The sequence below is a fragment of the Butyrivibrio sp. INlla18 genome, assembly GCF_900103635.1.
GTDB lineage: Bacteria > Bacillota > Clostridia > Lachnospirales > Lachnospiraceae > Butyrivibrio.
Genome location: NZ_FMXK01000023.1, coordinates 1 through 49,048, shown reverse-complemented (window position 1 = coordinate 49,048; position 49,048 = coordinate 1). Strand labels below are relative to the sequence as shown.

The window sequence follows — 49,048 nt, the reverse complement described above, 5'->3', positions numbered from 1 at the left end:
CAGCTGATGTCTTATATCAAAAAGCAGATGGATGAAAATGGCCTGTTCAGCGACTACACAATGCAGTCACTGCTTGACGAGCTGGATGTCATCGAATACTACCAGCAGCCCGGCAAAGCCCATCATCTGTCTGAAATAACTAATAAACAACGTAAGCTCTATGAGCTTATGGAAGTTCCTGTCCCGACATAATCCTTGGTATAAAATGACGGGACTTTAGGCTAAAATGAAAGTTAATCCTACATTTGAAAGTACATTACAGGCTAATCTCATTCCTTATTCTCGTATGTTGCATGCAATGATTGAAATTATGCGTTCTGAAAACTCTGAAAATATCTACCATACATTTATTGATCTTTTCAATGAAGGCTTTCCTCAAATAAAAAAAGTACTCAAGAGATCAAAGCACATTGATTCTGATACTCTACGAGATATAGTGACCAAAGACTTGGATGATGATTCGATTCCATTTCTTAATAAAGTATGCTCCGTTGCAATTACATTAGCGCTTGCTGATCATAATGAATTACCAATTCGTTATGACTATGACATTCTCACTATGCTTGATTTATTAAAGAATTATAATTTTGAATTCGAAAGTGAAGAAAATAGTATTAAAAATCATACAAATTCAACCATCAAGAAAACTAGTGAAGAATCTAAGGCTTTTTTGGATAAATTTAAATGTGAATATGGTACAACATCATCCGCAACAGAATTATATATGCCATCATCAACGTTTGATATTACATTCGCTCCGCAAAGCAATATGGTCTTGCAACTAATGCTTCGTCACGGAATAAGTCCTAGAAAACTTGCCACATATAAGCTAGATGAATCTGAAATAAACGACATATTAGGCTTGATGTCTACTTGGAATAAGAGAAATTACTGGTATGCATTAAATATATCTTCTTTATGCAAATATATAAATGATCTTGAAAAAAATATAATTAGTCTTTTTGAAAACTCTTCTAACATTGAAAGGCATTCTTACGAAAAAGAAAAAGAATCGTTATTAATAGAAAAAAATCGTATAGAAAAAGAAAAGCTTTTCATTCAAAATTCTATTCACAATCTTGAATCAGAAATAATATCCCTAAATCAGGAAATAGCACATCTTCGTTTAGAAAAAGAAAACTTATCCAAGCAGCATGAAACAGAAATAAAAGATTTATCTGCATTGAGAAATTATGTATATCTAATGAGCAAAAAGGATTCTGATAATACATACTCTAATTCGTTAGATATAGACTTCAACGATTGGCTAGGGCAAAAAGTTGTTGTGATAGGCGGACACGACAGTTGGCAAAGTAAGATAAAAAAGGAATTTCCAAATTGGACATATTTAAGCTCTGCAAATAAAACATTTCCTGCTAATGCTATAAAGGATAAGGACTATATCATTTGTAATACCGAAGTCCTTTCTCATGCAGCTTACTACAAACTAGTGTCAGCTAAAGAAAAAAATCAGAAATTGTTATTTGTTAGAAGTAATAATCTCGATTTGGTCATGAATGAATTATCTGTGCAACTTTCTGTTTCATAAATAATTAAGAATGATCATATAGTAGCGTCATTATATCAATGATATAATGAACCCAAGAGCATGGGTTCATTTTCTAAGGAAGGAGTTATTATCATGGGAAATACCTTGGAAAAATTAAGATACGAAGATCTTAAAATTGGAATGCATGTAAAACCTGAGCAGGTATCCAATCTATATGGCGTGTGGTTATATGTTAATCCTAATACCGTTTCAGAAGATGGCTTTGACATTCTCTATTTTTGTAATGAGACAAATATAGATTCAAAAAAAGTTGCCGAAATACGGAAGGCATACGGTAAAACCAGCGTAATATACCAGCCTAAATTTTATGAAGATGAGGACGTAGCTGTTTATGACTGATTTTTTAAAACTATATCTTTCTAAAAGCTACGAATTCAGAACTGATTTTGAAGCAACGATTTTTGGAATACATAGCAACTCTATTTATTTTCCTTTTATAAGACAAACTGGAATAAAAATAGACACTGGGGCTCACGGTATTTTAATTCCACTAAAAACACTTGGCTGGGATCCAGATGAGATAGCTAAATTTATTAATGCAAGTATATCAGATAAATCAAAACTTTCTGTTCTGCATGGTGTAGAAAGTACTAATTCTTTGAGTAATGCCGATCTTAGAAATAGTGACGAGAACTTTATCAAGAATTATAAAGGGCTAGTAATATCAACAATCGCTGATGATTTAAGAATTGGGTCTCTTAGGTTTAAGGATGTACCTGTTCGTGTAACACCATATTCTACAGGAAACATATTATTAGGCATGGATATACTTAAAGATTTAGACACTCATATCGGAATAGATAAAGTAAGCGGTAAAACCATATTACTATCTACTCAGTATGAAAATAATGACAATATTGATTATATAAAAAACTTAGAACTTCATCTTGGTTACACAAAAAATCGCAAAAGTGCATAATTAAATATTATAAGAGGAGTCTGGAACGTTCACCTCAAGGGTTCAGACACTAAACTCTATGTAACTGTCAAATACAATGCCGGATGGGCAACAAATCCATATAAGTATCCTAATTACTAATATACTAGAACAAAAATCTGTCAAAACTTAGCAAAAAACTATTTTCAATATTTCTTTTCTCCATATATGATTAATGGTAGGTAGCATTGGCATAAAAATGGAGGTTTCGAATTGGAAAAGTCAAAAGTATATTTCACAGATTTTAGAACTGTTCTGGGCGTAAGCCTTACAGCAAAGCTTCAGAAACTTATCAAAAAAGCTGGAATTGATTCCATCGACATGGATAACAAATTCGTAGCGATCAAAATGCACTTTGGTGAGCTTGGCAACCTAGCTTATCTACGACCAAACTATGCTAAGGCAGTAGCGGATGTTGTAAAAGAACTTGGAGGCATGCCTTTCTTAACTGACTGTAACACTCTGTATCCTGGAAGCCGCAAGCATGCTCTTGAACATCTGGACTGCGCTAATATAAATGGTTTTAACACAGTTACTACTGGTTGCCAGATCATCATTGCTGATGGTCTTAGAGGAACTGATGATATAGCGGTTCCTGTTCCTAACGCTGAATATTGCAAAGAGGCTTACATTGGCCGAGCTGTTATGGACGCAGACATCGTGATCTCTCTTAATCACTTTAAGGGTCATGAGCAGGCTGGTTTTGGCGGCGCCATCAAGAACCTTGGAATGGGTTGCGGTAGCCGCGCTGGAAAGATGCAGCAGCACAACAGCGGTCAACCACATGTAATCACAGACCTTTGCAGAGGATGTAAAAGATGTGCCAAGGAATGTGGCTCAGATGCTATCAGCTACGAAGGAAATAAGGCGTGGATCGATCCTGATAAATGTAAAGGATGCGGTAGATGTATCGGCGCATGCGCCTTTGATGCTATAGAAAATAATAACTCCGATGCACCTCAGATGCTTGGCAGAAAAATGGCTGAGTATACTTCTGCTGTTATAAGCGGAAGGCCTAGCTTCCACATCTCTCTTATTACAGATGTATCTCCTAACTGCGACTGTCACGGTGAAAATGATGCTCCTATCCTTCCAGATATCGGAATGCTTGCTTCATTTGATCCTGTCGCTCTTGATCAGGCCTGTGTTGACCTTTGTCAGAAGGCAGAACCTATCAGAAACAGCCAGCTTGGAGATAACATGGCCAAGGAACATTTCCACGATCACGGAGATGTATGGCACAACAGTAATCCTAATGTCTCATGGGCAGAAACTCTTGAGCATGCTCAAAAGATTGGAGTTGGAACACGCGATTACGAGCTAGTTGTTATGAAATGATCATTAATTATCCTATAAAGCCTTTATTTCAGATTTTTCTGAGATAAAGGCTTTATTTTTATTTCATATGTTTATGTGTGTTATTTGGTATAATATTTCTATACAAAATTACGAAAGGAACACTGCTCATATGAAGAATAAATCTAGTGTAAATGAAAAAGCTCTTCTTGGAATAGTTATATTTACTCTTTTCTTTGGTGTTCTCACATGTGTCGCAGGTTCCCTTATTTTTGATAGGGTTATTGAAAAGCTTTATAACGACAAAGGCTATGTAGTCGCTAACCTTATTCTCAATGATATTGATCATGACAAGATTGCAGAATACACGCAAACTTGGACCGCCGATGATTATTATACCGAAATGGAATCTTATCTTCATGAGGTTGAAGAACATTCCGGAGCAGCATATATCTATATCGCAGTTCCAAACCTAGATCACACTATGCGCTATGTATATGACTCAGATACTTTCATTGGTGATTCAGACCCGATCTCTGCTTCTTTTGAAGAGATATGGAAAGCCTATACCGAAGGTGAAAGACCTACAAGCTACCTTGTAAGAAAGTCAAAAAAATATGGTTTTCTTACATCTAGCTGTCTTCCTGTTAAAGACAGCTCTGGAAATGTCGTTGCTCTATTATTTGTTGACACAAATATGAATGAGATTCTCTCCATCCTTGGAAAATATATCTTTTACATGGTGGTGATCTCACTGATCCTTCTTGTTGTTTTCTGTATTTCTAACTGGAAGGTTATGAACAGAAATTTCTTGAAGCCCATTATGCTTATCAAAAAAAGTCTTGAAGATTTTGCCCAAAATAATGGTCAGATTGATGATTCCCTTTCATCAATTAAGACTGGTGATGAGATTGAAGCGCTTGCTGGTTCCGTTCATAAGATGGAAAAAGACATTGTGAAATATATTGACAATATTCAAGCAATTACTGCTGAAAAAGAACGCATCAGTGCAGAACTAAGTGTCGCAACTCAGATACAGGCGGATATGCTTCCTAGAACATTTCCTCCTTTCCCAAATAGAAAGGAATTCGATATCTACGCCACAATGACTCCTGCTAAGGAAGTTGGCGGCGATTTTTATGATTTCTTTATGATAGATGATGACCACATCGCACTAGTAATGGCCGATGTTTCTGGTAAAGGTGTTCCTGCAGCTCTTTTCATGGTGATCACTAAGACCCTTATCAAGAACAGGACTATGATGGATGACAAGCTATCAACCTCTGAAATTCTAAGAGATGTTAACAATCAGCTCTGTGAGGGAAATGATGCTGAGATGTTTGTTACAGTCTGGCTCTGCATAATCCAGCTATCTACCGGCCTTTGCCGGATAACAAATGCTGGTCATGAACATCCAGCTGTTAAAGTTTCTGGACAACCTTATGCTCTTAGGACTTATCGCCATTCCATTGCTGTAGCTACTATGCCTGATATTAAGTTTGAAGAACATGAATTCCACTTAAACCCTGGTGATTCCCTATTTGTTTATACTGATGGCGTTACAGAGGCAACTGATTCCAATAATGTTCTCTTTGGTACAGATAGATTGGTGGATGCTCTTAACAAAGAAAAAGACGCCGATGCCACTACTCTATTAAGAGTTGTGAAAAATGACATCGACGCCTTTGTTGGAGATGCTCCTCAATTTGACGATATTACTATGCTCTGCTTTAGATATTTCGGAAATTGATCATTAGCAGATATCTTCTTTGAGCACTTCTATTATCTCATCATCTTTGACCTTTGAGATGCTCATGAGCATGCTGATTCCGACTATCGCAAAAACCACCACGATAACTATGAAATAAAGTCCCAGATTTAATTGGAACTGTTCTATGTTGTGGCTCTTTTTGCACATGAGATAATAAACATAAACTGAAAGTGGAAGCGCTACTACTAATGCTCTAAGAGCATAAAGAATGGTCTCTAATGAGATCATCTTTTTGAATCCTTTTTCTGTCATACCAACTGAGCGGTACATGGCAAACTCTTTTCGTCTCATGATAACTCCGGTGTATATTGTGTTGATCATGTTTGCAAGGACAATAAGAGTGATAAGTGCTGTGAATCCGTACATTACAGTCTTTAGAAGGAGCATTACAACTTTCATAGTTGCCATAGATTCTTCAATATCACCTATTGAATAGGAATGGAACTCTTCTGTATCCATGAACCCATACAACTCCCTGCATAAAGCTTCTGAGTCATTTGTCACGATAGCATAACTTGCAGTTGCATAATCCCCCATTACTTCTTCTGCTTTTTTCATATACCTAGAATCTGGAACATACACCACAACACACTTTTTAGGAACAAGGTTAAATATATAATTGTCCTTTTCATAATCTACCATCGCGCTGATCGTAATCGCTGGAGGATTACCTTCCTGCTCATCGTAAAAGAGCTTTTGTCCAATTATTCCTTCATTAAAGACCTTTTCTTTCCTTCCGGATCTGTTGTAATCATTTAATATTACGCCTTTCAGTTCACCATTAAAATATGGTTCTGGATCGATACCATTTTTAAGAAGTAGCTCATTAAAGTCTTCATCCGGTATGGTACATACTGAGATTACCTTAGAATCAAAGGCTTTTTTGTATTTTGAATTCAGATAATCTGAGTTTAAGATATCTCCGTTTGGTGGAATATGATCTGGATTCTCCGGATCTTCTCGGTATTCAAACTGAATAAACTGATTCCTGTAAAAGTCTTTTACTTCGTGTAATGACCTAAGAACTTCCTCAAATCTCTCAGAATCTTTTTCTGCCACTGTTACTGAAACCTGATATGGAATCTCCCAGTCATAGTTGTTAACGGTCTCGACCTGACCACAAAACTGCATAACTGTTAGAAACATTGTAACCGATACTGCTATTGATATAGTGATAACTGCGCCTTTAACACCATTTCTTTTGATGTTCTTGTAAGCTAGTTCTCCTTCATAGCCAAAGATTTTTTTGATAACAGGATTTATCCTTAAACTTCTTGCCTTTACTTTGATCACATTCGTCTGTCTAAGGGCATCTATTGGCATTACCTTTGAAGCCTTAAGGGCAGGTATAAATGCTGAGATAAAAATAGTAAGACAAGAGATAAAAATTATAAATAATGCTACGCTCAAAGGCATTCTTACTGGAACTGTGCTGGCAAACTCTTTAGCTCCAACTAATGTTCCTGTAGATATCATCTTTCCTCCAAGGAAAGATAATGTAAAATACGCACCTATATAGCCAAGGACCATTCCCAAAGGAATTCCAATCATTCCAAGGGCAAAGGCCTCATAATAGATTGAGGCTCTTTTTTGTTTTTTGGTTGCTCCTACGCTTGCAAGCATGCCAAGATAGCGCATTCTCTCCGTAAGTGACATTCCGAAAGCGTTATATATTAGGATCACTGCTGTTCCAATAACAATTAAAAGAGCTATCATTCCTACAGGGACTATACTTGCTACACCACGGCTGTCCTTATTAAATGAAAAATAGCTGATAAGATACTCTGTATTTAAAGAATCATAATGAAGATTATGATCACTTGCTATATTCATTAAGATTTCATAAGATCTAAAGCCTAATTTTTTTAGCCTGATATCTACATAGTTTGTTTGTGGTACGGAGTCTCCTGATATATAGTGCACCAGATCATAGCTTCCTGTTGGGCGGTTTCCATGCAATATTGCAGTTACTTTATAAGACTTATTCTCTATAGTCTCAAATTCTTCATTTGTATTGTAGTTTCCGCCGATAACTACTTTTTGTCCATCCGGGTCGTAATAGAACCTGTTTCCTAGTTCTACAGTGATAGTATCTCCAACTCCGATATTGAGATTATTGTCAGTAATGTATTTCTCTTCTACTGCAACTTCACCCTCTGCTGCTGGAAGTGTTCCATCATAATATTGGGGAAAAATTTTATTTTCCATGAACTGACTGTCTAGATGAATGATATTTCCAACTCGCATTCTCTCTGATGCGTCTGATTGTACTCTGATTCCGGTAATATCTATGTTGGCATCTGCCACAGAAACATTCTTTATTCTTGGATCTTGTTTGAGCTCCTGAACTTGCTCCTGGGTAAGGTTTTTAAACTCTCCGTCCCAGTAGCCCATTTCTTGAACTGCCATATCTCCAAAGAAGGCAAAAAAAGATGTAACACCAGCAAGCATTGTTGTAATAAGAGCTGTAGCTGCTGCAATTCCAAGAATTGTTACGATAGTTCTTTTCTTGTTTTCCTGCAAATGTCTTAAGGTGAGCGTTGATACGATGTTCATTACGCAGTCACCTCCACTCTCCCTGAATCCTTAGTGATCATGCCGTCTTCAATTGTTATGACTCTGTCTGCAGAAAGAGCTATTCTATCATCGTGAGTGATAATGATAACTGTCTGGTTGTACTCTCTATTAAATTTTCTAAGTAGAGAAATGATCTCTTTACTATTCTCAGTATCAAGATTTCCTGTTGGTTCATCAGCAAGGAGGATTGCTGGATGATTCATAAGTGCTCTTCCAATTGATACTCTCTGCTGCTGTCCACCTGATAACTGATTTGGAAGATGCTTAAGTCTCTTGCCAATTCCAAGCTTTTCTACTAGTTCATCCAAAAGCTTTTTATCTGGCTTTTTTCCATCAAGAAGTACTGGAAGTGTGAGATTTTCTTCTACTGTGAGAATTGGAATCAGGTTATAGAACTGATAAATGAGACCAATATGCCTTCTACGAAATATTGCAAGCTTGGTCTCTTCAAGCTTACCTATATCTGTTCCTGCGATGTTGACTTCTCCAGATGTTGGAGTATCAACTCCTCCTAGAATATGGAGTAGTGTAGACTTTCCTGATCCGGAAGGACCTACGATTGCTACAAACTCTCCTTTTTCTACGTCAAAAGATACGTCTTTAAGCGCATCTACTCTTGTCTCGCCTTTACCATAAACTTTGCATAAGTTATTAATTTCAAGTATTTTCATTTGTACTCCCTTCTCAAGCTGCTTGTTTACTTTGTTGAGAATAGGTTAACTTTTTTATCTTACTATCTCGTGACTTTTTTATTACAGTTTTGTCACATTTCTTTTTTAGATTATTGTTTTGAAAAATCTTACATAAAATGTAGTACCAACGCCTTCTGTGCTTTCAACTAATATGTCTCCCCTTTGACTACTTATAAGCGTCTTTGCAAGGGCAAGTCCAATTCCAACACTGTCCTTTCCTGCGTTTTTTCCTTTATAAAATCTCTCAAAGATATGTGGCAGATCCTGCTCAGCAATTCCGCATCCTGTATCTGACACGATTATCTGCTTGTAGATATTGGTCTCTTCTGCATTGATCGTAAGCTCGTCATTTTCTTCCATATGCTCAATGCAATTTTTTACTATATTCTGAATTGCCTCGATAGTCCAATTTTTGTCGCAGCTTAGTTTCATATCGCTGTCAAAAGAGCTGTATTTTATGCCTTTAAGTTCCATCTGTATTTCAAATGGCTTCATTACTTCTTTTACAAGTGACATCGCAGTCACTTCTTCTTTTTTCATTGTGATAGTTCCAGCATCGATCTTGGATAGTTTAAGAAGTGTCTGAATAAGCCAGTTCATCCTATCAAGCTGATCTGACTGGGTTTTTAAAAATTCTTTTCTCTTACTTTGATCTTCTTCAGTCTCTAGTAGATCATTCATGACCATCATAGATGTCAGGGGAGTTTTTAGCTGATGACTGATATCTGCTATGGCATTTGCAAGTCTAACCTTATCTTCTGTTAATAATTCTTTTTGATATTTAAGCGTCGTTGTGGCTTTATAGATATTTGTTTTTAAGATGGAGAGTTCACCTTCCTTCTGATCCAATATCTCAGGTGCGTAATCTCCAGAGAGAACTTTTTCCAGATAAGAGTTTAATTTCTCTATTTCAGAATATCTTCTTTTTGTAAAAATAATATTTATCGCAAGAATTAGTGCTCCTGTAACCAATATAATAATTCCAGCTTTTATACCTACAAAAATAACTCCCATTACACTTAAAATGAGAGTTATAGAAGTTCCTACTGCTGTCATTACTTTGAAGTCTTTATTATTTCCCATAATTGTCCCCAACTTTGGCTTGTTGCCTATTACTTATCCACAATATATCCAAGTCCACGCACAGTTTTTATTATCTCTGGATTTGTAGGATCTTTTTCTATCTTGTCACGAAGTCTTTTGATATAAACGGTAAGTGTGTTGTCGTTTACGAAGTCTCCGCTTACATCCCACATATCTTCTAACAACTTATTTCTAGAAAGAACTGTTCCTCTGTTATTACAAAATGTCAGAAGTAATCTATATTCTAAGGCGGTAAGCTCTACTGGCTCTTCTACGCCTTCCGTTTCCTTTGTTATTGTTACCTTAGCTTCGTTTGTGTAGATATTTACGTTGTTTATCTTAATGATGTTATCATTTGCCTCTTGAACTGACTGATTCTTTCCAGCTCTTCTGAGAACAGTCTTGATCCTTGCCATGAGTTCACCTATCCTGAATGGCTTGCAAACGTAGTCATCTGCTCCCATCTCTAGTCCCATGACAACATTTACTTCTGCGTCACTGGCAGTTAAGAAGATTACTGGTACATCTTCTTTTTCTTTTATGTATTTACAAACTTCGTAGCCATTACCATCTGGTAGATTAATATCCAAAATGCAAAGATCATTTTTCTTTTCTTCAAATGATTCTTTTGCCTTAGCTACAGATTTTGTAAGGGTTACGTTATAGCCTTCTTTTTCTAATGAATATTTCAGCCCTATGCCGATTGCGTCATCATCTTCTAGTAAAAAAATATTCATGGCTTCTCCTTTTAAAAAAAGTGGAACCTTGAAATCTCTCAAAGTTCCACTCTATACACATTTTGATCAAAGCTGAATTGCTGTCTTAAGTGCGATTTCCATCATATCTGTGAAGCTTGTCTGTCTCTCTTCTGCAGAAAGCTCTCCGCTCTTGAAAAGGTGATCAGAAATTGTAAGAATTGTGAGGGCATTCTTGTGTGCCTCAGCTGCGTTCATGTAAAGAGCTGGTGTTTCCATCTCTACTGCAAGGGCTCCTACGTTTCTGTATAGCTCGCTCTCGTTGCACTTCTTGTAGAAAGCATCAGATGAAAGAACATCACCTACGTGATACTTAACACCTTTTTCTTTTGCAAGAGCAACAGCCTTCTCTAAGATATTGAAAGATGCTGTTGGTGCAAATGTTCCAGGAAGTCCGAACTGGAATCCGTAATTTGAATCTGTGTGAGCTCCCATTGCAAATACGATGTCCATTACATTTACATCGTCCTGCAAACCACCGGCACTTCCAACTCTGATGATGTTGTCTACATCATAGAAATTGAAAAGTTCGTATGTATAAATTCCTATTGATGGGATTCCCATTCCGTGTCCCATTACAGAAACTTCTTTTCCTTCATACTTACCTGTGAATCCGAGCATTCCTCTTACTTCATTGAAACACTTTACATCTGTAAGGAATGTCTCTGCAATAAATTTAGCTCTAAGTGGGTCACCAGGCATTAAGACTGTTTTTGCAATATCACCTTTTTCAGCGCTATTGTGTGGTGTTGCCATTTGTTTTCTCCTTTTCTTTAGTTGGTATCTGGGAAGTTGATATAACCCTGCATCCAGATATTACCTTTGAATCTTCTGCCTACTGCAGGCTCTCCTAAGAGATCCTTTTCATTGATGCAGACATCAAATTCAAGATCATTACAATTTACTTTCATGATATGAACAGTTTCTTTGGTGAGGAAGTTTTCTACTTTTTTTGCCTCAACAATCTCTCCAAGAACTGAATACTGATCGCACTCAACACCATATGGCATAAAGTACGTATCAACAAGACTATATACATCCTGCTTTCTAATCTTTTTGGAAAGAGTTGTATAAAGATCCATATCATCAAGAGTCAGAGATTCAATTGCTGTCTCATCGCCTCTTCGTGCATTGTTAATGAGTTTATTTCTATAATTAGTTTTCTTTTTTGCTACTTCTTTTTCTTCTTCAGTCTTAGCTATTGGCATCATTATCTGACCTTTGGTTGATAGTGATGAAAGGCTAAGAGTAGTTCCTCTTATTGGGAAATGGTCTTCATTCTCATACTTAACGTATGGGATCATATTCTGAAGATAGAAAATAAGTGTTACACCAAGTCTTGGTTCATTACACACTCCAGCATAAGAATACTGTGCTGCGTGCCTTTCGACATTGATGTCTTCTTCTGTACTAATGCCTGTTGGAACAAGATAAGGATAATAATATTCGTAAACGAATTTATCTTCCTCATCAAATTCACCACAGACTGCTAGTCCTATTCCATCAGCGTAATCTCTTGCAAACTCAGCTAGGATCATATTCTCATCTGTTGTGACATATGAACGCTTTCTTGCTTCCTGGATCGTGTCTGTTATAAGTTTTGTTAATTCTTTTCTATCCTTCAGATTGGAAAATCCAACTGCTCGCAAGAATTTGTGCAATGAGATTTCACCTCTTTTCTAATGCCTTTTACTTAATTACTTTGTTGGAACAAGTACTTCTTTTCCACCCATGTATGGACGCAGAACTTCAGGAATTCTAACACTTCCATCTGCCTGAAGATTGTTCTCAAGGAATGCGATGAGCATTCTTGGTGGAGCAACAACAGTATTATTAAGTGTATGAGCAAGGTAGTTTCCATCCTTACCCTTGATTCTGATCTTAAGTCTTCTAGCCTGAGCATCTCCAAGATTTGAGCAGCTACCAACTTCGAAGTACTTCTTCTGTCTTGGTGACCAAGCTTCTACATCACATGACTTGCACTTAAGGTCTGCAAGGTCTCCTGAGCAGCACTCAAGTGTACGAACAGGAATATCCATAGATCTGAAAAGATCTACTGTATTCTTCCAAAGCTTGTCATACCATTCTTTTGATTCTTCTGGCTTACAGATTACTACCATCTCCTGCTTCTCAAACTGGTGAATTCTGTAAACACCTCTCTCTTCAATACCGTGAGCACCCTTCTCTTTTCTGAAGCATGGTGAGTAGCTTGTAAGTGCCTTTGGCATCTCTTCTTCAGGAATGATCTGGTCAATGAACTTACCGATCATTGAGTGTTCACTTGTTCCGATAAGATAAAGGTCTTCACCTTCGATCTTATACATCATTGCTTCCATTTCTGGGAAGCTCATAACACCTGCTACTACGTTTCCATGGATCATGAAAGGTGGTACGCAGTATGTAAATCCTCTGTCGATCATGAAATCTCTTGCATAAGAGATAACTGCTGAGTGAAGTCTTGCGATGTCACCCATGAGATAATAGAATCCGTTACCTGCAACTCTTCTAGCTGCGTCAAGGTCGATACCATCGAATCTCTCCATGATATCTGTGTGATATGGAATCTCAAATTCAGGAACTACTGGATCACCGTACTTCTGAATCTCAACGTTCTGTGAATCATCTTTTCCAATAGGTACTGTCTCATCGATGATCTGTGGAATGATCATCATCTTATTTGTAACCTGCTCATCAAGTTCTTTCTGCTTTGCTTCAAGATTCTCAAGCTCTGCAGCTTCTTTTGCTATTTCATCCTTGAGGGCCATAGCTTCATCTTTTTTGCCCTGAGCCATAAGTCCACCGATTTCCTTAGAAATCTTGTTTCTGTGAGAACGGATCTCGTCAGCCTTCTGCTGGTTTGTTCTTCTCTCTTCATCCAACTTGATTACTTCATCTACAAGAGGAAGCTTCTCATCCTGGAATTTTTTCTTGATGTTTTCTCTTACCACATCTGGATTTTCACGTAAAAATTTAATGTCGATCATTTCGATCTCCTCCAAGTTAAATATTTATATAAATATATTTTAAGCAATTTAATTTATTGCTATTTATAGCTTATCTGCTGGTACTGCCGAGAGCTAGGTCAAGAGCTTTTTTCTCTTCTCCACTTAACTCAACATCTGCCATTCCGGCATTGATTTCTTTTGAATATGAATAATTGATTCCGTCTGTTCCATGAACTGAGTTGAGAAGGAAACCATTATCACTTTCATCTAAAAGACAAAGTGCAAAACTGAGCTTTCCTCCGCTCTGATTGAAAGCGTCGTATTTCTCAAGTCCAATCTTCTGGAATGTTCTAGCCATTCTCTTATTGATGTCGATGATGTCTTTTCTATTTTTCTCATTTTCACTTCTTATGAGTCTGTTGTCATGGAAGAGTCCAACGATTTCATCTTCAAGTGACTGAGCTTCTTTACCCTGCATGAACTTATTATATTTTTTCTCGAGCTTTCTGAATTTCACTCTTGTTACAATAAGCAAAACAAGTAATATCAGAATAAGTACAAATGCTGCGATAAATAAATAAGCTGGGTCAAGATTTCCAATTCCAAGTAAGTTAAATAATTCGCTATTCATGTTTTATCTCCATTCATCCTTTACAAAGTCTATCAGTGATTTTTTCAAGATCGTCATTACTATAGAATTCAATTTCAATCTTTCCTGTTCCATCACCTTTGGAGATAATTTCTACCTTGGTTCCAATTGCCTGTTTGCATTTTTCTGAAAGGCTAGAATATACTGCGTCAAGGCTTGCCTTGTTAGCAACTGTCTTTTTTGACTTTGGTGTCTTACCAAGATTCTTAACAAGCTTTTCTGTTTCACGAACACTGAGCTTCTCATCAAAAACTTTCTGAGCAAGTGTGATCTGCTCTTCTTCATTTTCAATTGAGATAAGTGCTCTAGCATGTCCTGTTGAAATCTTACCTTCAATGACCATCTGTCTAACATGATCACAAAGTTTTAATAGTCTAAGAGAGTTTGTAATTGTTACTCTGCTCTTTGATACTTTATCAGCTACAACGTCCTGAGTATATCCAAAGTCGTCAATGAGCTTTTTATAAGCAAGAGCTTCTTCAATAGGATTGATGTCTTCTCTCTGAATATTATCGATAAGACCAATCTCAGCAATCTCCTGCTCAGTGAGATCTTTGATTATTACTGGAACTTCTTTGAGACCAGCTTTCTTAGCTGCTCTCCATCTTCTCTCACCACCAACTATTTCATAGTGGTCTTTCTTATCTGTAACAATAAGAGGATTGATGATTCCGAACTGTTTGATTGAATCTGCAAGTTCAATCAATGTATCCTCATCAAAAGTCTTTCTTGGCTGACTTCTGTTTGGCTCAATCTTTGTAATGTTGAGTTTAACTACTTGTCCATCAACAGGTGGTGTTACAGCTTCAGGTTTTTTTGCTGTAGTAGCAACTTTTGCTGGAATTATTGAATCGAGTCCTTTTCCTAGTCCCCTCTTTGCGTTCTTTGGTACTGCCATTTTCCCCTCCAACTTACTCAAATATTCTATCTATTACTTCATCTGCTAATAATCTGTATGCTTCTGCACCAGCAGATTTTGGTTCGTATACATTAATTGGAAGTCCATAACTTGGAGCTTCTGCTAATCTAATATTTCTAGGAATAATTGTCTTGTAAACATTTTCCTGAATGTGCTCTTTTACATTCTCTACTACCTGAAGTGAAAGGTTTGTTCTTGAATCAAACATAGTAAATACTACACCTTCCATCTCAAGTTCAGGATTAAGTCTATCTTTTACCAGGTTAACTGTATGTACTAACTGACTAAGTCCTTCAAGTGCGTAATACTCACACTGAATTGGAACTAATACTGTGTTAGCAGTTGTCATAGCATTAACTGTTAACATACTAAGTGATGGTGGGCAATCAATTATAATAAAATCGTAGTTGTCTTTCACATTACTGATTGCTTCTCTAAGAATGTATTCTTTCTGCTCTGCATCGATCAACTCAATCTCTACAGCTGCAAGATTTACATTTGATGGGATGATATCTACTCCATCTAATCCCTCAACTACATTTTCTTTAATTGCTTCTTCTGTGGAACACTCTCCTATCATAAGTTCGTAGATTGTGTTCTCTAATTCATTCTTGTCTAATCCAAAACCACTAGTTGTATTACCCTGTGGATCTGTGTCGATGACTAATACCTTTTTTCCTCTTTCAGCAAGAGCAGCTGATAAGTTGATGGATGTTGTAGTCTTACCAACTCCGCCCTTCTGGTTTGCAATAGCAATAACTCTTCCCATCATTCCTCCTAAATCTAACACACTAATGTGATTATATCATAATTATTCTTATATAGACTCATCCCTGAGTGTATTTTCCAAATACTTTTTCTTTATTACAATATCTTGTATACCTAAATTGTTCAGTTTCACAATACAATTCTCACGTTTTATTAATGTTTCACGATTCTTTTTACAATATCTTGGGTATTAATGTTTCACGTGAAACAATTATTTGTATCATGATTTTTTTTAATTTGAATGTTTCACGTGAAACATTTTCATCAACTGCAACATATGAACACTAGATATATTAAAGTGGTTGTTTAGAAGGAACTCCTGCTTTACGAGGATACTTCTTTGATGTGTTTTCTTTCTTTTCAACCAAACAGATAATCCTACTAATATCTGAATTAGGAAGCATGAAATCATTTGCTGAAAGAAGCCTGCCACCTAATAGATGAATTGCACCCTTAGCTGCGTTAAGTTCATCCGCAGCTTTTTCACTCTTATAAGCGATAAATGTTCCACCTACTTTTACATAAGGTAAACAATACTCAGATAAAGTAGACATATTGGCTACTGCTCTAGAAACAGAAATATCAAAAGTTTCACGAAGAGAATCAGGTTTTGTAGAAGAATAATCTTCTGCTCTTCCGTGAAGTGTCTTGATACTTCCCTCTGAATTAAGACCAAGTTCATCTATTACTTCATTCAAAAAGTTAAGTCTCTTATTAAGTGAATCAAGTAATGTCATATTCAAATGAGGAAAAACAATCTTAAGAGGTACACTAGGAAATCCTGCTCCAGTACCAACATCGATAAGACTAAAATCGGATTTATTAAAATCAAAATACTTGCATGATGAAACACTATCAACAAAGTGAAGCTTACATACATCTTGAAACTCTGTGATAGCTGTAAGATTCATTACTTCATTCCACTTAATGAGAAGTTCATAGTATTTATTAAATTGATCAAGCTGCTTATCAGATAGTTCTATTCCAAGTTCAGAAAAATCTTTTAGCATAAGTTCGTATTTATTTCTCATCAGCATTTCCTCTATAGAGAGAATCAAGGTAAATTAAAAGCACACTGACATCTGCAGGATTAACTCCACCTATTCTAGATGCCTGTCCTATATTAACAGGTCTAAACTTTTTAAGCTTCTGTCTCGCTTCAAGCCTAAGGCTACTAACATCATCATAATCAATATCAGCAGGTATTAATTTCTTTTCAAGTTTCTTGAACTGTTCCACCTGTCTCTGCTGTCTATCAATATAACCTTCGTATCTGATAGTAATCTCAACCTGTTCAATAACGTCAGCTGGAAGTTCTACTCTCTCACTATCAATCTCACTTAGAGATTCATAATCAAATTCTGGTCTACAGATAAGTTCAGCCAAAGATGTTGCAGTCTTAAGAGTAGAACTATTATGTCTCTCCATGAAATCCTGAATCTTAGCATTTGCTCCGACTACAGTTTTCTTTAAACGAGCAACTTCCTTTTCAATAAGATCAATCTTAGTAAGAAGCTTTTGATATCTTTCTTCATCAATAAGACCAACTTCATATCCAAGCTTACGAAGTCTGATATCAGCATTATCCTGTCTGAGTAAAAGTCTGTACTCTGCTCTTGAAGTCATCATTCTATATGGTTCAAGATTTTCTTTTGTTACAAGGTCATCAACTAAGACTCCAATATAACCTTCAGATCTATCAATAGAAATATATGGCTTACCAAGAATCTGCATTGCAGCATTGATACCAGCATAAAGTCCTTGAGCTGCAGCTTCTTCATATCCACTACTTCCATTAAACTGTCCAGCACTGAATAAGCCCTTAATATTTTTTATCTCAAGTGTAGGATGGAGCTGTCCAGGACAAAGACAATCATACTCGATAGCATAAGCATTTTTTACAATACGACAATTCTCTAAACCAGGAACTGTTCTATACATTGCAATCTGAACATCCTCAGGTAAAGAAGAAGACATTCCATCGATATACATCTCATTAGTAAAAGTTCCTTCAGGCTCAACAAATACCTGATGTCTCTCATGATCTGGGAATTTAACAACCTTATCTTCAATAGAAGGACAATATCTAGGACCAACGCCTTCGATGATACCAGCATAGATAGGTGATCTATCAATGTTATTTCGTATTATTTCATGTGTCTTTTCGTTGGTATATGTCAACCAGCATGAAACCTGTGGTCTCTGAACACTTTCTGGATCTGTATCAAAAGAAAATGGAACAACCGGTGTATCACCAAACTGCTCTGACATTTTAGAATAATCAATTGTATTACCATCCATTCGAGCAGGAGTTCCTGTCTTAAATCTTCTAAGCTCAATACCAGCTTTCATAAGTGATTCAGATAAAAGATTAGAAGGCTGAAGTCCATTTGGTCCGCTGTAAGTAATTGCTTCACCTGTAAGACATCTACTCTTAAGATATGTTCCAGTACAAAGAATTACCGCCTTTGCCTCATAAGTGATTCCTGAAAAAATCTTTACTCCTGTGATCTTATGAATATATCCATCTTCATCAATATCATCAAAAAGAATCTCAGAAACTTCTGCCTGTTTGATAGTAAGATGATTCTGATGCTCTAAAACTTTTTTCATCTCTTTAGAGTATTCCATCTTATCAGCCTGACATCTAAGAGAATGAACAGCTGGGCCCTTAGAAGTATTGAGCATCTTAGACTGTAAAAAAGTCTTATCTATATTTTTACCCATTTCTCCACCAAGGGCATCAATTTCTCTAACAAGATGTCCCTTAGAAGAACCACCAATATGAGGATTACAAGGCATGAATGCAATATTATCAGCACTCATAGTAAAAATAATTGTTTCAAGGCCAAGTCTACTGCAGGCAAGAGCAGCTTCACATCCAGCATGACCCGCACCAACAACAATTACATCAAATTTTTCTTTAATATCTATCATCTTATTTACCCATACAGAACTTAGAGAAAATTTCTTCTACAAGATCGTCTCCAACTTCTTCACCAATTATTTCACCTAAAGAAGCATAAGCATTTGTAAGATCAACAGTAAAGAAATCTTCTGAAAGATTTTTGTCTATACTATCAATTACTAAATTTAAACTATCATAAGCTTGTCTCAAAAGATCTTTGTGCCTTAAGTTAGTAATATATATTTCCTGCTTTGGAACAATATCACCATTAAGGAAAAGCTTAGACACAGCATCTTTGAGTTCATCAATTCCCTGTCCTTTAAGCATTGAAGTACTAATAACAGGTAAATACTCATCTGATGAACATGAAAACAGCATACGAACGATATCTTCTGTTATTTTAATATCATCAGATAAATCATTCTTATTAAGAAGAACTATTGTCTTCTTATCCTTGCAAAGGCTGATGATTTCTTTATCTTCATCATCCGTATCAGAAGTAGAATCCATAATATACAAAACAAGGTCAGCTTCTTCAACTTTACTCTTTGCTTTATCAACACCTATCTTCTCAATTACATCATCTGTATTTCGAATACCGGCTGTATCAATAACATGAAGAACTATGTCTCCAAGTCTAACTGTCTCTTCAATAATATCTCTAGTAGTACCAGCAATATCAGTAACTATCGCCCTCTCATCTCCAGTAAGTGCATTTAAAAGAGAAGATTTACCAGCGTTTGGTTTACCAACAATAACGGTTTTAATGCCATCTTTTCTGATCTTACCTTCATCCGCTGTACTAACTAATCTATCAATATCAGAAATAATAGGTTTAATTATTTCTTTTAATCTATCAGGAAAACCATCAAGGTCATAATTTTCAGGATCATCAAGAGCAGATTCAATGAATGCCATCTGATAAAGAATCTTTTTTCTTATCTCTTTTATCTTATTTGAAATCTTACCCTGAAGCTGTCTTCTGGAACTCTCAAGTGCAAAGTTATTCTGAGCACTGATGATATCCATTATAGCTTCTGCTTTGGTAAGGTCTATCCTACCATTTAAAAAAGCTCTTTTTGTAAATTCACCTGGTTCTGCAAGTCTGCAACCATGATCAAGTAAAAGCTGCAGAATCTGATTCATGATCAGCATTCCGCCGTGAGAATTAATCTCAATAACATCTTCTTTGGTGTAACTATGAGGGGCTTTCATATATGAGATCATAACTTCATCAACGATATTTTCGCCGTCACAAATATATCCATATTTAATGGTATTCGCTTCATGATCAAATAGGTCATGTTTATTAGAACCAGAAATATAGATTTCATTACAAATAGAAACAGCATCTTTACCACTAACTCTGATGATTCCGATTCCAGCATCAGACATAGCAGTTGCAATTGCACAGATTGTATCGTTGTTTAGATTATTCAAAACAGTAGACATATATGAAACCTCACTAATATTCTACTTAAATAATACCCCTAGGAAGAAAACCTAGGGGTATTTGGTTAACATTATTTCTTTAATGTAACAACAACTCTTCTAAATGGTTCCTCACCTTCACTGTGTGTTGTAACATATCTATCATTCTGAAGTGCTGAATGAATGATTCTTCTCTCATAAGGATTCATAGGCTCAAGAGCAACTGACTGTCTTGATTTTCTAACCTTATAAGAAATATTCTTTGCAAGATTTTCAAGAGTAGCTTTTCTTCTCTCACGGTAGTTCTCTGTATCAACTTTAACGTGAACATACTCTGAAATATCTCTGTTTACTACTAAAGAAATAAGATATTGAAGAGAATCAAGTGTCTGTCCTCTCTTACCAATGAGAACACCCATCTCTGCTCCACTAAGCTCAACATCTAAGATGTTATCATTTGAATTAAACTTAGTATCAACAGTAACTTCCATATTCATGGCTCCGAATACTTCCTTAAGGAAATCATTTGCTTTCTTGCAAAGGTCATCGCCATTTATATCAGAAGAAGCTGCTTTCTTTTCAGCTTTAACTTCTGGCTTCTTCTCTTCTTTAACTTCTACTTTTGTCTCAACTGTCTCTTCTTTTTCTTCTTTAATTCTTGCTTTGATAACAGCTGGCTTAGCACCGATTCCTAAAAGACCAGCAGATCCAGCAGAAACAACTTCGTAATCAAGTTTATCACTAGTAACAAGTAGACTTTCACAAGCTTCTGTGATTGCTTCATCAACATTCTTTGCTGTGAACTCTTTATATTCCATTGTGACCTCCCCATATAAGGCAATTATTTATTATTTTTTTCGTTGAATTCTTTAACCATATTAGCCTTAGCTAAAAGTGAATCTTTACGGATTTCTTTGCCGTTAAGCTTAGTTCTAACATTCTGAAGTTCTGCCTCATTATCAGCATTAACAGCCTTAGAAGGTGTTGACTGAATATTACGAGTAGACATGTTAGCATATCTATTCATCTGAGGAGTTGCCTTCATCTTCTCCATCTTTGCCTTGTACTTCTCAGTATTCTTGGCAATCTCAGCATCGATATCGATCTTATCAATGTGCTTGTTGATAACTATCTGCTGGATTGATCTGATAACAGCACCAGCAATCCAGTAAAGACCCATACCTGCAGGAAGACTGAAACAGAAGAATGCTGACATAAGTGGCATCATAATGTTCATAGTCTTCATAGACTGCTGCATCTGAGCTGCTGGATCATCTGGATCTGGCTTAGCGTTGCTGTCTACCTGCTGAGGCATAAGCTTTGTGTTGATCCACTGAGTAAATGCTGCAAGAACAGGAACTATGATACCTCCAATAAGAAGAATGAAGTTCTTGTTAGCAAATGCAGTCTGTACCATATATCTAGGACTATCACCAATGTTAAGTCCTAAGAAGAAATTGAACTTGTTTAATAAAGCATGTGTGGTATCAATTGAACTAGCTAAATTTCCAAAGTTAGATGTAAGTGAATCCCAATCAGCTGATGAAGCCTTATTAAGAACATCTATAAGAGTGTTCTCTACATAAGAAGCATCTCCTGCTGTGAAAAGTTCGTTCTTGAACTGACCAGAGAAAGACTTAGCACTTGAAAGATTCTCCTGGATGAATGCCAAAGCACCATCAGTAGTGCGAAGCTGCTCAACTAAAGGATAAAAAGCATTTCTAACTATTGTTACATAAGCTGGAATTGAATAGATAACACGATAAAGAGCAAAAAGAATAGGCATCTGAATAACAAGCTGTAAGCAGCTACCTGTCTGTGATACGCCATACTTAGCGTAAAGCTCTTTAGTTTCCTGCTGCATAGCAAGCATAGAATCGTTGTCTTTTTTGCCCTTGTACTTAGCCTGAATAGCCTTAAGTTCTGGGCTCATCTTAGCCTGAAGCTTAGAGAATTTCTGCTGCTTGTATGTAAGTGGTAAAAGTAAAAGATAAATTACAATTGTGAAAATAATGATTGCAAGACCGATATTAGGAATTCCAATAGCATTAAGAACATTGAAGATTCCGTTCATGATATGACCAAGAATCCAAGCTACTGGTCCAACAATCTTACCCTGATAAGGGGTTAAAATAGCTCCCGTCAAAATGTACCTCCTCTGAAAACCTACGGAACTGGATCATATCCACCGCTGGAGAAAGGATTACACCTAAGAATCCTCCATGCAGCCAAAAGTCCCCCTTTAAGAGCCCCGTATTTTTCTATTGCTTCTAACCCATACTCCGAGCATGTTGGAATATATGGGCACTTTGTTCTTTTTAATGGAGACAAATACTTCCTATAAACTTTGATCAAAAAAATAAGTATTCTTTTCATCAATTACCGCCATTTTTCTTTATGCGGGCCTTCCCTGCCAGGCTTAATAGAGATTCTTCTATATTAATGTATCTAGCATCTCTTGCACAGGCTCTGGCTACGACTACTATGTCCAAACCACTATTGAACATATCTTCGTGTAGTCGGTATGATTCTCGAACAAGTCTTGCAAATCTGTGCCTTACAATACTGTTCCCTATTTTTTTACTACATGAAATTCCAAGTCTGTTAATCGAACTACCATTTTCCCACACATAAAGAACTATATACTTATTAGCATAGCTCTTACCGTTCTCATAACATCTTCGAAAATCAGTTGTCTTTTTCATTGATTCCGAAAAAAGCATATTCTGTCCTTTTTATATAAGAAGAAAAAAGGCCACATTAATTGCGGCCTTTAATATCATGCAGATAATCTCTTTCTTCCTTTTGCTCTTCTAGCAGCGAGTACTTTTCTACCGCCCTTAGTAGCCATTCTTGCTCTGAAGCCGTGTACTCTGGCTCTCTGAAGCTTATGAGGCTGGAATGTCATCTTCATATTGGAAACACCTCCTTCTTAACCAAACTAACCATAAAGGTCTGTTAAATGACGTTGATCAGAAATAAATCAAGTCATAATTATCCTGTGTGGAAAAAATCTTTATAATTATAATAAATAAAAAACTAGCAGTCAAGCCATTAATGGGCATTAATTCTTATAATAAAACATTAAAATTTTTTTCAAAAAATTAGTAACAACATTTTGTACTGAAAAAAGTTATCCACAACAAAATGTTGATTTTGTGGATAACCTGTTGATTAATTATTTATACCCACTTTTATCCACAATTTTTTCCATTTTTGTGGAAAACATAGTACATAATCTGAGGAAAAATTAATTAAACACCGAAGTTTATGCCCTTTATAACGGTAGATTAACGAACGTGGAAAAAATAGTCTTTTTCCACAATCAATTTTTTTGCCATTTTATTTTCCATTTTTTTTAAAAGTTATCCACAAATTCCTGTCGTTTGATATTTGTTTTCTTTTAATATAAAATAGTAAAAGTCTAAAAATATGCATTTTTGGGGAGTTTTTTCATGCAATCATCATCAGAAATCACAGAAAAATTGAAGAATAATTGGGAGTCTATCAAGCATACTATCAAGATAGAATCTGGTATTACAGAGATTTCTTATCGTACCTGGATAGACCCTCTTACTGTATATAGCGTACAGGACAATAATGTAAAGATCCTTATACCATCAGATAATTCCATGGCACTTCAGTACATTATCAATCACTACATGGATTTTATTAAGGTTACCATTTCAGAATTTTTAGAAACAATGGTAGACGTTTCTTTTATTTTGAAAAAAGACACTATTAATAATGAAGAAACTCAAGAAGATAATTTTGAAGAATCTCGCGAAGGTAGCTACAAAGGCACAATCAACTACGAACAGTCTAATCTTAACCCTAAATATAGATTTGATACCTTCGTAGTAGGAAGTAACAACAAGTTTGCTCATTCAGCATCTCTTGCTGTAGCTGAGTCTCCAGGAATCTCCTACAACCCTCTTTTCCTATATGGAGGACCAGGACTTGGAAAGACTCACCTTATGCATTCAATCGGTCACTTCATTATGGAGCATGATCACAAAGCTAAAGTTTTATATGTAACTTCAGAGCAGTTTACTAATGAAGTTATTGAATCCATCAGAAGTGGTAAGACTGAGAGCATGTCCAAGCTCCGTGAAAAATATCGTAGAGTTGATGTACTGATGGTCGATGACGTTCAGTTTATTATAGGTAAAGAGTCAACACAGGAAGAATTTTTCCACACCTTCAATGAGCTCCATCAGGCTGGTAAACAGATCATCCTTTCATCTGATAAGCCACCAAAAGAGATGGAAACACTTGAAGAGAGATTCAGATCACGTTTCGAGATGGGACTTATTGCTGATATTCAGTCTCCTGACTACGAAACAAGAATGGCAATTCTTCGTAAGAACTCAGAAAACTACGGCAAGAACATCGATGATGAAGTCATTGATTACATTGCTACTAATATCAAATCAAACATCAGAGAGCTGGAAGGTGCTTATAACAAGATAATCGCTTATTCAAGACTTAACAATGTAGACGTTACTCTTGAAAATGCAATGGAAGCTCTCAAAGACATCATCTATCCCGATAAGTCAAAGGTTATCACACCTCAGCTTATCATTGATACAGTTTGTGAGCAGTACGGAACCAAGAAAGACGACATTATCTCCAAGAAGAGAAATTCTGAGATCGTACTTCCAAGACAGATCATCATGTATCTCTGCAGAGAGCACACAGATGCTTCATTAGAAGAAATCGGAAGAACTCTTGGTAAAAAAGATCACACAACAGTTATGAGCGGTATCAACAAGATCAAACAAAAGATGGCTTTTGATGAAGAACTCAATAAAAACATCGATATTATAATGAAGAAACTCAACCCTTCTTTATAACTTGTTCATTAATTGTGGATAACTATCCTGATAACTTGTGATTTAAAAGAGGATAATCTGTTATTTAGGGGTGGATAAAAAAATTAGGCCTCATTTGTTAAAATTTGGCTTGTTTATAACTATTAAATTTTCAACACCATTTTTTTTGTTTTCAACAATCAAAAATTTGTAAAAAAGCCGCATAAATTGTATAATAGAATAGGTTTTACACTTATCAACAGCTATTATTAATTCTTTTATGATTTATTAATAATTATTTTATATACGCACGCGAAGGGAGTAAGGACTTAAATGAAATTTGTATGCTCTAAATCTAATCTTGTAAGTGGTTTACAGATTGTTTCTAAAGCAGTTCCTTCTAAAACAACAATGTCTATTCTGGAATGTATCTTAGTAGATGCAACAGAAGGAGTTATTAAATTCATTGCTAACGATATGGAACTTGGAATTCAGACTATAGTAGATGGAGATATAGTTGAGAGAGGATTTATTGCTCTCGATGCTAAGATCTTTGTAGACATAGTTAGAAAGCTTCCAGATAATGATGTAACTATTGAATCAGATTCAACTAATAAAGTAACTATCAGCTGCGAAAAAGCAAAGTTCAACCTCATCGGAAGAAAAGGTGATGACTTTACTTATCTTCCATCAATTGAAAAGATTGATGGAATAACAGTTTCTCAGTTTACACTTCGTAATGTAATCCAGCAGACTATCTTCTCAATTTCTGAGACAGATGCTAATAAGATGATGAGCGGAGAGCTTTTTGAGGTAGAAGGAGAAAACCTTAAGTTAGTTTCTCTTGATGGACACAGAATTTCTATCAGAAAAGTTAAGCTTGGCGGAACATATTCAAACAAAAAAGTTATCGTTCCAGGTAAGACACTTGGTGAAATCAGTAAGATCCTTGGTGATAGCACTGAGAAGATGGTCAACATCTACTTTACTGACAAGCATGTTCTCTTTGAGTTTGATAAGACAATCGTAGTATCAAGACTTATCGAAGGTGAATACTTCAGCATTGATCAGATGCTTTCAAGTGATTATGAGACAAAGATGACAATTAACAGAAAAGAGTTCCTTGAGTGTATCGACAGAGCTACTCTTCTCGTTAAAGAAGGTGATAAGAAGCCAGTTATCATATCTGTTACTGATGGAAAGATGGAACTTAAGATCAATTCTGCAATTGGTAGCATGGATGAAGAAATAGACATTGAGAAACAAGGTAAGGATCTCATGATCGGATTCAATCCTAAGTTCCTAATTGATGCTCTTAGAGTAATTGAGGATGAGACAGTAGATATTTACTTAGTTAATCCTAAGGCTCCTTGCTTTATCAGAGATAAAGATGGCGCTTATATCTATCTTGTTCTTCCAGTCAACTTTACAACTGTTGACTAATTATTGTTAACAAAGGATTTATCATGGAAATAGTTAAGTTAAGACCACAGGATGATTTTATAAAATTAGGTCAGGCCCTCAAAAAAGCTGGTCTTGAAGGTTCTGGTGTTGATGCCAAGATGGACATTCAGGCAGGTCTTGTAAAAGTTAATGGCGAAGTTGAAGAAAGACGTGGCCGTAAGCTCTATGATGGAGACATCTTTGAGTATAACAACACACAGGTAAAAATAGAGAAATGATAATAAAATCACTGGAATTATCTGATTTTAGAAATTATGAAAACTTAAAAATTGATTTCAGTAGCGGAACAAATATACTCTACGGGGATAATGCTCAGGGAAAGACTAACATCCTTGAAGCAATATTTGTTTCTGCTACAACAAAATCCCATAAGGGAAGCAAAGACAAAGAAATCATAAGCTTTGGTAAAGAAGAAGCTCATATCAGAACTATTCTTGAAAAAGACAACGCGGAATATCGCGTTGATATGCACCTTAGGAAAAGCAAGACAAAAGGTATTGCCATAGATGGTCAGAAGATCAAAAGAGCTTCTGATCTGATTGGAAGGCTGAATGTAGTTTTTTTCTCACCAGAAGATCTTAGTATTATTAAAAATGGTCCTTCAGAGAGACGCAGATTCATGGATATGGAGCTGTGTCAGCTAGATCAGATATATTTAAATAGTCTATCTAAATACAACAAATTAGTTGTCGAAAGAAATAAAGTTCTAAAGGATCTTTTTGAACACCCTGAAAATTCAGTACTTTTGGATGTTCAAGACAAGCAGTTATGCGAGTACGGATCCGTCATAATCAAAACTAGAGAAAAATTCATCGCAGAGCTCAATGAAATAATAAGACCTATACACAAGAAATTGACGGGAGAAAAAGAAATCCTGTCAGTTTACTATGAGCCAAATGTTTCAGCAGAAGATCTTGAGAAGAAGTTAAGAGCTTCTAGACAAAAAGATATGTATGCTAAGCAGACGACAGTTGGTCCTCATAAAGATGATTTTTCTTTTATCATTCAGAAAAATGAATCTGAAGATGGAATAGACATTAGAAAATTCGGATCTCAAGGACAGCAGAGAACTGCATCTCTATCTTTGAAGCTTTCTGAGATTGAGATTGTAAAAAAAGCTAAGAAAGAAAATCCAGTACTTCTTTTGGATGATGTATTGTCAGAGCTTGATAGTAACAGACAGAATTACCTGCTCAATACTATCGGAAACATACAGACTATCATCACATGTACTGGTCTTGATGAATTTGTTAATAACAGATTTGAAATAGATAAACTGTTCAAGGTAACAGATGGAACAGTAAGTAGTGAAAACTAAGAAATGGAGCAAAGAATGGGTAACGAAGAAGTACAGTATGGCGCTGACCAAATTCAAATTCTAGAAGGACTTGAAGCGGTTAGAAAAAGACCAGGTATGTATATCGGAACAACAGCAAGCAGAGGTCTTCATCACCTCGTTTATGAGATTGTTGATAACTCAGTAGATGAGGCACTTGCTGGTTTTTGTGATCATATCGAAGTAACAATAAACGAAGATAATACTATCATTGTCAAAGATAATGGTAGAGGTATTCCTGTAGATGTTAACCACAAGTCAGGACTTACCGGTGTAGAAGTAGTATTTACCATTCTTCACGCAGGTGGAAAGTTCGGCGGTGGAGGATACAAGGTATCTGGTGGACTTCACGGCGTTGGTGCATCTGTAGTTAACGCTCTTTCAGAGTGGTTAGAGGTTCAGGTTACAAGAGATGGCAAGATTTATCAGCAGCGCTATGAGAGAGGAAAAGTTTGCTACCCTCTTAAGGTCGTTGGTGATGCTCCAGAAGGAGTTACAGGAACAAGAGTATATTTCAAGCCAGATGCTCTTATCTTCAAAGAGACAACCGTTTACGATTACAACATTTTGAAGCAGAGACTTCGTGAGATGGCGTTCCTTACAAAGGGACTTAGAATTTCACTTACTGATATGAGAGTTGAGGAAGGTGAAGAGCCACAGGTTCAGACTTTCCACTACGAAGGCGGTATCAAGGAATTCGTAGCATACCTCAATAAGAGCAAGACATCTCTTTACGAAGAAATCATGTATTTCGAAGGAAACAAGAACAACGTTCAGGTTGAAGTTTCCCTTCAGCACAACGATTCCTTCACAGAGAGCATTTACACATTCGTTAATAACATCAACACTCCAGAAGGTGGTACACACCTTGAAGGATTTAAGGCAGCTCTTACCAAGACATTCAACGACTACGCTAGAGCTAATAAGATGTTAAAAGACAGTGAGGAAAACCTTACTGGTGAAGATATCAGAGAAGGTCTTACAGCTATCATCAGTGTTAAGATCGAGGATCCTCAGTTCGAAGGTCAGACCAAGCAAAAGCTCGGTAACTCAGAAGCTAGGGGCGCTGTTGCGAGCATCGTTGGTGAGCAGCTCACATATTTCCTTGAGCAGAATCCTAACGTTGCCAAGCAGATTCTTGAAAAAGCTATCCTTGCTCAGAGAGCAAGAGATGCAGCAAGAAAGGCAAGAGACCTTACAAGACGTAAGTCCGCTCTTGATGGACTTGGACTTCCTGGTAAGCTTGCTGACTGTTCAGACAAAGATCCTAAGAACTGCGAAATCTTCATCGTAGAGGGAGATTCTGCGGGTGGATCAGCTAAGACAGCAAGAAGCCGTGCTACTCAGGCTATCCTTCCACTTAGAGGTAAGATCCTAAACGTAGAAAAAGCCAGAGTTGATAGAATTTATGGCAATGCAGAAATCAAAGCAATGATCACAGCATTCGGTACAGGTATTCATGACGATTTTGATATCAGCAAACTTAGATATAACAAGATCATTATCATGACCGATGCCGACGTAGACGGTGCGCATATTGCAACACTTATGCTGACATTCCTTTATAGATTTATGCCAGAACTTATCAAAGAAGGTCACGTTTATCTTGCACAGCCACCTCTTTACAAGCTTGAAAAGAATAAAAAGGTTTGGTATGCATACAGCGATGAAGAGCTCAATCAGATTCTGACTGATGTTGGAAGAGACCAGAACAACAAGATCCAGCGTTACAAGGGACTTGGTGAGATGGATCCTGAGCAGCTCTGGGAAACAACAATGGATCCTGAGAGAAGAGTTCTTTTACGAGTTAATATGGACGAAGAATCTGAGTCAGATATTGACGTAACATTCACAACTCTCATGGGTGATAAGGTTGAACCTAGAAGAGAATTCATCGAGAAAAACGCTAAGTTCGTTAAAAACCTTGATATTTAAAGAGGAAGAGTATAAAAAATGGCTGATAATATTAACAATAACAACAACAATGACTTATCAGATGACGTATTTGAGAAAGTCACAACTGATAGAATAAAAGAAGTCGACCTCCAGAAGACAATGGAAGCAGACTACATCGACTATGCCATGAGTGTTATTGCTTCAAGAGCACTTCCAGACGTAAGAGATGGTCTTAAGCCAGTTCAGAGAAGAATTCTTTATTCTATGATAGAGCTCAATAATGGTCCCGACAAGCCACACCGTAAGTGTGCTCGTATCGTCGGTGATACAATGGGTAAATATCATCCACACGGTGATAGTTCTATTTATGGAGCATTGGTAAACATGGCTCAGCCATGGTCTATGAGATATTGTCTTGTAGATGGACATGGTAACTTCGGTTCTGTGGACGGCGATGGCGCAGCTGCTATGCGATACACAGAGGCTAGACTTACTAAGATCTCAATGGAGATGACAGCTGATATCAACAAGAACACAGTTGATTTCATACCAAACTTCGATGAGACAGAAAAAGAGCCTACAGTACTCCCAAGTAGATATCCTAACCTTCTCGTAAATGGTACAACAGGTATCGCCGTAGGTATGGCAACAAACATACCTCCACACAATTTAAGAGAAGTAATAAATGCTGTTACCAAGATGATCGATAACAGAATCCTTGAAGATAGAGAGACAGAGATCGAGGAACTTCTCGAGATCGTTAAGGCTCCTGACTTCCCAACTGGTGGTATCATCCTTGGAACAAGAGGAGCAGAGGAAGCTTATAGAACAGGACGCGGTAAGGTTATCGTAAGAGCCGTTACAAATATCGAGCCAATGCAGAATGGTAAGAACAGAATCGTTGTAACAGAGCTTCCATATCTTGTAAATAAAGCAAACATGATCTCAAAGATTGCTGAACTCGTTAAGCTCAAAAAGCTTGATGGAATCACAGCCCTTAGAGATGAGTCTGATAGAGAAGGTATGCGTGTAGTTATCGAGCTTAGAAACGATGTTAACCCTAACATCATGCTCAACAAGCTTTACAAGCATACACAGATGCAGGATTCTTTTGGTATCATCATGCTGGCATTGGTTAACAACCAGCCAAAGATCATGAGCCTTACAGAGATGCTCACACACTACATCAAGCATCAGGAAGACGTTGTTAGACGTAGAACAGAGTTCGACCTCAACAAGGCAGAAGAAAGAAATCATATCTTAGAAGGATTACTGATTGCCCTTGATAACATTGATGAAGTAATCAAGATCATCAGAGGCAGTGAGACAGTTGCTATTGCAAAAGAGCAGTTGATGTCCCGTTTTGGACTTTCAGATGCTCAGGCTCAGGCAATTGTTGATATGAGACTTCGTACTCTCACAGGCTTGGAAAGAGACAAGCTTGAGCAGGAGCACGCAGAGCTCTTAAAGAGAATCGAAGAATTAAAGGCAATTCTTGCTGATAGAAAGGTACTTCTTGGAGTAATCAAGACAGAAATCCAGGAGATATCTGATAAATTCGGAGATGACAGAAAGTCACAGATCGGACATGACGATTCTGATATCGACATGGAAGACCTTATCCCAAATGTGAATACAGTTATTGCAATGACAAACCTTGGTTATATCAAGAGAATGTCAATCGATAACTTCAAGTCACAGAACCGTGGCGGTAAGGGAATCAAGGGTATTACAACAATCGACAATGATTTCGTTGAAGATATCCTTATGACAACAACACATAACTACGTAATGTTCTTTACCAATACTGGTAGAGTTTACAGACTCAAAGCATATCAGATTCCAGAAGCATCAAGAACTTCAAGAGGAATGGCAATCGTTAATCTCCTGCAGCTCGCTCCTGGTGAGAAGATTTCAGCTATGATACCAGTTAGCGGATTTGAGGATGAAGACAAGAGCCTCTTCATGGTTACCAAGAAAGGTACCGTTAAGAAGACTCCAATCACAGATTTCTCAAATGTTAGAAAGACTGGACTTGCAGCAATCAACTTAAGAGATGACGATGAGCTTATCGAAGTTAAGACTGTTAAGAAGAACGCTGAGATTTTCCTCGTAACCAAGAATGGTATGTGCATCCACTTTGATGAATCAGACGTTAGATTTACTGGCAGATCATCAATGGGTGTTAGAGGTATGATGCTTGATGATACTGATGAGATCGTTGGTATGCAGCTCAATACACAGGGCGATTCACTTCTCATCGTTTCAGAAAAAGGATTTGGTAAGAGAACAACACTCGACGAATTCCACAGCCAGTTCAGAGGTGGTAAAGGTGTTAAGTGCTACAAGATCACTGAAAAGACAGGAAATGTAGTCGGTGTTAAGGCTGTTAATGATGATAACGAGATCATGATGATCACAAATGCAGGTATCATCATTCAGCTGAGAATGGATGAAATAACAGTTCATGGAAGAGTAACATCAGGTGTTAAAATGATCAACCTTGATAAGGGTGTTACAGTAGCCAAGATTGCTAAAGTCAGAGAGAAAGTATCTGACGGAGATAGAGAGATCGACAATATAGAAGACGTTACAGAAGATATTCCTGAGGAATGAGGGGCCTATGAACATCGGACTGTTAATATCTGAGTTAGAAGACAAAGAAGTAAAAAGAATTTGTATAGGAGCAAGTCAGGCAGCAAATGACAAGGGTGCATCTCTTGTCATTATGCCTGGTAAATATATTGATTCAGATAAACATCAATATAGTGCTCTGTTTGACTATGCCAACACGTCCGATTTCGACGCCATTGTTGTAGACATCGAGAGAATAGGAAAAGAAACATCAATCCTTAGGAGAGAAGCTTTTCTAAAAAAATTCGACAAAGTACCTGTTTTGACACTTACTGAGACTGAAGGATTTCAGTCAGTAAATGCAGTTGAGACAGATCATGATCAATTTGAGCAGTTAGGATATGAGGCTGTATGCGATGCAATATTCTTTGCCAAAAATGGAGTTATTCCTCCAGCAGAAGCTGCAAAGAAATTTACATTCGTAGAACAGCCAGATTCCAACGCTCTTTCTATTATTTCTGAAATTGGTTTTAATCTGTTCCACAAAAAATATGAAACAGAAAAAGCTCATGAGATACTTGCAAAAGCAGCAGTAGACATGGGTATCAAGAATTTTGGTATTTATCTTTATGACAAAAAAGTAAAGAATACCAACAAGTATCCATGGAGTATCCCAGAGACCATTACTGTTAAAAGTACAGTAATTGATGGAAGCTGTGCTACTTTTTCTGATGGAAAGTTATCCACAGAGACAGACAAAATCTTCTCTAGTTATACACAAAAAAAGACAACAGTTCTTTTAACTGGTGCATTATTCGTAGGAGATTATCAGCTAGGACTATTAATTACCGAGTATAACCCACGAATGCTCATCGACCATTACTTTGAGAGCTTCCAGGGATTTGTAACAGCAATTTCCAGGCTTTCATATTTGGAAAAAGAGCTCCTTAAAACCACAGAAGAACTCTATGAAGTTCAGGAAGAGCTCGCAAGAGACGACTCAGTTCTTGATCACATCGGAGATCAGGACTATCTCACCGGCGGACTCAATAGAAGAGGATTCTTTGCAAAGGCGTATGACCTCTTAAAAGAAGAATTCAAACCAGGAAAATTTGCAGTTGTTTCCTATATTCACATGGAATCACTTAAAGGAATCAATGATATTTACGGACATGACGAAGGTGACAGGGCAGTCAAGAAAGTAGCTAAGGTGCTTCAGGATGTATTTGGAGATAGCCTTTGCGGTAGAATCCGAGGCGACGAATTTGCTGTGATCGAGATCACTGATGAAGAGGGCAAATCCGAGGCAATCATTCAGGAGATGTCCATGCAGAACGGAAAACTCCTTGCTGATTCGCCAAGATATATCAATCACCTTCAGTATGCTATCTGCGAATTTAGCTATGACGACAATCTCTCACTTCGTGAGATGTTAAAAGAGACAGACGAAAACTTACAGAGAATAAAAGGAAATATATCATAATGGGACTTAAGTTAGTATCTTGGAATGTAAATGGACTCAGAGCCTGTGTATCAAAAGGCTGTTTTCAGGAATTCATGGAAAAAGAAAATCCTGATGTGATCTGCCTTCAGGAGACCAAGCTCCAAGAAGGACAGATAGAGATGGACCTTCCAGAGTACAAAGAATATTGGAACTACGCTGAAAAGAAAGGATATTCAGGAACTGCAATTTTTACAAAAGAAGAGCCAATATCCGTAACTTATGGTCTCGGAATAGAAGAGCACGACCACGAAGGACGTGTGATCACTGCAGAGTATAAAGATTATTATCTTGTAACTGTATACGTTCCAAATGCAAAAGAAGATCTATCTAGACTTGAATATAGACAGGTTTGGGAAGATGATTTCCTTGCCTACATCAAAAAGCTTGAAGAGAAAAAGCCAGTGATCTACTGCGGTGATTTAAACGTAGCGCACAAAGAGATAGACCTCAAAAATCCTAAGCCAAACAGAGGACACGCAGGATTTACTGACGAAGAAAGAGCTAAGTTTGATAACGTAGTAAATTCAGGACTTGTAGATACCTTCAGACATTTCTATCCAGACCTCGAAGGTGCATATTCTTGGTGGTCCTATAGATTTAACTCAAGAGCCAAGAACGCAGGCTGGCGTATTGACTACTTTGTAGTTTCAGAAAGCCTCATGCCAAAGGTAGAAGATGCCAAGATCTATAGCGAAGCTCTTGGTTCAGACCACTGCCCAGTTGGACTCATATTAAAATAAAGCACAATAAAAGCTCTGATTCATACGAATCAGAGCTTTCTTAATCTCATAAACTAGATCAAAAATCTGTCTTTGCAAGGAAGCTTGCAATCTTGCCCCAGTAGTTATCAGGGTCTTTTACAACTCCCTCAATGTGTCCAGCACCAAGGATCATGCAGTACTGCTTTGGACAGCTAGCTGCTTCATAAAGTCTTGAGCACATGTGAGGATCGATAAATGAATCATCATCTCCATGAATGAATAATGTAGGAGTTTCAGACTTAGCAACAGCCTTGATAGGGCTTGCATCATTGATGTCATAGCCAGCTCTCAAGTAGATGATAATTCTAGAAAGAGCAAGGGCAATAGGCGTTGGTATAAAGGATCCCTTGAAACTCTTGTAGGTTGCAGCAAACTGCTCGCGAAGAGTTGCGTATGCGCTGTCTGCAATAGCAGCCTTAACATTTTCTGGAAGATGCTCACCTGTAGTCATAAGAGTTGTAGCAGCTCCCATGGACATACCATGTAAAAGAATCTTTGCTTCTGGGTCTCTCTTGATGATCCAGTAGATCCACTCTAAGATATCAAGCCTGTCATCAAGACCATATCCAATGTACTTGCCTTCACTCTTACCAAAACCTCTAAGGTCTGGAAGTAAGCAGTTAGTACCATCTTCAAGATACTGCCTAGCATAAATTCCATTACTCTCGTGATTGTCCCAAATGCCATGGATAATAATGGCATATTTGTGAGAGTTTGTAGAAGCAGGAATATATGAAGCATGGAGCTTTAGCTGGTCGATGCTGTCGATATACATATCCTGTCTGTTTGGATGATTTCTTACAAAGTGACGTCCCTCAGTGATCTGTTCATCAAAGTCCTTGTCATCATCTGTGTGCTGATGAGGAACTGTAGAAATCTTGTAGATGTAATTGCTAAAAGCAAAAGCGCCTCCAAATAAGGCTGAAAAGATGCCTAGCTTTACAAAAGCGTTTTTCTTACTCATTAAGTCTCCAATCCACCGGAAATGACACCGGTATATATAAAGCTATATATATAATAGCATTTTTTTTGTTAAAATAAGCAAGAAAACGGTATTCTTTTTTATCATTATGTTTTATCATAGTTCATAGTAAAATAAAGTATTTTAGGGGTAAATAAAAATGGCGAAAAATAGTAAAAAAGTAAACAAAGTTCAGCTATGTATTGATCGTGACTTTACTATCAGTAAAGTTGACGAGCGTATCTATGGCTCTTTTATCGAGCATCTTGGAAGAGCTGTCTATGAAGGAATCTATCAGCCAGGCAACAAGTTTGCAGACAAAAATGGCTATCGTAAGGACGTTATGAAGCTCATTAAAGAGATAGGAGTTCCTATCGTAAGATATCCAGGCGGAAACTTCGTATCAGCCTTTAACTGGGAAGACAGCGTAGGACCAAAGAAAGATAGACCAAGAAGATTAGAGCTTGCTTGGGGCGTAGTAGAGACTAATCAGTTTGGTCTTGATGAGTTCATGGATTGGTGTAAAAAAGTTGGAACAAAGCCAATGTACGCTATTAACCTCGGAACAAGAGGAATAGATGATGCCAAGAACATTGTAGAATACTGCAATATCAAGAGTGGCACTAAGTACAGTGACATGAGAATCAAAAATGGCGCTAAGGATCCTTATAATATCAAGCTCTGGTGCCTTGGAAATGAGATGGATGGACCATGGCAGATGGGACATTTAACTGCTGAGGAATACGGCTTAAAGGCTGGAAGAGCAGGTCAGATCATGAAGCTCGTTGATCCTACGATCGAGACAGTAGCTTGCGGATCATCATCTCTTTATATGGATACATACGGAAATTGGGAGAGAATCGTACTTGAGAACAGCTACGATACAACAGATTATCTCTCACTTCACACATATTATGGCAATGCTGAGGATGACACACCTAACTTCCTTGCAAGCAGCGTAGCAATGGACCAGTTTATTGGTCAGGTTATCAGCATCTGCGATTATGTAAAGGCAGTTAAGCGTTCTAAGAAGACTATCAATCTCTCATTTGATGAGTGGAATGTTTGGTATCATTCAAACGAGCAGGATAAAAAGCTTGAGAAATGGGTAGAGCATCCTCATCAGCTTGAAGACATCTATAACTTTGAAGATGCTCTCCTTGTTGGTTCAATGCTCATCACACTCCTTAGACATGCCGACAGAGTTAAGATTGCGTGTCTTGCTCAGCTTGTAAATGTTATTGCACCTATTATGACTTCAGATACAGGAGCATGGAGACAGACAATCTTCTATCCATACATGCAGGCAAGTGTATACGGAAGAGGAGAAGTTCTCAACACTGTTGTTAAGGTTCCTACCTATGAATCCAAGCACGGCGATGCTCCATATGTAGACAGCGTAGTCCTTTGCGATGAAGAAAATGAGACACTGACAATCTTTGCTGTAAACAAAGACCTTGAAGGTGACTATGAGCTTACCTGCGACCTCAGACAGTTCTCAGGTTACAAGGTTGTAGAGCACAGCATGCTCACACACAAAGACCTCAAGGCAGTAAACACAGAGAAAAAGCCAGACAACGTTAAGCCAGTAGATTTCACAAAGGCATCTAAAGTAGAAAAAGGTATCCTTACAAGCACACTTCCTGCAAAGAGCTGGAACGTAATCAGACTTGCGAAGTAAAAAATATCACCCTCTTTACTGTTATTGAGTAAAGAGGGTGATTTCTATTATCAGAGTTTTATCCAATATCTTTCAAGTGTCATCTGCTCATCCGGTTCAAAGCTAGTGTTCTCAAAAACACCACCGTTAGCTAAGATAGTCCTTCGGCTACCTTCGTTGTAATCGTTACAAGTAATCAGGACTTTGTCGAGACCGAGAGACTTGCAGAAAGGTAAAGTCTGACGAAGCATCTCTTTTGCATATCCCTTTTGTCTTTCACTTGGACGAATTGAATAACCGATGTTTCCTCCATAGTTGAGAAGATAATCATTAAGTCTGTGTCGGATATCGATCATACCAAGGATTCTATTATCTGATCTTCTCATAAAAAGAAACAGTGTAGAAGGAACCTTTCCTTCAGGAATAGTATCTTCGTTACTATATTCTTTTAAATGATCAAGCCATTCCCTGGCATCCTCAAAAATTCTAAGAGCACTGGTTCCGTCCATTGAGCTGTCAGCTTTCAGAAACTCATCGCGGTACTCAGTTATCTGCTCAAGATAATCTTCATTTGGTTCCATTAAATACAATTCTTCCATAACATCCTCCTATTACTTTTCTATCTTCAAGGCAAGTTCAAATGCCAGAAGTGCAATTTTCTCTTTGTCATCTAACCTATCTGTTCCAGAAAGGCTCCTTGGATCCCAGTTTGAATGATCCAGGTTGTCACCGGCATAAAGGAACTGGAAATATTCAATTCCTCTAAAGTCGCATAGAGCCTGCATTGGAGCACACTCCATTTCAACACAGATAGCGCCCATCTCTTTTCTTTTTGCGATCCTGTCAGGAGTTTCCCTATAGAAAGCATCTGTAGTCCAGGTGATGCCTTCAACATAAGGATAACCAAGTTCATCACAAACAGCTTTAAACTCAGAAATATATTTTTTATTTACATCAATGTAATCAGAAGGCGGAGCATAATGATAACTTGTGCCCTCATCACGAATAGCCTTAGTTGGGATAATTATACCGCAATCATCGATTGATTTATCAAGAACGCCGCAGTTACCAAGGAGAATGATCCTCTTTCCGCCCATTGCAAGAATATCTTCGAAACATCCAACACATGAAGGACCGCCAAGACGAGCCTTTACAAGACCAAACTCTCTTCCTTTATATGAGACCTTGTAAATATTGAAGATACCATCAACGTCACTGTATTCAGCAATCTTTTCACCACCAAGAAACTTCACAATCCTGTCAAAAAGATGATGAGAAAAGATTCCAATTACAGTCTCAGGAAAGCCCTCAATCTTATCATGGATCATATCCGGGTTAATAATAGCCTTCTTACAAAAATCAAATTCCTCAAGTAACATAAAACTCCTCCTAAAAATGATAATAAAAAAAGCACTTACCATGTGAGTGATAAGTGCTAAATTCCAAAATAGATTTATATATAGCTACACTTATTCATCTCCGCCTAGATTTAGATACACAAATAGCCCATGATTAAGATTATTATTATCATTAACCATAGGATAATTATCTGTATTAAATCTCTTGGCAGATATAAATATCATAAAATAGCTCCCTTTCTGAATAATTGTTAATACAATACTCTAATAAAAAAGATACGTCAAGAAAAAATTTTTAATTAAAAATATATCTTTGCAAAAGCATTTATTGATGATTTAATGAGAGATGGATGATAGAAAGGCATTAAAATAAATGGAAACAACTATAGATAACAAGCTCTTTTACAGGAACTTAACAAGAATATCACTTCCTATAGCACTTCAGAGTCTGATGCTGGCTATGGTAGCTGCAGCAGATGCATTGATGCTTGGACGTGTAGCACAGGAGCAGATGACAGCAGTGTCTCTTGCTACGCAGATTCAATTTGTCCAGAACATGTTTATATTTTCTGCAACTAGTGCAGGAGCAATCCTTGGAGCCCAATATTGGGGCAAGGGAGATAAAAAGACCCTTGAAAATATCTTTAATCTCATGCTCTGGTTCTGCGGTATAGTATCAATCCTGTTCTTTGCAGCATGTGAGCTGTGCCCTCAGGTTCTGATGGGGATATTTACAAACGAAGCTCAGCTAAATGAAATTGGAAGTAGCTATCTTAGAATTGCAGGCTGGTCATACCTTATAACAGGCGTATCTCAGTGCTACCTTGCAATCATGAAGGTAACTGAGCAGGTCAAAGCCGGTGCATTTATCAGTAGTATGGCTGTTATCACGAATATCATATTCAATTCAATATTCATTTTTGGATTATTTGGAGCGCCTAGAATGGAAGCAAACGGCGCAGCTCTTGCCACAACAATAGCAAGAGTAATAGAACTTGCCCTTTGCATTATCCTGTCAACAGGCAAAGACTATATCAGACCAGCATTATCAAGATTCTTGTCAGTACCAAAAGTCCTCATCGGCGACTTTGCCAAGCAGTGCCTTCCACTTATGGGCGGTTCTCTTTGCTGGGGAATCGGCTTCACTTCATACACCGCAATCATGGGTCACATGGGAGTTGACGCAGCCGCAGCAAACTCAATAGCTGCTGTCGTGCGTGATCTCGTGTGCTGCGCATGTAACGGCATAGGAAGCGCCGCAGGAATCATGGTAGGTAACGAGCTCGGAGCAGGTAATCTGGAACTTGGAAAAAAATATGGTATCAAGTTAAAGAATATTTCTTACGTGATTGGATTTATCTCAACAGCAATCGTACTTGCAGTTACACCAGCAGTAGTCCACGGAGTAATCCTTACAGACTCCGCAAGAAAATACCTCATTGGTATGATGATCATAATGTCCATCTACATGATCGGAAGGTGCGTAAATACAGTTACAATAAACGGCGTCCTTGATGGCGGCGGAGATACACTCTTTGACATGTATAGCCTCATCGTCTGCATGTGGATGATAGCAATTCCGCTGGCGCTTGCCGGAGCTTTTTTGTTTCACTGGTCGCCGCTTGCAGTGTATGCCTGTACCTGTCTTGATGAAGTTGGCAAGATTCCGTGGGTTATGTACAGATTCAGAAAGTATAAATGGGTAAAAGACCTTACGAGATGAGTAAAAAGGAGAACCGCACAGGCGGTGAGTAATAAATGAACGCATTAAAAAAGCTAAAAAAATTAGATGTAGTTCTGACAATAGCATGGATTCTGGCGATAATATCCGCATTCTTTGTTCATCCAGACAAAGAGTACATCGGATATATCGACTTTAGATCTCTTGGTATCTTATGGGGGCTCATGGTCATCATCCAGGGATTTAAGGAAAATTCAGTATTTGAGAAGATTGCTGGAGCTCTTTTATCCAAGGTAAAAAAAGGCTGGCAGCTGGCTGCAGTATTAGTATTCATGTGCTTTGTAGGAAGCATGCTCATCACAAATGACGTAGCTCTTATAACATTCGTACCCTTTGCAATCATGATACTTCACAGCTGCCACAAAGAAGAAATGATGATTCCTGTGATCGTCCTTCAGACCATAGCAGCAAACCTTGGAAGTATGCTAACTCCAATAGGAAATCCTCAGAACCTCTATATGTATGGCTTAACAGGAATGAGCCTTGTAGAATTCATAATGACAATGCTACCATATAGCCTCGTATCTGCAGTGTTTTTAGCGCTTTGCCTTTTGATTGTTCCAGGAAAAAATAGCTCTTTAGATACAAATAAAGATAGCCTCATAACAAGTAAATTTGGCAGTAAAGTTCAGATCATCATATACATAGTGCTCTTTGCAGTAGCTCTTTTGACAGTAATGAGAGTACTGCCATGGTACGTATTTGCAGGCGTTGTCCTCATTGTAGTAGGCGGAATGGATTACAAGATCCTCCTTAGGGCAGACTACATCCTGCTCCTTACATTCATTGGATTTTTCATCTTCACAGGAAACATGGGTAGAATAGGATTTATCAGCGATTTCCTAAGAGGCATCATGGAGGGCAAAGAGCTACTGATATCTGTTCTTGCAAGTCAGGTTATCAGTAACGTTCCAGCTACGCTCCTTCTTTCAGGATTTACTACCAATTATAAAGAACTGCTGGTAGGCGTAAATGTAGGCGGACTCGGAACACTTATAGCTTCAATGGCAAGCCTTATCTCTTACAAGGCATATACCAAGGAATATCAGGAAAATGGCGCTAAATATATAGGTGTATTCACGATTTTTAATCTGGCATTTCTTTGTGGATTACTATTGTTATGGTGGATAATTTAAGATTTTTAATCTAGAAATGTGGAGAACTTTCGGATGGCAAAAAGAATTCTAATTACAAATGATGATGGAATCGATGCAGATGGCCTCATAAGGCTGACGGAGGCTGCAAAAGACTTCGGAGAAGTCTGGGTAGTTGCGCCAGATGGTCAAAGAAGCGCAGCGTCACACAGCATCTCCCTTAGAAATCCAATAGATGTGTATCCATATGACTTCCCGGTAAGCGGAGTTCATGCATATTCATGTTCAGGAACTCCCGCAGATTGCATAAGAGTAGGAAGTCTAAGCGTAATGCCAGAAAAACCAGACATCGTGATGACAGGCATTAACTTTGGTTACAACGTAGCTTCAGATATTCAGTATTCAGCAACTGTTGGAGCTGCTCTAGAAGGCGAATTCCAAGGCTATCATTCAATAGCCTTCTCAGAAGGCCTTAACGGAATCCACGAAACAACTGATAAGTATTTAAAAGAGATAATGGCAGAACTTGTAGAAAAAGAGTACAAGCCAGGATTTATCTATAACGTAAATTTCCCAGGCTGCAAGCTAGAAAAGTGCAAGGGAATCCTAAGAGACAGAACAGTTTCCAGGAGAGCCTTCTACATAGATAGTTATAAAGAAGTTAAGAAGTTAGACAATGGCGGCATCAGCTACATGGTTGATGGAACCTTCGCTCCCGTCTCTGAAACTGGAACAGACATAGGTGCGATATTAGATAATTACGTGTCTATCGGACTTGTTGAGAATTTGTGTTAATTGAAAGGCAATCCTTACAGATGTGAGGATTGCCTTTTTTAAACCAACAGTTGTAAAAAATAGCCATATATTCGATTTACAGTTGATTTCTCTAATACTACAATCATATTATCAAATCCGGATATTGATATAGAGAACACTAAGACTAATCAAAACGAGGAAGAAAATATGACAACAATAGGTGAAAAGATAAAGAAATTAAGGCGCGACAAAGGAATGTCACAGAGTGAACTAGCGGAAAAACTAGGAGTTACAAGTCAGGCAATCAGCAAATGGGAAAAGGATATCTCACAACCAGATATTCAGACACTTCCAAATATCGCAGCGTGCTTTGGAGTAGCAATAGATGATCTCTTTGAGTACTCCAAAGAAAAGAAATACGAAAAGATCTCAAACACACTAGAATTCAACAGAGACATAACGACTAAGGAATTTTTCGAGATGGAAAGCTTCTTAAAGTCAGAGATAGATTTAAAACCTGATAACTACAAGCCAATAAATCTCCTAGCTGATATGTATAGCGTTTGGGTTGAAATCCTTGAGAAAAAAAGCTTTGACTATGCTAAAAGAGCTCTTGAACTAAAGCCAAATTCTAAAGATAATATGACACTTATATTCCATGCTCTTCACGGAAAAAATCATGACTGGAACATAGGTAGTCATAAGGACTCCATCGATTTCTGGAAAAAGATCTTAAAGGCAGAGCCAAAGAACGTAAGAGCATATCTCTATCTCTTAGACGATCTCATGGACGCAGGCCGATTATCTGAAGCAAAAGAGATACTAGCTGAAGCTAGGACTGTATCAAAAGATACACTTTATGACACATATGAAGTTCAGATAGAAGAAATTGAGCATGGCTTTGCATCAGTGATTGATAAGTACAAAGCATTAGCAGAGAAATATCCTAAGGATTGGAGAGTTCTTTTCCACGTTGCAAACCAGTTTGCTCAAAACGAGCACTATGAGGAAGCAATCGAATACTGGCTTATGAGCTTTGAAGCAATGGAAAAGCCTCGTTACACCGACATGTATGATGCAATAGCGCAGTGCTACATTAGACTTGGCGATAAAGCTTCAGCTATTGGGTATTACAAAAAGAAAAAGCAGCTCATCAAAGACGATTGGGGCGCAAGATATGGTTATGCGCTTGATGAGATAGATGAGCAGATTGAGGAAATAAGTAGGGAGTAACGTTAGATATATGGAGCTTGGAAGATTTGAAATAAATGAAGTAAGTAGCAAAGTGATGGATATTGTAAATAGTAATGTTGGTGCTGATAGCAGAAGAACCGTTACGAGAATATGTGAACGATATGGGCAGAAGAAAGAGGATATTCGAAAATATGATGTTTATAAGATAAAGACAGATAAAGAAGAAAGAATTCTTAAAAAAACTTCAGAACGAGAAGTAAAAAATTATGAGATGTATCTTCACGGAAAAAACTTTAATGTCCCGCAATATTACGGTAGTTATAATGACGGAAAGGATATTTGGATTGTAATTGAAAACATAGAAGGAAACGATTTACGTGATATGACAAGAGATCTAGTTAATGCAGCTGCTGAAAGCATTTCTGAAATACAAAACGCTTTTTGGAATCATTCGGATGAGGAGCGATATCAGGCATATTTAGATCGAATTGAAAGAAGGTTCTCTTTCATAAAAGATTATCCTATCCTTGGTGAAGCATATGATTTGTTTTTAAAACGTCAAAAGACATGCCCAAGAACTATGTCAAATGGCGATTTGTTACAGTTCAATATCGTTGATCATAAGGGAAAGGCAGTAATTATTGATTGGGGATTTGGCGGAATCATGCCATATTCATTAGATATTGCAAGATTTATTGCTCATGCAACTGAAGATAGGGCTACATTTCCTTTTTATATGAATGAAGATCAAAAGAAGTCTTTTATAGATGGGGTTTATGAGAGACTTATAGAAAAGCCTGATTATCAGCAGTATATTCGTGACATAAAACTTGCTCTTCTCAATGAATACGTTGAATTTATTGAGGCAGATGAGGATGAAGATAATTGGTATTTGAAACATGCAGAAGAACTTTCAAAAGAATTATTGTTATAATGAGAAAGTAGTATAGGGTATTTACAATATGGGGACTAAAGCATGAAACAATATTTTAGCGAGCACTATGTTTTTCATTTTCAAGAAAATAGCTTGGCTGAGCGTGATATTTCAGAGATAGCTAGTCATCAAGAGGCATGTTATCGATATATTTGTGATGCGCTTAATGTTGAACCTAATTATAAGATAAACTATTATCTGTGCGAAACACCTGAAGAAGTTGGTCATTACTATGGTGATGATGAGCCAGGGAATGGTTTTGCTAGGATTCCTGATAAGGTTTACTGCGTATACAACAAAGAAATGAAGTGTATTGGTTTTCATGAGGATGCTCATCTTATTTCTGAGCTGATTGGACATCCTATTAGTCCAGCAATTCGTGAAGGAATTGCGATGTATTTTGACAAAAGATGGTGGGGAATACATAACATACATTGGGTAGAGTATTTCTTGAAGGCGGGAAAGTATTTGCCAATAGAGAAGTTGATCAATAGAGATTTTTTCTTTGAACAGGATTGCAGAATCACTTATCCTATTGTGGGAGCATTTACAGAGTGGCTTATTACTTCATATGGGCAGGAAAAATATCAGGAATTCTATAAGTTCGAAGATTCTGTTGAGGGATTGAAGACGGTTTATGGAACAGCACCAGAAGAGATGAATCTAAGATTCAAGAATTATGTGAGTCTTTTCAAGATAGATGAGGAGCTGTTTAAGAGAATAGATACGCTTTTCAATGAGTGAAGGGAATAAGAAGACATATAATATGAGCATTATCAAGATAAATGACCACATCAGTTACATAGAAGCATCAGATAATCCCTTATCTGCGGACATTGGGATTATTAAGGATGGAGATAAAACCTGGCTCTATGATGTTGGAAATGGAGAGCAGAGTTTATCAAGCATTCCAGAGTGTAAATGTAACGTGGTTCTTTCTCATTTCCATGCTGATCATATTGGGAATATAGATAATGTGAATTGCGATGAGCTGTATGTTTCAAAAGAAACGTATAAACACGTTGGAAGAGGAACTATTATCGAGTCAGATACTTATATCGGGAACATGCACATATTTCCTATTCCATCCAGTCATGCTAAAGGATGCCTAGGGTTAGAAGTTGATAATATGTATGCTTTTCTAGGTGATGCGCTATACAGCAAAGTTAAAGACGGTTATTATATCTATAATTCCCAATTAGTTAAAGCAGAGATTGAAGTTCTAGAAAGGCTTAAAGCTCAATATTTTCTTGTAAGTCACTATCCTAAATTACTTCGTAAGAAGGAAGATGTACTTGCCGAATTACACGATATCTATAGTAACAGAGATAAGAATAGCTCTGAGATACTAGTTCCAATAAAAAGGTAAATAGCTAATGATAATTGAAATTGACAGCTTAGATAATTACGAAGACTTTATAAAAGATATTTCGATTGATCAGTGTTTTTTAGATCCTCATTTTTCCTACGATTCCGGGAATTTATATCGAGCTTTAGAAAAGAAAAATCAAATGGTTTATGTGACTAGGAAGAATGATGAAGTAACAGGAATATATGCTTGGTTAGTTATACCAGAAGAGCAGTATGTTGAGCTTATTGTAGGTCTTTCTCGTAGAAGAGAATCTTGGGAAGAAATGCTTTCTTTTATAGAAACACAAAATCCAAATTCAAAAATGGATTTTGTCATTAATCCCCAAAACAAAGTACTCATAGACATATTAATAAGCAAACAAGCGACTTTTGAAGAAGAAACCAAGAAGCTTAGACTAGTAAGAACAAAAGAACTCAATATAAATAGCAAAGTAGAAGAATTACCTGAAAAATATAAGGATCAATACTTAAGCCTGCACAACAAAGATACCTATTGGACTGGAGAAAGGGTGCTGGAGGCAAAAGACCGCTTTCGAGTTCTTGTAGCTATTGAACATGAGGAAGTGGTTGGATATCTAGATATCACAAGTTCTTTTCCTGAGAATGAGCCATATGATCTTTTTACAAAAGAAGGATACAAAGAGTATAGAAAGGCTCTTGTTTCTAAAGCGATAGAGTTAAATAGCCCCAAAGGAATGATGGTTCAGGTAGAAGTAAATAATACAGAAGATATTTCCTTGTATGAGTCGCTTGGGTTTGAGGGAATTGAAGGCTCTGATAGTACATATGCTTATTATAAAACGCAACAAGGGTAAGACAGAAAGGAAATAATGAGTATGAGCGAGAGTGAAATAATTAGTAAGGCAGTAGAGTATGTCAGAGAATTATTTACTGGTAATTCAGATGGTCATGGTGCAGATCACACTATGCGAGTATATTATAATGCTAAGAAGATCATGGAATCTTATCCTGAGGCAGACTCTTTTGTTATATCATTAGCAGCATTACTGCATGATGCTGACGATCATAAGCTTTTCAAAACAGAAAATAATGCAAATGCAAGAGCATTCCTAAATAGAATGGAAGTGTCATCAGATAAAGCAGACTTTATTTGTGAAGTGATAAATGGAGTATCTTTTAGCCAAAACAGAGGCAAAATTCCAGAAACACTTGAGGGTAAGATTGTTCAAGACGCAGATAGATTAGATGCTATTGGTGCTATAGGCATAGCAAGAACTTTTGCTTATGGAGGAAAGGTTGGTAGACCGCTCGATGAATCTGTAAAACATTTTTATGACAAACTTCTTTTGTTAAAAGATGAGATGAATACAGATGCGGCTAAGGATATAGCCAAAAAAAGACATGATTATATGAATGCGTTTCTTGAAGAATATCGCGAAGAAACAGAATTATAAAAACACTGCGAGGACTGATATATGGCATCATGGATGGTACACTTAAGAATTGCAGACAAGCTCCTTGATAGGATCAAAGACCTGGATGAGACAGCATTCGTTATGGGAAACATTGCGCCGGATAGTGGCGTTCCAAACGAGAACTGGACTGAGTTTCATCCACCAAAGGTGGTTTCTCATTTTAAGACTAAGGCAGATGACGAAACATTTTTTGATGTGGAAGAATTTTGTAACAAGAACTTTAACAAAGAGCTTATTAAGAGTTATAGCAAGAAAGAATACTCATTTTTCCTTGGCTATTACGTACATCTTTTAACTGATATTGACTGGACAAATGATGTGTATTGCGGCCTTTTAAAGGTATATCCAAAGGAAGCAGCAGAGGACAAAAATAAGCTTGTGTGGACTGCCAAGGGTGACTGGTACGACATAGACTTTTTGTATTTGGAAGAGCATCCTGATTTCAGGGCATTTCACATTTACGAAAGTGCAGTAGATTACGACAACGAATTTATGGATATCTTCAGTAAGGACGCCTTTGAGAACCGCAGGCAATACATTTGCGGCTTCTATAGAAGTGACAACCACGGTGACCTTCATAGAAAGTACACTTATCTGACTCCAGAGCAGTCGGCGGACTTCGTAGATAGAACTGTTCAAAAGATTTTAACATCCGGATTACAGGAAATCACTTAATACGGGATGTTAGATAAGGCAGCTAATGTAAGGCAAGAAGGAGATGCGATATGAATGAGAGATTTCTCGGGGAAATAATAAGAGAAAGACGACTAGAATTGGGATTGACAATAGAGAAATTAAGTGAGGGAATTTGTAGCGTAAGTACATTATCCAGGCTAGAAAATGGCGATCAAGAACCTACAAGAGAAAATGCAAGAAAAATATTACAGAGATTAGGGCTTAATGATGAGCGTTATTATGCAGCTGTTTCAAAAGAAGAAATAGAGTTAAATACATTACGTAAAGATATAACAGCGCTCAACATGCGCTATATTAAATCACAAAGCAAAGAGGAAATATGCGAAGAATTGTTGAAAAAGCAGGAAGAACTAGAGAAGTGTATTGATGATAATGATAATATTACGAGACAGTTTCTCACAATTTCAAAAATGGTGATAAGTAAAGAATCTCCAGAAGAAAAAATACGACAAGTACTAGATGCCATAAAACTTACTCAGCCTAGATTCGAAGAGTCTAAAATAAGAAGTGGCTTGTTCACCTTTGATGATGTTAAACTCATAAATCAACTGGCTGGATGCTATTCTCAGATGGGCAATCACAAAAAGGCAATAAATATATTAGAACAATTATTAAAAAACATAGAGGATAGATTTGATACTATAATCCCAACTGTATCAAATAAGACGTTAGTATTATACAGTTTGGCAAGGGAATTGCTTATTATTGGTGATAATAAAAGAGCTAAATCATATGCAGAAGAAGGAAAAGATTTAGCTGTGCATTATTGTGCCTATATAAATCTGCCAGGATACTTAATGATCCTGGCAGAATGCGAGCATAGAAACGCGAATGAGCAAGCTAGCATAGAATTGATTACAGAGGCCTATTACCTATGTAAGATAATTGGCGATGAAGCAAATAAGAAAATCATAGAAGATGGTTTTATGGAGTATTATAATAGGCCTATTTATGAACCATTTCCTTCTGAATAATCGGAATCAAAAATTGGAATATAATCAAAGAGTGTATATTGACCACTAGATGTAATATATGCTTCATTGGTATCAAAGTCAGATTTTACTAGGGGAGGAGCCACAAGTAGGAATGAAGTTAATAATGTGCATAAGAAAAAAGAATTAAAGCGTTTCATAGAATACCTCCAAACAAAGATGATTTTAAATTTTATAATAATCAATTACAGGAGAACAGAGCGTT

Annotated in this window: 46 protein-coding genes and 1 pseudogene; 26 read left to right on the top strand and 21 right to left on the bottom strand. The window is 37.2% G+C overall.

The features are described from left to right. The 6 genes and pseudogenes from BLS24_RS15320 to BLS24_RS14195 all read left to right on the top strand — a co-directional run. A pseudogene (locus BLS24_RS15320) lies at positions 1-192 on the top strand (IS1634 family transposase); the annotation flags it as partial. Positions 193-226: 34 nt separating this feature from the next. Further along, a complete protein-coding gene (locus BLS24_RS14215) occupies positions 227-1,549 on the top strand; it encodes a hypothetical protein (protein ID WP_091760644.1) in 1,323 nt (440 codons plus the stop codon). Positions 1,550-1,642: 93 nt separating this feature from the next. Beyond that, positions 1,643-1,909 carry a hypothetical protein gene (locus BLS24_RS14210; RefSeq protein WP_091760643.1) on the top strand — a complete coding sequence of 89 codons (267 nt, stop codon included), beginning with the start codon at positions 1,643-1,645 and terminating at the stop codon, positions 1,907-1,909. After that, on the top strand, positions 1,902-2,489 hold the full coding sequence (locus BLS24_RS14205) for a pepsin/retropepsin-like aspartic protease family protein (protein ID WP_091760640.1): 588 nt from the start codon (positions 1,902-1,904) through the stop codon (positions 2,487-2,489). The genes BLS24_RS14210 and BLS24_RS14205 overlap by 8 nt, the downstream gene beginning before the upstream one ends. A 231-nt stretch (positions 2,490-2,720) precedes the next feature. Then, positions 2,721-3,845, top strand: coding sequence for a DUF362 domain-containing protein (locus BLS24_RS14200; RefSeq protein WP_091760637.1), 1,125 nt, complete (start codon positions 2,721-2,723; stop codon positions 3,843-3,845). 130 nt (positions 3,846-3,975) lie between these two features. Continuing rightward, positions 3,976-5,553 carry a PP2C family protein-serine/threonine phosphatase gene (locus tag BLS24_RS14195; RefSeq protein WP_176764450.1) on the top strand — a complete coding sequence of 526 codons (1,578 nt, stop codon included), beginning with the start codon at positions 3,976-3,978 and terminating at the stop codon, positions 5,551-5,553. Positions 5,554-5,556: 3 nt separating this feature from the next. On the opposite strand, the gene BLS24_RS14190 is transcribed toward BLS24_RS14195, so the two are convergent. From BLS24_RS14190 to rpmH, 18 genes are all read right to left on the bottom strand, one after another. Continuing rightward, a complete protein-coding gene (locus BLS24_RS14190) occupies positions 5,557-8,130 on the bottom strand; it encodes an ABC transporter permease (RefSeq protein WP_091760631.1) in 2,574 nt (857 codons plus the stop codon). Continuing rightward, positions 8,130-8,822: an ABC transporter ATP-binding protein gene (locus BLS24_RS14185; protein ID WP_091760628.1), complete on the bottom strand. Its 693-nt coding sequence runs from the start codon at positions 8,820-8,822 to the stop codon at positions 8,130-8,132. The genes BLS24_RS14190 and BLS24_RS14185 overlap by 1 nt, the downstream gene beginning before the upstream one ends. 105 nt (positions 8,823-8,927) lie before the next feature. Continuing rightward, complete coding sequence (locus BLS24_RS14180) at positions 8,928-9,926, bottom strand: sensor histidine kinase (protein ID WP_091760625.1); 999 nt, start codon at positions 9,924-9,926, stop codon at positions 8,928-8,930. A gap of 29 nt (positions 9,927-9,955) precedes the next feature. Beyond that, on the bottom strand, positions 9,956-10,663 hold the full coding sequence (locus BLS24_RS14175) for a response regulator transcription factor (protein ID WP_091760622.1): 708 nt from the start codon (positions 10,661-10,663) through the stop codon (positions 9,956-9,958). A gap of 66 nt (positions 10,664-10,729) precedes the next feature. Then, positions 10,730-11,437, bottom strand: coding sequence for a purine-nucleoside phosphorylase (gene deoD, locus BLS24_RS14170; RefSeq protein ID WP_091760619.1), 708 nt, complete (start codon positions 11,435-11,437; stop codon positions 10,730-10,732). A 17-nt stretch (positions 11,438-11,454) separates the two neighbouring features. Further along, positions 11,455-12,342 (bottom strand): DUF3881 family protein, encoded by an 888-nt coding sequence (locus BLS24_RS14165; protein ID WP_091760616.1) that lies wholly within the window; start codon positions 12,340-12,342, stop codon positions 11,455-11,457. A 36-nt stretch (positions 12,343-12,378) separates the two neighbouring features. Continuing rightward, the gene (gene serS / locus BLS24_RS14160) at positions 12,379-13,665 is read right to left on the bottom strand and encodes a serine--tRNA ligase (RefSeq protein ID WP_091760613.1); all 1,287 of its coding nucleotides are present in this window, start codon (positions 13,663-13,665) and stop codon (positions 12,379-12,381) included. Positions 13,666-13,735: 70 nt separating this feature from the next. Next, a complete protein-coding gene (locus BLS24_RS14155) occupies positions 13,736-14,257 on the bottom strand; it encodes a DUF4446 family protein (RefSeq protein WP_091760610.1) in 522 nt (173 codons plus the stop codon). A gap of 13 nt (positions 14,258-14,270) precedes the next feature. Continuing rightward, the gene (locus BLS24_RS14150) at positions 14,271-15,173 is read right to left on the bottom strand and encodes a ParB/RepB/Spo0J family partition protein (protein ID WP_091760607.1); all 903 of its coding nucleotides are present in this window, start codon (positions 15,171-15,173) and stop codon (positions 14,271-14,273) included. A gap of 13 nt (positions 15,174-15,186) precedes the next feature. After that, positions 15,187-15,963, bottom strand: a complete 777-nt coding sequence (locus tag BLS24_RS14145) for a ParA family protein (RefSeq protein ID WP_091760604.1) — start codon at positions 15,961-15,963, stop codon at positions 15,187-15,189. Between the two features lie 292 nt (positions 15,964-16,255). Beyond that, entirely contained in the window at positions 16,256-16,993 is a 738-nt protein-coding gene (gene rsmG / locus BLS24_RS14140) for a 16S rRNA (guanine(527)-N(7))-methyltransferase RsmG (RefSeq protein WP_091760601.1), read from the bottom strand. After that, complete coding sequence (gene mnmG / locus BLS24_RS14135; RefSeq protein ID WP_091760598.1) at positions 16,983-18,899, bottom strand: tRNA uridine-5-carboxymethylaminomethyl(34) synthesis enzyme MnmG; 1,917 nt, start codon at positions 18,897-18,899, stop codon at positions 16,983-16,985. The genes rsmG and mnmG overlap by 11 nt, the downstream gene beginning before the upstream one ends. Before the next feature lies 1 nt (position 18,900). Then, positions 18,901-20,322, bottom strand: coding sequence for a tRNA uridine-5-carboxymethylaminomethyl(34) synthesis GTPase MnmE (gene mnmE / locus BLS24_RS14130; protein WP_091760595.1), 1,422 nt, complete (start codon positions 20,320-20,322; stop codon positions 18,901-18,903). Positions 20,323-20,393: 71 nt separating this feature from the next. Further along, on the bottom strand, positions 20,394-21,119 hold the full coding sequence (gene jag / locus BLS24_RS14125; protein WP_091760592.1) for an RNA-binding cell elongation regulator Jag/EloR: 726 nt from the start codon (positions 21,117-21,119) through the stop codon (positions 20,394-20,396). 23 nt (positions 21,120-21,142) lie between these two features. Next, positions 21,143-22,447, bottom strand: a complete 1,305-nt coding sequence (locus tag BLS24_RS14120) for a YidC/Oxa1 family membrane protein insertase (RefSeq protein WP_091760589.1) — start codon at positions 22,445-22,447, stop codon at positions 21,143-21,145. 20 nt (positions 22,448-22,467) lie between these two features. Then, the gene (yidD, locus tag BLS24_RS14115) at positions 22,468-22,677 is read right to left on the bottom strand and encodes a membrane protein insertion efficiency factor YidD (protein WP_091760586.1); all 210 of its coding nucleotides are present in this window, start codon (positions 22,675-22,677) and stop codon (positions 22,468-22,470) included. Next, positions 22,677-23,024 (bottom strand): ribonuclease P protein component, encoded by a 348-nt coding sequence (gene rnpA, locus BLS24_RS14110; RefSeq protein ID WP_071177367.1) that lies wholly within the window; start codon positions 23,022-23,024, stop codon positions 22,677-22,679. Before rnpA ends, yidD begins: the two co-directional genes overlap by 1 nt. Positions 23,025-23,080: 56 nt before the next feature. Further along, entirely contained in the window at positions 23,081-23,215 is a 135-nt protein-coding gene (gene rpmH / locus BLS24_RS14105) for a 50S ribosomal protein L34 (RefSeq protein ID WP_013282343.1), read from the bottom strand. 541 nt (positions 23,216-23,756) lie between these two features. On the opposite strand from rpmH, the gene dnaA reads away from it, so the two are divergent. The 8 genes from dnaA (at position 23,757) to BLS24_RS14065 (ending at position 34,629) form a co-directional block, all read left to right on the top strand. Then, positions 23,757-25,157, top strand: a complete 1,401-nt coding sequence (gene dnaA / locus BLS24_RS14100; protein WP_091760583.1) for a chromosomal replication initiator protein DnaA — start codon at positions 23,757-23,759, stop codon at positions 25,155-25,157. A gap of 291 nt (positions 25,158-25,448) precedes the next feature. Further along, positions 25,449-26,558: a DNA polymerase III subunit beta gene (gene dnaN / locus BLS24_RS14095; RefSeq protein ID WP_091760580.1), complete on the top strand. Its 1,110-nt coding sequence runs from the start codon at positions 25,449-25,451 to the stop codon at positions 26,556-26,558. 23 nt (positions 26,559-26,581) lie between these two features. Continuing rightward, positions 26,582-26,797, top strand: a complete 216-nt coding sequence (locus BLS24_RS14090; protein WP_071174864.1) for an RNA-binding S4 domain-containing protein — start codon at positions 26,582-26,584, stop codon at positions 26,795-26,797. Beyond that, the gene (recF, locus tag BLS24_RS14085; RefSeq protein ID WP_091760577.1) at positions 26,794-27,897 is read left to right on the top strand and encodes a DNA replication/repair protein RecF; all 1,104 of its coding nucleotides are present in this window, start codon (positions 26,794-26,796) and stop codon (positions 27,895-27,897) included. The genes BLS24_RS14090 and recF overlap by 4 nt, the downstream gene beginning before the upstream one ends. A gap of 15 nt (positions 27,898-27,912) precedes the next feature. Continuing rightward, positions 27,913-29,850, top strand: coding sequence for a DNA topoisomerase (ATP-hydrolyzing) subunit B (gene gyrB, locus BLS24_RS14080; RefSeq protein WP_091760573.1), 1,938 nt, complete (start codon positions 27,913-27,915; stop codon positions 29,848-29,850). Between the two features lie 120 nt (positions 29,851-29,970). Beyond that, on the top strand, positions 29,971-32,427 hold the full coding sequence (gene gyrA / locus BLS24_RS14075) for a DNA gyrase subunit A (RefSeq protein WP_242872314.1): 2,457 nt from the start codon (positions 29,971-29,973) through the stop codon (positions 32,425-32,427). A gap of 7 nt (positions 32,428-32,434) precedes the next feature. Next, positions 32,435-33,868, top strand: a complete 1,434-nt coding sequence (locus BLS24_RS14070; RefSeq protein ID WP_091760566.1) for a GGDEF domain-containing protein — start codon at positions 32,435-32,437, stop codon at positions 33,866-33,868. Then, complete coding sequence (locus tag BLS24_RS14065; protein WP_091760563.1) at positions 33,868-34,629, top strand: exodeoxyribonuclease III; 762 nt, start codon at positions 33,868-33,870, stop codon at positions 34,627-34,629. Before BLS24_RS14070 ends, BLS24_RS14065 begins: the two co-directional genes overlap by 1 nt. A 58-nt stretch (positions 34,630-34,687) precedes the next feature. Here the strand turns inward: BLS24_RS14065 and BLS24_RS14060 are convergent, their stop codons facing one another. After that, on the bottom strand, positions 34,688-35,614 hold the full coding sequence (locus BLS24_RS14060) for an alpha/beta hydrolase (protein ID WP_091760560.1): 927 nt from the start codon (positions 35,612-35,614) through the stop codon (positions 34,688-34,690). A 157-nt stretch (positions 35,615-35,771) separates the two neighbouring features. Between BLS24_RS14060 and arfA the strand changes: the two genes are divergently transcribed. Continuing rightward, a complete protein-coding gene (arfA, locus tag BLS24_RS14055) occupies positions 35,772-37,292 on the top strand; it encodes an arabinosylfuranosidase ArfA (RefSeq protein WP_091760557.1) in 1,521 nt (506 codons plus the stop codon). A gap of 50 nt (positions 37,293-37,342) precedes the next feature. On the opposite strand, the gene BLS24_RS14050 is transcribed toward arfA, so the two are convergent. Both BLS24_RS14050 and BLS24_RS14045 read right to left on the bottom strand, forming a co-directional pair. Beyond that, positions 37,343-37,870, bottom strand: coding sequence for a GNAT family N-acetyltransferase (locus BLS24_RS14050; RefSeq protein WP_091760554.1), 528 nt, complete (start codon positions 37,868-37,870; stop codon positions 37,343-37,345). Between the two features lie 12 nt (positions 37,871-37,882). Then, complete coding sequence (locus BLS24_RS14045; protein WP_091760550.1) at positions 37,883-38,650, bottom strand: nucleoside phosphorylase; 768 nt, start codon at positions 38,648-38,650, stop codon at positions 37,883-37,885. A gap of 352 nt (positions 38,651-39,002) precedes the next feature. Here BLS24_RS14045 and BLS24_RS14040 point away from each other — a divergent pair, with 352 nt between their 5' ends. From BLS24_RS14040 to BLS24_RS13990, 11 genes are all read left to right on the top strand, one after another. Continuing rightward, positions 39,003-40,352 carry an MATE family efflux transporter gene (locus BLS24_RS14040; protein WP_091760548.1) on the top strand — a complete coding sequence of 450 codons (1,350 nt, stop codon included), beginning with the start codon at positions 39,003-39,005 and terminating at the stop codon, positions 40,350-40,352. Positions 40,353-40,387: 35 nt separating this feature from the next. Further along, positions 40,388-41,506 carry an SLC13 family permease gene (locus BLS24_RS14035; RefSeq protein WP_091760545.1) on the top strand — a complete coding sequence of 373 codons (1,119 nt, stop codon included), beginning with the start codon at positions 40,388-40,390 and terminating at the stop codon, positions 41,504-41,506. Positions 41,507-41,539: 33 nt separating this feature from the next. After that, positions 41,540-42,259, top strand: a complete 720-nt coding sequence (surE, locus tag BLS24_RS14030) for a 5'/3'-nucleotidase SurE (protein ID WP_091760542.1) — start codon at positions 41,540-41,542, stop codon at positions 42,257-42,259. A 168-nt stretch (positions 42,260-42,427) separates the two neighbouring features. Continuing rightward, complete coding sequence (locus BLS24_RS14025) at positions 42,428-43,453, top strand: helix-turn-helix domain-containing protein (RefSeq protein WP_091760539.1); 1,026 nt, start codon at positions 42,428-42,430, stop codon at positions 43,451-43,453. A 10-nt stretch (positions 43,454-43,463) separates the two neighbouring features. Then, positions 43,464-44,348, top strand: a complete 885-nt coding sequence (locus tag BLS24_RS14020) for a phosphotransferase (RefSeq protein ID WP_091760536.1) — start codon at positions 43,464-43,466, stop codon at positions 44,346-44,348. A gap of 42 nt (positions 44,349-44,390) precedes the next feature. Next, positions 44,391-45,092, top strand: coding sequence for a hypothetical protein (locus BLS24_RS14015; RefSeq protein WP_091760534.1), 702 nt, complete (start codon positions 44,391-44,393; stop codon positions 45,090-45,092). Positions 45,093-45,114: 22 nt separating this feature from the next. Continuing rightward, positions 45,115-45,717 carry an MBL fold metallo-hydrolase gene (locus tag BLS24_RS14010; protein WP_143015191.1) on the top strand — a complete coding sequence of 201 codons (603 nt, stop codon included), beginning with the start codon at positions 45,115-45,117 and terminating at the stop codon, positions 45,715-45,717. Between the two features lie 7 nt (positions 45,718-45,724). Beyond that, complete coding sequence (locus BLS24_RS14005; protein WP_091760528.1) at positions 45,725-46,534, top strand: GNAT family N-acetyltransferase; 810 nt, start codon at positions 45,725-45,727, stop codon at positions 46,532-46,534. A gap of 21 nt (positions 46,535-46,555) precedes the next feature. Next, entirely contained in the window at positions 46,556-47,134 is a 579-nt protein-coding gene (locus tag BLS24_RS14000) for an HD domain-containing protein (protein ID WP_091760525.1), read from the top strand. Between the two features lie 21 nt (positions 47,135-47,155). After that, positions 47,156-47,830 carry a zinc dependent phospholipase C family protein gene (locus tag BLS24_RS13995; protein WP_091760522.1) on the top strand — a complete coding sequence of 225 codons (675 nt, stop codon included), beginning with the start codon at positions 47,156-47,158 and terminating at the stop codon, positions 47,828-47,830. Positions 47,831-47,880: 50 nt separating this feature from the next. Next, a complete protein-coding gene (locus BLS24_RS13990) occupies positions 47,881-48,825 on the top strand; it encodes a helix-turn-helix domain-containing protein (protein ID WP_091760518.1) in 945 nt (314 codons plus the stop codon). Positions 48,826-49,048 lie beyond the last annotated feature (223 nt).

Coding starts and splice junctions, on each gene's coding strand:
- BLS24_RS14215 (WP_091760644.1), top strand. CDS start 227: ATGAAAGTTAATCCTACATTTGAAAGTACATTACAGGCTAATCTCATT.
- BLS24_RS14210 (WP_091760643.1), top strand. CDS start 1,643: ATGGGAAATACCTTGGAAAAATTAAGATACGAAGATCTTAAAATTGGA.
- BLS24_RS14205 (WP_091760640.1), top strand. CDS start 1,902: ATGACTGATTTTTTAAAACTATATCTTTCTAAAAGCTACGAATTCAGA.
- BLS24_RS14195 (WP_176764450.1), top strand. CDS start 3,976: ATGAAGAATAAATCTAGTGTAAATGAAAAAGCTCTTCTTGGAATAGTT.
- BLS24_RS14190 (WP_091760631.1), bottom strand. CDS start 8,130: ATGAACATCGTATCAACGCTCACCTTAAGACATTTGCAGGAAAACAAG.
- BLS24_RS14185 (WP_091760628.1), bottom strand. CDS start 8,822: ATGAAAATACTTGAAATTAATAACTTATGCAAAGTTTATGGTAAAGGC.
- BLS24_RS14180 (WP_091760625.1), bottom strand. CDS start 9,926: ATGGGAAATAATAAAGACTTCAAAGTAATGACAGCAGTAGGAACTTCT.
- BLS24_RS14175 (WP_091760622.1), bottom strand. CDS start 10,663: ATGAATATTTTTTTACTAGAAGATGATGACGCAATCGGCATAGGGCTG.
- deoD (WP_091760619.1), bottom strand. CDS start 11,437: ATGGCAACACCACACAATAGCGCTGAAAAAGGTGATATTGCAAAAACA.
- serS (WP_091760613.1), bottom strand. CDS start 13,665: ATGATCGACATTAAATTTTTACGTGAAAATCCAGATGTGGTAAGAGAA.
- BLS24_RS14155 (WP_091760610.1), bottom strand. CDS start 14,257: ATGAATAGCGAATTATTTAACTTACTTGGAATTGGAAATCTTGACCCA.
- BLS24_RS14150 (WP_091760607.1), bottom strand. CDS start 15,173: ATGGCAGTACCAAAGAACGCAAAGAGGGGACTAGGAAAAGGACTCGAT.
- BLS24_RS14145 (WP_091760604.1), bottom strand. CDS start 15,963: ATGGGAAGAGTTATTGCTATTGCAAACCAGAAGGGCGGAGTTGGTAAG.
- rsmG (WP_091760601.1), bottom strand. CDS start 16,993: ATGAGAAATAAATACGAACTTATGCTAAAAGATTTTTCTGAACTTGGA.
- mnmG (WP_091760598.1), bottom strand. CDS start 18,899: ATGATAGATATTAAAGAAAAATTTGATGTAATTGTTGTTGGTGCGGGT.
- mnmE (WP_091760595.1), bottom strand. CDS start 20,322: ATGTCTACTGTTTTGAATAATCTAAACAACGATACAATCTGTGCAATT.
- jag (WP_091760592.1), bottom strand. CDS start 21,119: ATGGAATATAAAGAGTTCACAGCAAAGAATGTTGATGAAGCAATCACA.
- yidD (WP_091760586.1), bottom strand. CDS start 22,677: ATGAAAAGAATACTTATTTTTTTGATCAAAGTTTATAGGAAGTATTTG.
- rnpA (WP_071177367.1), bottom strand. CDS start 23,024: ATGCTTTTTTCGGAATCAATGAAAAAGACAACTGATTTTCGAAGATGT.
- rpmH (WP_013282343.1), bottom strand. CDS start 23,215: ATGAAGATGACATTCCAGCCTCATAAGCTTCAGAGAGCCAGAGTACAC.
- dnaA (WP_091760583.1), top strand. CDS start 23,757: ATGCAATCATCATCAGAAATCACAGAAAAATTGAAGAATAATTGGGAG.
- dnaN (WP_091760580.1), top strand. CDS start 25,449: ATGAAATTTGTATGCTCTAAATCTAATCTTGTAAGTGGTTTACAGATT.
- BLS24_RS14090 (WP_071174864.1), top strand. CDS start 26,582: ATGGAAATAGTTAAGTTAAGACCACAGGATGATTTTATAAAATTAGGT.
- recF (WP_091760577.1), top strand. CDS start 26,794: ATGATAATAAAATCACTGGAATTATCTGATTTTAGAAATTATGAAAAC.
- gyrB (WP_091760573.1), top strand. CDS start 27,913: ATGGGTAACGAAGAAGTACAGTATGGCGCTGACCAAATTCAAATTCTA.
- gyrA (WP_242872314.1), top strand. CDS start 29,971: ATGGAAGCAGACTACATCGACTATGCCATGAGTGTTATTGCTTCAAGA.
- BLS24_RS14070 (WP_091760566.1), top strand. CDS start 32,435: ATGAACATCGGACTGTTAATATCTGAGTTAGAAGACAAAGAAGTAAAA.
- BLS24_RS14065 (WP_091760563.1), top strand. CDS start 33,868: ATGGGACTTAAGTTAGTATCTTGGAATGTAAATGGACTCAGAGCCTGT.
- BLS24_RS14060 (WP_091760560.1), bottom strand. CDS start 35,614: ATGAGTAAGAAAAACGCTTTTGTAAAGCTAGGCATCTTTTCAGCCTTA.
- arfA (WP_091760557.1), top strand. CDS start 35,772: ATGGCGAAAAATAGTAAAAAAGTAAACAAAGTTCAGCTATGTATTGAT.
- BLS24_RS14050 (WP_091760554.1), bottom strand. CDS start 37,870: ATGGAAGAATTGTATTTAATGGAACCAAATGAAGATTATCTTGAGCAG.
- BLS24_RS14045 (WP_091760550.1), bottom strand. CDS start 38,650: ATGTTACTTGAGGAATTTGATTTTTGTAAGAAGGCTATTATTAACCCG.
- BLS24_RS14040 (WP_091760548.1), top strand. CDS start 39,003: ATGGAAACAACTATAGATAACAAGCTCTTTTACAGGAACTTAACAAGA.
- BLS24_RS14035 (WP_091760545.1), top strand. CDS start 40,388: ATGAACGCATTAAAAAAGCTAAAAAAATTAGATGTAGTTCTGACAATA.
- surE (WP_091760542.1), top strand. CDS start 41,540: ATGGCAAAAAGAATTCTAATTACAAATGATGATGGAATCGATGCAGAT.
- BLS24_RS14025 (WP_091760539.1), top strand. CDS start 42,428: ATGACAACAATAGGTGAAAAGATAAAGAAATTAAGGCGCGACAAAGGA.
- BLS24_RS14020 (WP_091760536.1), top strand. CDS start 43,464: ATGGAGCTTGGAAGATTTGAAATAAATGAAGTAAGTAGCAAAGTGATG.
- BLS24_RS14015 (WP_091760534.1), top strand. CDS start 44,391: ATGAAACAATATTTTAGCGAGCACTATGTTTTTCATTTTCAAGAAAAT.
- BLS24_RS14010 (WP_143015191.1), top strand. CDS start 45,115: ATGAGCATTATCAAGATAAATGACCACATCAGTTACATAGAAGCATCA.
- BLS24_RS14005 (WP_091760528.1), top strand. CDS start 45,725: ATGATAATTGAAATTGACAGCTTAGATAATTACGAAGACTTTATAAAA.
- BLS24_RS14000 (WP_091760525.1), top strand. CDS start 46,556: ATGAGCGAGAGTGAAATAATTAGTAAGGCAGTAGAGTATGTCAGAGAA.
- BLS24_RS13995 (WP_091760522.1), top strand. CDS start 47,156: ATGGCATCATGGATGGTACACTTAAGAATTGCAGACAAGCTCCTTGAT.
- BLS24_RS13990 (WP_091760518.1), top strand. CDS start 47,881: ATGAATGAGAGATTTCTCGGGGAAATAATAAGAGAAAGACGACTAGAA.